Origin of the sequence: Bacillus cereus group sp. MYBK216-1 (assembly GCF_051916495.1) — a bacterium.
In the GTDB taxonomy this organism is placed as follows: domain Bacteria; phylum Bacillota; class Bacilli; order Bacillales; family Bacillaceae_G; genus Bacillus_A; species Bacillus_A thuringiensis_K.
Genome location: NZ_JBQAGT010000017.1, coordinates 1 through 56,259 on the forward strand (window position 1 = coordinate 1; position 56,259 = coordinate 56,259).

Genomic DNA, 56,259 nt, shown 5'->3' on the forward strand with positions numbered 1-56,259 from the left:
TAGTTTGGTGATGATGGCAGAGAGGTCACACCCGTTCCCATACCGAACACGGAAGTTAAGCTCTCTAGCGCCGATGGTAGTTGGGACCTTGTCCCTGTGAGAGTAGGACGTCGCCAAGCAACTAAACACGAGTCAAATGACTCGTGTTTTTTCGTATTTTCTTTTATAATCCATAGTAATTAAAAAAATGTGCTTAAATAATTACTATTTTGATTAAATGCAGGGGAATGTGGCTAGGATAGTGAATAAGCAAAAGAGTTGCAAATTTTATTAATACGTATATAATTAAAGTCAAAGATAGTCAAAGTCAATAAAGGTGGCGGATAAATGAGAAATATATCTGATATCATTGAGCAATATCTAAAGCAAGTTATTGACTTAAGTAATAATAATGTGATTGAAATCAAAAGAAATGAGATTGCGGATCGCTTCGAGTGCGTACCATCTCAAATCAATTATGTAATCAATACCCGTTTTACATTAGAAAGAGGATTTGTAGTAGAAAGTAAACGTGGTGGAGGAGGTTACATTCGCATTATAAAAGTCAAACTGCATGATGATATAGACATTATTGATCAAATGCTTCATATGATTGATCATAGCGTTGCACAAGGGAATGCAGAGAGTATGATTATACGTTTATTAGAAGAGGGAATTATAACAGGCCGTGAAGCAAAACTAATGTTAAGTGTACTAGATCGTTCTGTATTATCAATGGATATTCCTTCTCGAGATGAACTTAGGGCTCGAATATTATGCGCAATGTTAAGAACACTGAAATATAAATAAATACAGCTTTTGTAAAAGAATGATAATTAAGATAGGGCAGTTAAATATTGTAGAAGTTTTGAAAAAGAGCATGTACTTTTATCTAAATGGATTAAGGAAAGAGGACAATCTAGTAATGTATGAAAAGTATCATGAGGTAGATCGTTCCTGTTGTAAAGGTGGGGATATTGATGACTTGTCAAAACTGTAATATAAGACCAGCAACTTTACATTATACAAAAGTAATCAACGAGAAGAAGGCGGAAGTTCATCTTTGTGAGCAATGTGCAGAGCAAAGTGGCTATACGTCTTTCTTTCAATCATCACAGTCTAACTTTTCATTTCATGATGTATTTGCTGGTTTATTACACGGTGAATCAACAATGTTTGGAGAAGGAAAAAACGGGTTTTCAAATACAAATACAGTAAGATGTCCAGGTTGTAAGATGACATATGAACATTTTACAAAGGTGGGACGCTTTGGTTGTGCTTCTTGTTACGATACATTTAAAGGACACTTAAACCCATTGTTAAAGCGACTTCATGGTGGACATACAGAACATTGTGGAAAAATTCCGGAACGAATGGAAGGAAATATCCACTTAAAGAAAGAATTAGATGAACTAAAACTTATTCTGAAACAATATGTACAGAATGAGGAGTTTGAGAAAGCTGCTGAGGTAAGAGATGAAATTCGAGGGCTTGAAACTCAGCTTAGTGAGCATAGAGAGGGGGAGTAGTTCTATGTCACTGGACAAAATTATGAATGAAGCGATTAGTCCATGGATGAAGGGGGATGGCCCTGATTCTGATATTGTTTTAAGTAGTCGAATTCGTTTGGCTCGTAATTTTAAGCAATATCAATTTTCTACTATGCAAAACGAAGAGGAAGCTCAAAAGGTTCAAGAATTATTTAAAAAGAAATTTATAAATAAAGCGGTAGAGCCCTTTGGGAAGTTTGGACTATTAAAAATGAATGAATTAACTCCTCTTCAAAGGAGAGTTTTAGTTGAAAAGCATTTAATTAGTCCAAATCTAGCAGGGACTGAATATGGAGCATGTCTGTTATCAGAAAGCGAACACATTAGTGTGATGCTTAATGAGGAAGACCACATTAGGATTCAGTGCCTATTTCCAGGACTACAGTTATCAAAGGCGCTTCAAAGCGCCAATCAAATAGATAATTGGATTGAAAAAGAGGTTGAATATGCTTTTGATGAATCACTTGGATATATTACGAGTTGTCCTACTAACGTTGGTACAGGATTAAGAGCTTCTGTAATGATTCATTTACCAGGGCTGGTTTTAACAAAAAGAATTAGCCGTATTATACAAGTAATTCAAAAATTAGGTTTAGTAGTAAGAGGAATATACGGTGAAGGTAGCGAAGCGTTAGGTAATATATTTCAAGTATCAAATCAAATGACGCTAGGGAAATCCGAAGAAGATATTATTGCAGATTTAAAGAGTGTCATGCAGCAAATCATACAACAAGAAAAATTGGCCAGAGAATTAATTGTACAAAATTCGAGTATTGAGCTTGAAGATAAGGTTTATCGTTCTTACGGTATACTAGCAAACAGTCGTTTAATTCAATCTGCAGAAGCGGCAACTTGCTTATCGGATGTACGACTCGGTATTGATCTAGGATATATAAAAGGTATATCGAGAAATATTTTGACTGAGCTAATGGTTCTTACGCAACCTGGTATTTTACAACAATATGCAGGAGGACCTTTAGGACCAGAAGAAAGAGATTATCGAAGAGCAACCTTAATCCGTGAGCGATTACGTATTGAAAAAAACTAAGCGCAAGTAGGAGGCGATTTCTATGATGTTTGGAAGATTTACAGAAAGAGCACAGAAAGTATTAGCTTTATCTCAAGAGGAAGCAATTCGCATTGGGCATAATAACATTGGAACAGAACATATTTTACTTGGGCTTGTACGCGAAGGTGAAGGAATTGCAGCAAAAGCGTTAATTGCTCTTGGATTGAGCCCGGAGAAAGTGCAAAAAGAGGTAGAAGCGTTAATTGGACGTGGAACAGAAGCTTCTCAAACTGTACATTATACACCTCGTGCTAAAAAAGTTATTGAATTGTCTATGGATGAAGCGCGTAAGCTAGGACATTCTTACGTTGGAACAGAACATATTTTACTTGGCTTAATCCGTGAAGGTGAAGGTGTAGCGGCACGTGTATTAAATAATTTAGGTGTAAGCCTCAATAAAGCAAGACAACAAGTGTTACAACTTCTTGGAAGTAACGAAGCAAGTTCAGGTCACCAAGGTGGTTCATCGACAAATGCAAATACACCGACACTAGACAGTTTAGCGCGCGACTTAACAGTTGTTGCACGTGAGAATCGTTTGGATCCTGTTATTGGACGTAGTAAAGAAATTCAACGTGTAATTGAAGTGTTAAGCCGTAGAACAAAAAACAATCCAGTGTTAATTGGAGAGCCTGGTGTAGGTAAAACAGCAATTGCTGAAGGGTTAGCACAGCAAATCGTAAATAATGAAGTTCCTGAAACGTTAAGAGATAAGCGTGTTATGACACTAGATATGGGAACAGTGGTAGCTGGGACGAAATATCGTGGTGAGTTTGAAGATCGTTTAAAGAAAGTAATGGATGAAATACGTCAAGCAGGGAATATTATTCTATTTATTGATGAACTTCATACATTAATCGGTGCAGGTGGAGCAGAAGGTGCAATCGATGCATCAAATATTTTAAAACCATCTTTAGCACGCGGAGAATTACAATGTATTGGTGCGACAACTTTAGATGAGTATCGTAAATATATTGAAAAGGATGCAGCTTTAGAGAGACGTTTCCAGCCAATTCATGTTGATGAGCCGAGTCTAGAAGAATCAACTCAAATCTTGAAAGGTTTACGCGATCGTTATGAGGCCCATCACCGTGTGTCTATTACAGATGATGCAATTGATGCAGCTGTGAAACTTTCCGATCGTTATATTACGGATCGTTTCTTACCAGATAAAGCAATTGATTTAATTGATGAAGCTGCTTCAAAGGTTCGCTTACGTTCTTATACAACACCACCAAACTTAAAAGAGCTTGAAGTGAAGCTTGAGGAAATTCGAAAAGAAAAAGATGCGGCTGTACAAAGTCAAGAGTTTGAAAAGGCTGCTTCCTTACGTGATATGGAACAACGCTTACGTGAGAAATTGGAAGATACAAAGCGTCAGTGGAAAGAACAACAAGGAAAAGAAAATTCAGAGGTTACGGTAGAAGATATTGCAAATGTCGTTTCTACATGGACACGTATCCCTGTTTCTAAACTTGCACAAACAGAGACTGATAAATTATTAAACTTAGAATCCATTCTTCATGATCGTGTCATCGGCCAGGATGAAGCGGTAGTGGCTGTAGCGAAAGCTGTTCGTCGTGCAAGAGCAGGACTGAAAGATCCGAAACGTCCAATTGGTTCATTTATTTTCTTAGGACCAACAGGTGTAGGTAAAACAGAATTAGCAAGAGCATTGGCAGAATCTATGTTCGGTGATGAGGATGCAATGATTCGCATTGATATGTCTGAGTATATGGAGAAACATTCAACTTCTCGCTTAGTTGGTTCTCCTCCAGGATATGTTGGGTATGAAGAAGGCGGACAATTAACAGAGAAGGTTCGTCGTAAGCCGTATTCAGTTGTCCTATTAGATGAAGTAGAGAAGGCGCATCCTGATGTATTTAATATTTTACTACAGGTATTGGAAGATGGTCGTTTAACTGATTCTAAAGGACGTACAGTTGACTTCCGTAATACGATTGTTATTATGACGTCTAACGTTGGTGCTGAGGCGTTAAAACGTAACAAACATCTTGGATTTAACGTACAAGATGAAAGCCGTGATTATTCGGATATGAAAGGTAAAGTAATGGATGAGCTGAAAAAGGCATTTCGTCCAGAATTCTTAAACCGTATTGATGAAATTATCGTATTCCATATGCTTGAGAAAAAACATATTCAAGAAATTGTGACTCTTATGGTAAATCAGTTAGTGAATCGCTTAAAAGAACAAGAAATTGAATTGCAATTAACAGAAGGGGCGATTGCAGCTATTGCTGATAAAGGGTTTGATCGTGAATATGGTGCTCGTCCACTACGTAGAGCAATTCAGAAGCATGTAGAGGATAGACTATCGGAAGAACTTTTAAAAGGTGCTATTGAGAAAGGACAAAAAGTTATCTTTGATGTAGAAGGGGAAACATTTGTCATTCATAGTGCTGAAAAGGTAAAATAAGTATAGACAAACTAAGAGGGCTACGAGATAGCCCTCTTTCTTGTACGAGAAGGTCAAATGTTTATAGATGAAAGCGAAGTGAAATATAAAAAGATATGGCTAAAAAGAAAACAAAATTCACATGTCAAGAGTGTGGTTATCAATCACCAAAATATATGGGTAAATGTCCAGGGTGTGGTCAATGGAATTCGCTTGTTGAAGAGATGGAACCAGTTGTATCATCCAGACGCCTAAATTATGCAAATGCAATTCAAACAGAAGTAACAAAACCAAGACGTCTTACAGAAGTAGAAACAAAGTCTGAGGCACGTATTGAAACAAAATTTCAGGAGTTTAACCGTGTACTAGGTGGCGGAATTGTAGATGGATCTTTAGTACTTATTGGTGGGGACCCTGGGATTGGAAAATCAACGTTATTATTACAGATTTCCTCGCAATTAGCAGATGCTTCATATGATGTATTGTATATATCAGGTGAGGAGTCAGCAAAGCAGATTAAACTTCGTGCAGATCGTTTACATGTAAATGGTAGTAATCTATTTGTTGTATCAGAGACAGATTTACAGCGTATTGCAGCACATATTGAAGAGATGAATCCTGCTTTTGTTGTTATTGATTCTATTCAAACGATACATTTACCTGAGGTGACATCAGCTCCTGGTAGTGTGGCGCAAGTACGTGAATGTACAGCAGAATTAATGAAACTTGCAAAAACAAAGGGAATCCCAATTTTCATCGTAGGGCATGTGACAAAAGAAGGTGCAATTGCGGGACCGCGTATGCTAGAACATATGGTCGATGCAGTTCTTTACTTTGAAGGAGATCGACACCATACATATCGTATTTTACGAGCTGTAAAGAATCGTTTTGGTTCTACGAATGAAATGGGTATCTTTGAAATGAAAGAACTTGGCCTTGCAGAAGTCTTAAATCCTTCTGAGATTTTCCTTGAGGAAAGACCAGTTGGAGTTGCAGGTTCAACAGTAGTTGCCTCAATGGAAGGAACAAGACCAGTTTTAGTAGAAATACAGGCATTAATTTCCCCTACTAGTTTTGGAAACCCTCGAAGAATGGCGACAGGAATTGATCATAATCGTGTCTCGCTTATTATGGCGGTACTAGAGAAAAGAACAGGTTTACTATTACAAAATCAAGATGCGTATTTAAAAGTAGCTGGTGGTTTGAAATTAGATGAACCGGCAATTGATTTAGCTGTTGCCTTAAGTATAGCTTCAAGTTTTAGAGATAAATCTACGGCACCAACTGATGCGGTAATAGGAGAAGTTGGATTAACTGGAGAAATAAGAAGAGTATCAAGAATCGAACAACGTGTACAAGAAGCAGCTAAATTAGGATTTCAACGTGCTATCATTCCTAGAAAAAATTTAGGGGGGTGGACAATTCCAGAGGGGATTGAGGTTGTAGGTGTTTCTAATTTAGGAGAAGCGCTTCGTTTGACATTAGGAGGCTAGGCTATGGAAGAAAATAAGCAACGTGTCAAAAGTATAATTAATATTTTACAGCTCGTGGCCCCGGGAACACCACTGCGCGAAGGGATAGATAATGTACTTCGCGCACAAACAGGGGGACTAATTGTTCTTGGGTATAATGAGCAGATTAAAAGCATTGTTGATGGTGGTTTTCATATTAATTGCGCATTCTCTCCTGCTAGTTTATATGAATTAGCAAAAATGGATGGAGCACTTATTTTAAATGAAACTGGAAGTAAAATTTTAATTGCAAACGCACAGTTAGTTCCGGATTCATCTATTGATTCTATTGAAACAGGTATGCGTCACCGAACAGCAGAGCGTGTAGCAAAGCAGACGGGCAGCCTTGTTGTGGCCATTTCACAAAGACGTAATGTAATTACGCTATATCAAGGGAACTTACGTTATACATTAAAAGATATAGGTGTCATTTTAACAAAAGCAAATCAAGCAATTCAAACGCTAGAAAAATATAAGGCTGTATGGAATGACGGCATTACGAATTTGGGCATTCTAGAATTTGAAGAGGTCGTTACAATGTCCGAGGTGGTTCACGTTTTACATAGTGTTGAAATGGTGCTGCGTATAAAAAATGAAATATTGAGCTATATTCATGAGTTAGGAACAGAAGGTAGGTTAATTCGTTTACAGCTTACAGAATTACTAGCTGATTTAGAGGCAGAGGCAGCATTGTTAATTAAAGATTATCACCAGGAGAAAACACAAGACCATCATCAAATCTTGAAAAAGTTACAAGATCTTGCAAATACACAACTTTTAGAGGATAGTGATTTAGTTAAATTACTTGGCTATCCAGGACAAACAAGTTTAGAAGAAAGTGTGACACCTAGAGGGTATCGAATTACAAGCAAGATTTCTCGTGTTCCGCCACTTATTATAGAGAATTTAATTAATCGATTTAAAACATTGCAAGGTGTTTGCCGAGCAACTATTAATGAATTGGATGATGTGGAAGGAATTGGAGAAGTGAGAGCGAAGAAAATACGAGAAGGTCTAAAAAGAATTCAAGAGCATCTCTATATGAGTAGACACAATTAAGAATATTACATTGATTCTATAATATAACGACACTAGAACATTTTTGGTATATGATATGATATATTGGTAAATAAAACTATTTACAAAAAAACACGTCCGCTTTTGCATTCGGCGTTTTGATTAGCGAAACAATGGTTAATAATGAGTAGGAGGTGGTTGGATGTTAAAACGGATTGTACAGCTCTTCTTTTTAGTGATCGGGGGAGCGTTAGGGATTTACTTAATCCCAAAAATTATTAATGTATTAGATATCGGTGCGGTTCCTTTGTTGGAAGGATCGTATGTTCGTGCAATTATTGGTGCAATTATTTTATTTTTAACAACATTTTGGCTTGTAGATTATATTGTTCAACTTATTAAGCATATTGAAGAGGCTCTTGTAAAGGCGCCTGTAGCAGATGTTTTATTTGGTACATTAGGATTAATCTCTGGTCTTATTGTTGCATATTTAATTTTGATACCAATTCGTGAATTTACAATTCCAGTTATTAGTACGGTGTTGCAAGTGTTCTTCACCCTTTTACTTGGATATTTAGGATTCCAAGTAGGATTTAAAAAGAGGAATGAATTGCTAGGATTATTTACATTACCCCAACGCGGAGGTAAGAAGAAAAACAATAGTGAGAATGAAGAGGTAGAGGTCGAAGCGGAAAAATCTACGACTCATTGGAAAATTCTTGATACGAGTGTAATTATTGATGGACGTATTGCAGATATTTGCCAAACAAAGTTTTTAGAAGGAACAATTGTCATTCCGCAATTCGTATTAGAAGAGCTTCAGCATATTGCCGATTCTTCAGATGCTTTAAAGCGTAATCGTGGCCGCAGAGGACTAGACATTTTAAATCGTATTCAAAAGGAGATGCCAATTCCGGTAGAAATTTATGAAGGCGATTTCGATGATATCCAAGAAGTAGATAGCAAGCTTGTAAAGTTGGCAAAAATCACTGGTGGAACTGTAGTAACAAACGATTTCAATTTAAACAAAGTTTCTGAATTACAAGGGGTTACGGTGTTAAACATTAATGATTTAGCTAATGCGATTAAACCAGTCGTACTCCCTGGTGAAGAATTAAGTGTTTATGTTGTGAAAGATGGTAAAGAACAAAATCAAGGTGTTGCATACTTAGATGATGGTACGATGATTGTAGTAGAAGATGGTAGAGAGTATGTGGGTTCACAACTTGACGTACTTGTTACTAGCGTATTACAAACATCGGCTGGTCGTATGATTTTCGCAAAACGTAAATTGCTAGAAAAAGCATTATAAGTAGAGGATTATTAATATGTATACATTAATTATTCCGGCAGCGGGCCAAGGAAAACGAATGGGTGCTGGTAAAAATAAGTTATTTTTACTTATAGATGAAGTACCAATTATTGTGCACACATTGCGTGCTTTTGAAAAAGATAAAGCGTGCAAAAGTATTATTATGGCAATTAACGAAGAGGAACGCCCGTATTTTGAAGAGTTAATGCAGAAGTACCAGATTGAAAAGCACGTACAATTTATTCAGGGTGGAGCCGAAAGACAAGATAGCGTATATAACGCACTTCAGTATGCGAGTGGTGTCGAATATGTTCTTGTGCATGACGGGGCACGCCCGTTCGTAACGAATAAAGTGATTCGCGATGTATTAACTGCAGCAGAAAAATATGGAGCTTCCATTTGTGCAGTGCCAGTAAAAGATACTGTTAAGAAAGTAGAGCGGGGTGTTGTTGTAGAAACGGTAGAGCGATCTCAACTTAACGCTGTACAAACACCACAAGGATTCTCTGTTTCTCTTTTGCTAGAAGCTCATAGAAGCGCAAAGCAAAGTTGTTTTCTTGGCACAGATGATGCAAGTCTCGTAGAACGTGTTGGGAAGCAAGTAGGTGTAGTAGAGGGGAGTTACTATAATATTAAAGTGACGACTCCGGAAGATCTATTAATTGCTGAAAGTTTCCTACGTGTTCAGAAGAAATAACGTTGATGATGTGTTAATAAAGAAAAGCTCGGCAACAGCCGGGCTTTTCTTTATAAGGATAGCGATATAATATAGAGTCATAAAGCTCAGTAGTTTAGCTTAAGGAGGAAGTAAGGATGTTTCGAATTGGACAAGGTTTTGATGTACATGAATTTGCGGAAGGGCGCCCGTTGATTATCGGTGGAATTACAATTCCACACGAGAAAGGATTAATCGGTCATTCAGATGCAGATGTATTGTTACATACGATTGCTGATGCATGTTTAGGTGCGATTGCAGCAGGAGATATCGGAAAGCATTTTCCTGATACAGACCCAGCTTTTAAAGATGCAGATTCAGCTGTATTGTTACAAAAAGTTTGGGAATTTGTACGTGAACAAGGTTATGAGTTAGGAAATTTAGATTGTACAATTATTGCTCAAAAACCAAAAATGGCACCACATATTGAGAGCATGCGTAAGCGCATTAGTGAACTGTTAGAAACGTCTATCGATAACATTAATGTAAAGGCAACAACAACAGAAAAATTAGGATTTACAGGTAGAGAAGAAGGGATTGCTTCTCAAGCAGTTGTTTTATTACAGAAAAAATAATGGTTTTTAATTCGTAAGATGGATAATCACATTTTTTTGGTGTACAATTATAGAATGTGTTGACATTAAGAATGGAAGGTGTACCAATTATGGAAAAGCAAGTGAGAGTACGCTACGCGCCAAGTCCAACAGGACACTTACATATCGGAAATGCGCGTACGGCATTATTTAATTATTTATTTGCTCGTCATTTAGATGGCAAGTTTATTATTCGTATTGAAGATACTGATGTAAAACGTAACGTGGCTGGTGGAGAAGAAAGCCAATTAAAATACTTGAAATGGCTCGGTATGGACTGGGATGAAGGTGTTGATGTTGGTGGTGAATTTGGACCATATCGCCAAACAGAGCGTTTAGATATTTATAAAAAATTATATGAAGATTTATTAGAGCGTGGTTTAGCTTATAAATGTTATATGACAGAAGAAGAGCTTGAAGCAGAGCGTGAAGGACAAATCGCTCGCGGTGAAACACCTCGTTACGCAGGTAACCACCGTGAATTAACTGCAGAACAAGTGAAAGAATTTGAAGCTGAGGGACGTATTCCAAGTATTCGCTTCCGTGTACCAGCTGATCGTGACTACACATTCAAAGATATTGTAAAAGATGAAGTTGCGTTCCATTCAAATGATTTCGGTGATTTTGTTATTGTGAAAAAAGATGGAATTCCAACTTATAACTTTGCAGTAGCAGTAGATGATCATCTAATGGAAATTACACATGTACTTCGTGGTGATGATCATATTTCAAATACACCGAAACAAATGATGATTTATGAAGCTTTCGGCTGGGATATTCCACAATTCGGTCATATGACTCTAATTGTTAATGAAAGTCGTAAAAAGTTAAGTAAGCGTGATGAATCTATTATTCAATTTATTGAGCAATATAAAGAGCTTGGGTATCTTCCAGAAGCAATCTTTAACTTTATTGCACTACTAGGTTGGTCTCCGGTAGGAGAAGAAGAAATCTTCTCTAAAGATGAGTTTATCAAAATGTTCGATGCAGCTCGTTTATCAAAATCACCTGCATTATTTGATTCTCAAAAACTAAAATGGATGAACAACCAGTATATGAAAAAGCAAGATTTAGATACGGTTGTAGAGTTAAGCTTACCGCATTTAGTGAAAGCTGAACGTGTGGGAGAAACTTTAAGCGAACAAGACCAAGCTTGGATTCGTGATGTAATTGCTTTATACCATGAACAAATGAGTTTTGGAGCTGAAATTGTAGAGCTTTCTGAAATGTTCTTTAAAGATCATGTTGATTATGAAGAAGAAGGACAAGAAGTATTAAATGGTGAACAAGTACCTGAAGTACTTCGTGCATTTGCTGGTCAAATAGAAGCTCTAGAAGCAATGGAGCCAGCAGCAATTAAGGCAGCGATTAAAGCAGTTCAAAAGGAAACAGGACATAAAGGTAAAAATTTATTTATGCCAATCCGTGTTGCAACTACAGGACAAACGCATGGTCCAGAGCTTCCGAATGCTATTGCACTTCTTGGAAAAGAAAAAGTTTTAAATCGTCTTCAAAAAGTAATTGGTTAACATTTTCTAGGTTTAGAAATATAATAAGTATACCTAAAACCTAATAAGGAAAAGCGACGAGAAGGAGAAGTAGAAAATCAGGCTTTTTACAGAGAGAACCACCTTTAGGCTGGGAGTGGTTTATAAGCGGATTTTTGAAATGCCCCTTCGAGTCTTCTGCTGAACAGTGAATTGCTTCGTGGGATGTCTTAGGCCGCAAAGTAAGCAGAAGCGGTGTACACCGTTATCATGGATGAGTTTGAGGCTTTTTTAAGCCTAAACAGAGTGGAACCGCGCTTAAAAGGCGTCTCTGTCAATATGACAGAGACGCCTTTTTTTTTATACCGTGTAAATAGGTATGAATATGGAATTTATCTCCTTATATAAAGAATTAGGGGAGAAGTGATGGGTTAGGGGAGTTAGTTTGCTCGACAAAAAAGCAGCCCATAAAGGGGAGGGAACACCGATGTTTAAGAGGCTTCGGGAAGATATTGAAGTCGTTTTTGAACAGGATCCAGCGGCAAGAGGTTATTTCGAAGTCATTTTAACTTACTCTGGATTACATGCAGTTTGGGCCCATCGAATTGCACATGCTTTTTATAAAAGAAATTTTTTCTTTCTTGCACGTTTTGTTTCACAAGTGAGCCGCTTTTTTACTGGCATTGAGATCCATCCAGGAGCAACTATTGGTCGACGCTTTTTCATAGATCATGGAATGGGAGTTGTAATTGGAGAAACTTGTGAAATTGGTGATAATGTAACGATTTATCAAGGGGTTACATTAGGTGGTACAGGAAAAGAAAAAGGGAAGAGGCACCCAACAATTCAGGATAATGTATTAATTGCGACGGGTGCTAAAGTTCTTGGGTCTATTACTGTGGGAGAGAATTCTAAAATCGGAGCAGGGTCTGTCGTATTAAAAGAAGTTCCTGCACATTCTACAGTTGTAGGTATACCTGGCCGTGTCGTTATTCAAAATGGAGTAAAGATTGGTCAAGAATTAAATCACTCTGACCTTCCAGATCCGATTTTTGATAAATTAAAGGCTATGGAAGTAGAAATTGATAAATTGAAGAAACAATTGGAATTAAAGGTAGAAAGGAAGGATAAAAATGACTATTCACATTTATAATACGTTAACACGTCAAAAAGAAGAGTTTATTCCATTAGAAGAAAATAAGGTAAAGATGTATGTATGCGGACCTACAGTTTATAACTACATTCATATTGGGAATGCAAGACCTCCTATGGTATTCGATACAGTGCGTCGTTATTTAGAATACAAAGGATACGATGTGCAATATGTATCTAACTTTACGGATGTAGATGATAAATTAATTAAAGCGGCAAATGAATTAGGTGAAGATGTACCGACAATTGCTGATCGTTTTGTTGAAGCGTACTTTGAAGATGTAACAGCACTAGGTTGCAAACACGCAACAGTTCATCCTCGTGTAACAGAAAATATGGATATCATTATTGAATTTATTCAAGAACTTGTGAATAAAGGGTATGCATATGAATCAGAGGGTGATGTGTACTTTAAGACGAAGGAATTCGAAGGTTACGGTAAATTATCACATCAACCAATCGCAGATTTACGTCACGGTGCTCGTATTGAGGTAGGGGAAAAGAAACAAGACCCTCTTGATTTTGCTTTATGGAAAGCTGCGAAAGAAGGAGAAATCTTCTGGGAAAGCCCTTGGGGGCAAGGACGTCCAGGATGGCATATTGAATGCTCAGCAATGGCGCGTAAGTACTTAGGGGATACAATTGACATTCATGCTGGTGGTCAAGACTTGGCGTTCCCACATCATGAAAATGAAATTGCGCAGTCAGAGGCATTGACTGGAAAAACGTTTGCACGTTACTGGATGCATAATGGATATATTAATATTAACAATGAGAAGATGTCTAAATCGCTTGGTAACTTTATTTTAGTTCACGATATTATTAAGCAATACGACCCGCAGTTAATTAGATTCTTTATGTTATCAGTACACTATCGTCACCCGATTAACTTTAGTGAAGAGTTATTACAAAGTACGAATAATGGACTGGAAAGAATTAAAACAGCTTATGGAAACTTAAAGCATCGTATGGAGAGTAGTACGGATTTAACGGACCATAATGAGAAATGGTTAGCTGAAATAGAGAAATTCCAGACTGCATTTGAAGAGGCAATGAATGATGACTTTAACACTGCAAATGCAATTACCGAATTATACAACGTAGCAAATCATGCAAATCAATATTTACTTGAAGAGCATACATCTAAAGTTGTAATTGAAGCATACGTAAAACAATTGGAAACGTTATTTGATATTTTAGGATTAGAATTATCAAAAGAAGAATTACTGGATGAAGAAATTGAAGAGCTTATCCAAAAGCGCATTGAAGCTCGTAAAAATCGCGATTTTGCATTGTCTGATCAAATTCGTGACGATTTAAAAGAACGTAATATTATTTTAGAAGATACCGCTCAAGGTACAAGATGGAAAAGAGGATAAGGATGATTGATGCAAAGCAATTAAACAGCTTGGCGTTAGCGTATATGGGTGATGCGGTATATGAACAATATATCCGCTATCACCTCCTTCAAAAAGGAAAAGTTCGCCCTAATCAATTACATCGCTTAGGGACGAGCTTTGTTTCAGCAAAAGCACAGGCGAAAGTTGTTTATCATTTATTAGAGACGGCATTTTTGACAGAGGAAGAAGAGGCGGTATTAAGAAGAGGGCGTAATGCAAATTCAGGTACAGTTCCGAAAAATACGGATGTACAAACATATCGACATAGTACAGCCTTTGAAGCACTAATTGGTTATCATCATTTATTAAATAATCGTGAAAGATTAGATGAAATTGTATATAAGGCAATTGCAGTTTTAGAAGAAAAGGAAGGGGGCACATCATCATGACTAGTGAATATATTATCGGACGTAACCCTGTAATTGAAGCGTTAAGATCAGGGAGAGATATTAATAAAATTTGGATCGCAGAAGGTGCTGCCAAAGGACAAGTACAAATTGTACTAGCGTTAGCGAAAGAAAATAAGATTATTTTACAACATGCACCAAAGAAAAAGTTAGATCAATTAGTTGAGGGTAATCATCAAGGTGTAATTGCTCAAGTAGCTGCATATCAGTATGCAGAGTTAGAAGATTTATTCAAAGTGGCAGAAAAACGTAATGAAGATCCATTCTTCTTAATTTTAGATGAGATTGAAGATCCGCATAACCTAGGTTCTATTATGCGTACTGCTGATGCAACAGGAGCTCATGGAATTATTATTCCGAAGAGAAGAGCTGTGGGACTTACAGCATCAGTTGCGAAAGCATCAACAGGAGCGATTGAATACATTCCTGTTGCGCGCGTAACAAACTTATCTCGTACAATTGATGAATTAAAAGAGCGTGGACTTTGGATTGCTGGTACAGATGCCAAAGGGAAAACGGATTACCGTAATTTAGATGGTACAATGCCGATTGGATTAGTAATTGGTAGTGAAGGAAAAGGTATGAGTCGTATTATTGGTGAAAAATGTGATTTCCTAATCACTCTACCGATGGTGGGGAAAGTTACATCCTTAAATGCTTCAGTAGCCGCAAGTTTGTTAATGTATGAGGTATATCGTAAACGTCACGAAATTGGTAAATAAAAAATGAACGATATTTTAATCGTTGACGGTTACAACATTATCGGAGCTTGGGGAGATTTGAAGAAACTGCGGGATGTAGATTTACAATCATCAAGAGATGCGCTTATTGATAAGATGGCGGATTATCAAGGGTATACAGGCACAAAAGTGATGATAGTCTTTGATGCCTATACAGTCCATGGTATTGAAAAAAAGATGAAACAATCTCGTGTAGAAGTCATATTCACACGAAAGAATCAAACTGCAGACGAAAAGATAGAGCAACTTGCAATAGAGCTTAGAAATATAAATACACAAATATATGTTGCGACTTCTGATTATACAGAACAATGGGTTATATTTGGGCAAGGTGCCCTTCGAAAATCTGCGCGTGAATTAGAGTTGGAAGTACAAGCGATGGAACAACAAGTAAGAAGGCGTACAAAAGACACGAAAGAACAGCAGCCCGCCATGAGAAAGATATTTAGTAAGGATATTACAGAAAAATTAGAAAAATTAAGAAGAGGAGAGCGTTGAAGCATTGACGCTCTTTATCTTTTTACTGTATAATATTGCTAAATAAATAGCGGTCGGAGGGATCAAGGTGGAAGCAGGCTTCGTAAGTATAGGCGACGTTACATTTCGTGATTTAGAGGATGAGGCAATCGTTGAGTTAGTTCGAAAAGGTAATACTGACGCTCTAGAATATTTAATTCACAAGTATAAGAACTTTGTTCGTGCGAAATCAAGATCTTACTTTTTAGTGGGTGCCGATCGAGAAGACATTGTTCAAGAAGGTATGATAGGGTTGTTTAAAGCAATTCGTGATTATAAAGAGGACAAGCTGTCTTCATTCAAAGCATTTGCTGAACTATGTATCACTCGACAAATTATTACCGCTATTAAAACGGCAACAAGACAAAAACATATTCCTTTAAATTCGTATGTGTCTTTAGATAAGCCGATTTACGATGAGGAATCTGATCGAACGTTATTGGATGTTATTTCTGAAGCAAAGGTGACTGATCCTGAAGAGATGATCATTAGCCAGGAAGAATATACAGACATAGAATCAAAAATATCTGAATTATTAAGCGATTTAGAAAGGAAAGTGCTTTCTTTATATTTAGATGGTCGTTCTTATCAAGAGATTTCAGAACAGTTAAACAGGCATGTGAAATCTATTGATAACGCTTTACAACGAGTAAAGAGGAAATTGGAACGATATATGGAAATGAGAGAAAGTACAACTTTAAATTCATAAGAAGTAACAAGTGCTACAGGTGTAAAATAAATCACCTGTTTTCTTTTGTAGAGAGTACAAATGCATGTCATTGACATTGTCTTTTATTGTATGATACATTTTTAGGGACATAATGTTACAAGGTTGGTGTAACTAATGAGGAAAAAAGTTGTACTCTCATGTGAAGAGTGTAAAAATCGAAACTACTCTACTATGAAAGATACGAGCTCAATAGAGCGACTTGAAATAAAAAAGTTTTGTAAAACATGCAATCAGCATACAGTTCACAAGGAAACAAAATAAATAATTGAAATAATACACTGGAGGTCCCGCAGATGCGTTTAACGAACTTTTTCGGCGATGTAGGTCGCGAAATGAAAAAAGTAAGTTGGCCTAAAAAAGATGAATTACTCCGCTCAACAGCGACTGTTGTTGCTACAGTTGTGTTCTTTGCGATTTTCTTCGCAGTAGTTGATATGGGCATTTCTTCTTTAATTCGGTTAATTCTTGGTTAATTCTTGAATAAGAAGCACTTATCCATGATATAATGTTATTTATAAGAACTGTGTAAAAGCCCGGTGAACGGGTTTTTTCATTTGCGCAAAAAAATGTACGTCAGGGAGGGAAGGACGCTCGTCCTAAATGAATGGAAAAAAGTTGGTATGTTGTCCATACTTATTCTGGATATGAAAATAAAGTAAAAGCAAACCTAGAGAAACGTGTAGAATCAATGGGTATGCAAGATAAAATTTTCCGTGTTGTTGTCCCGGAAGAAGTAGAAGTAGAAATGAAAAACGGAAAAGAAAAATTAATGAAAAGAAAAGTGTTCCCAGGTTATGTATTAGTAGAATTAATCATGACTGATGACTCTTGGTATGTTGTACGTAACACGCCAGGTGTAACTGGGTTCGTTGGTTCTTCTGGTTCTGGATCTAAACCATCACCTCTATTAGAAGAGGAAGTTGTTACCATTATGAAACATATGGGCATGGATAACGAAGTGGTTGATTTCGACTTTGAACTTCATGAGACAGTACGTGTAAATGAGGGGCCATTCGCAGATTATACAGGTGCTATTGAAGAAATTGATGTGGAGAAGAAAAAGGTTAGCGTACTTGTGGACATGTTTGGTCGCGAGACTCCAGTTGAACTTGACTTCCATCAAATTGAAAAATTATAAAATGAAACTTGAAATGAATTGTAAAAAGTGATAATATCTTTTAAGTCAGTACGTCTTCGTTATCGGAGACGTTTTTTGAAAGATTTTATCCTTACAGATAAAATATGACGTGGGAGGGCAAATCACTGTCCAATTGACCACATCACGGACTTAAGGAGGTGTGTCTCGTGGCTAAAAAGGTAATTAAAATGGTAAAGCTTCAAATTCCTGCAGGTAAAGCTAACCCAGCTCCACCAGTTGGTCCAGCATTAGGACAAGCAGGTGTTAACATCATGGGCTTCTGTAAAGAGTTTAACGCTCGTACAGCAGATCAAGCTGGTCTTATCATCCCTGTTGAAATTACGGTATTTGAGGACCGTTCATTCACTTTCATTACTAAAACTCCTCCTGCTGCTGTTCTTCTTAAGAAAGTAGCTGGTATTGAGTCTGGTTCTGGTGAACCAAACCGTAATAAAGTGGCAACTGTTAAGCGTGATAAAGTACGCGAAATCGCTGAAACTAAAATGCCTGACCTAAACGCTGCTAGCGTAGAAGCTGCAATGCGTATGGTTGAAGGTACTGCACGCAGTATGGGCATCGTTATCGAAGACTAATTCGATTTGTTTTTAAAAAAGGTTGCGGGTCTGGAATTCCAATTCGCAACCTTTATTATCGTAAATGATTATCGTTTTTAAATAAATGGATGGCGCTCATCCTCAGGTTATACCTGAAAACAGGCGTAAACGTGGGAGGTTATTCCGCTAAAACCACATTCGAGGAGGAAATAAAAATGGCTAAAAGAGGTAAAAAGTACGTAGAAGCTGCAAAGCTTGTTGATCGTGCAGCTGCTTACTCTGCAACAGAAGCAGTAGAATTAGTAAAGAAAACAAACACAGCTAAATTTGATGCAACTGTAGAAGCTGCATTCCGTTTAGGTGTTGACCCTAAGAAAGCTGACCAACAAATCCGTGGTGCAGTTGTTCTTCCACATGGTACTGGTAAAGTACAACGTGTATTAGTATTTGCTAAAGGTGAAAAAGCTAAAGAAGCTGAAGCTGCTGGAGCTGACTTCGTAGGCGATACTGATTACATCGGTAAAATCCAACAAGGTTGGTTCGATTTCGATGTAGTAGTAGCAACTCCTGATATGATGGGTGAAGTTGGTAAACTTGGTCGCGTATTAGGACCTAAAGGTTTAATGCCAAACCCTAAAACTGGAACAGTTACTTTCGATGTAACTAAAGCTGTTAACGAAATCAAAGCTGGTAAAGTTGAATACCGCGTTGATAAAGCTGGTAACATCCACGTTCCAATCGGTAAAGTATCTTTCGAAGATGCTAAATTAGTAGAAAACTTCAAAACAATTGCTGACACTTTACAAAAAGTTAAGCCAGCTGCTGCAAAAGGTACTTACATGAAGAACGTAACAGTTGCTTCTACAATGGGACCTGGCGTACGTGTAGACGTTTCTACATTAGCGTAAATTTTGGAAGTTGACTTCATAAAGAAGTTTTAATATAATCATTTATGTTGTGAATTTAATTAGTGTACCGTAGACAGTAGGTGTCAATAGACTTAATTTCCTACCTAGGTGTTAATATACGAAGCGGAATCTTTTTTCTGTGACTATATGCCTCCATGTCTACAAGTTGGGCATGGAGGTTTTTAGTGCACTTTCGGTACATCTTCTATATAATCTACAGGAGGTGTAATAACATGAGCAAAGTAATCGAAACTAAACAACAAGTTGTAACTGAAATCGCGGACAAACTTCGCGCTAGTAAATCTACAATCGTTGTTGACTACCGTGGTTTAACAGTTTCTGAAGCAACAGAATTACGTAAGCAATTACGTGAAGCTGGCGTTGAGTTCAAAGTTTACAAAAACTCTCTAACTCGTCGTGCTGCAGAATCTGCTGAAATGGCTGAGTTAAATGAATTCTTAACAGGACCAAACGCAATCGCGTTCAGTAACGAGGATGTAGTTGCTCCTGCGAAAGTATTAAACGACTTCGCTAAAGATCATGAAGCTTTAGAAATTAAAGCGGGCGTAATCGAAGGTAAACTTGTAACACTTGATGAGGTTAAAGCAATCGCTACTCTTCCATCACGTGAAGGCTTACTTTCTATGCTTCTTAGCGTTCTTCAAGCTCCAATCCGTAACCTTGCACTTGCTACTAAAGCAGTTGCAGACCAAAAGGAAGAGCAAGGCGCTTAATTTTTTGAAAGATAATTACGTATTATCGATAAAACAATACAAACCTATTTAAGGGAGGATATTTACAATGACTAAAGAACAAATCATTGAAGCAGTTAAATCTATGACTGTATTAGAACTTAACGACTTAGTAAAAGCTATCGAGGAAGAATTCGGCGTAACTGCTGCTGCTCCTGTAGCTGTTGCTGGTGGCGCTGGAGAAGCTGCTGCTGAGAAAACTGAATTTGATGTGGAACTAACTAGCGCTGGTGCACAAAAAATCAAAGTTATCAAAGTTGTTCGTGAAATCACTGGTCTTGGCTTAAAAGAAGCTAAAGAATTAGTTGACAACACTCCAAAAGTAATCAAAGAAGCTGCTGCTAAAGAAGAAGCTGAAGAAATCAAAGCTAAACTTGAAGAAGTTGGCGCTGCTGTAGAAGTTAAGTAATTAACTTTTGATGCTTTAAAAAAAGCTCGCTCTCATGCGAGCTTTTTTTTTAACTGTAAAGAAAAGAGGTGGCCATATGGCAGACCATTATTTTTCTAACGACCCTTCTAGTAAAAGTGATCGCAAGCGATGGGAGTTTGTCCTTCGTGGATCTCGATTTACTTTCTTATCTGACCATGGGGTGTTCTCGAAAAACGAAGTGGACTTTGGTTCCCGTCTTTTAATTGAAGCGTTTCAAATGCCAGATATTAAAGGTAATATATTAGACGTAGGTTGCGGATACGGTCCTATTGGTTTGTCGTTAGCGAAAGAGTTTCAAGGTCGTGAAGTTCACATGGTGGATGTGAATGAGAGGGCACTTGGGCTTGCGAAAGAAAACGCCGCTAATAACAAAATCGAGAATATACGTATTTTTCAAAGTAGCGTCTATGAAAATGTAGATGGTAAGTATGCTGCTATTCTATCTAACCCTCCGATTCGTGCGGGTAAAGATATCGTACATGAGATTTTAGAAAAAGCTGTGGAGTATTTAGTTCCAGGTGGAGAACTTTGGATTGTTATTCAAAAGAAACAAGGTGCACCGTCTGCGCTAAAAAAACTAGAAGAAGTATTTTCTGAAGTTGAGGTTGTAGAAAAGAAAAAAGGATATTATATCATAAAATCAAAAAAACGTTGACGGTTATTTTTGGCTATGTTAACATTATACAATGCCAATATATGATTTTCTGCGTTGAGAAAGATGTATATTTTTGTTTCTCTTGGAAAAGATAGTAAAATCAGCAGATTATGAAACAGAATGATGGTTTTCTTATAGAAGCCATTTTTCTTTTTTGAGCAGGTAGAAAGACTCAACGTATTTATCTTTAAGAGAAAGAGACTACGCTAATAGCAGTAGTTGTATTTATTTGTGATTTTGCACAAATTTTTTTGTGCATTTATAATACTCATGATTTGAGGGGTGAAGCAGTTGACAGGTCAACTAGTTCAATACGGACGCCACCGCCAACGAAGAAGTTATGCCCGTATTAGTGAAGTATTAGAGTTACCAAATCTTATCGAAATTCAAACCTCTTCTTATCAGTGGTTTCTTGATGAGGGTTTGCGAGAAATGTTCCAAGACATTTCTCCGATTGAAGACTTTACGGGAAATCTATCGCTTGAATTTATCGACTACAGCTTAGGTGAACCTAAATACTCTGTAGACGAATGCAAAGAGCGTGATGTGACGTATGCAGCACCACTTCGTGTAAAAGTGCGTCTAATCAACAAGGAAACTGGTGAAGTAAAAGAACAAGATGTGTTCATGGGAGATTTCCCACTCATGACAGAGACTGGAACATTCGTAATTAACGGTGCAGAACGTGTTATCGTTTCCCAGTTAGTTCGCTCTCCAAGCGTATACTATAGTGGCAAAGTGGATAAAAACGGAAAACGTGGTTTTACTGCTACTGTAATTCCAAACCGCGGAGCTTGGTTAGAGTATGAGACAGATGCTAAGGATGTTGTATATGTGCGTATTGACCGTACGCGTAAACTTCCTGTAACTGTTTTGTTACGCGCATTAGGGTTTGGCTCTGATCAAGAAATCACCGAGCTTTTAGGTGATAACGAATACTTAAGCAACACATTAGAAAAAGACAACACAGATAGCACAGAAAAAGCATTGCTTGAAATTTATGAGCGTCTACGTCCTGGTGAACCACCAACAGTAGAAAATGCTAAGAGCTTACTTGTGTCTCGTTTCTTCGATCCAAAGCGCTACGATTTAGCAAATGTAGGTCGCTATAAGATCAACAAGAAGTTACACATTAAAAACAGATTGTTTAATCAACGTTTAGCTGAAACATTAGTGGATCCAGAAACTGGTGAAATTTTGGCGGCAGAAGGAACAATCTTAGATCGTCGTACACTTGATCGCATTTTACCTTACTTAGAGAAAAACATTGGATTCAAAACAGCGAAACCAATGGGTGGAGTGGTAGAAGGCGATGTTGAGCTGCAATCTATTAAGATTTATGCTCCTGAGTCGGAAGGCGAACGCGTAATTAATGTAATTGGTAATGCAAACATTACTCGTGATGTGAAACACATCACACCAGGTGATATCCTTGCTTCTATCAGTTACTTCTTCAACCTACTATACAAAGTAGGGGATACAGATGATATTGACCATTTAGGAAACCGTCGTCTGCGTTCTGTTGGAGAACTATTACAAAATCAATTCCGTATCGGTCTTTCTCGTATGGAACGTGTTGTTCGTGAGAGAATGTCGATCCAAGATACAAATGCAATTACACCACAGGCACTAATTAATATTCGTCCTGTTATTGCATCTATTAAAGAGTTCTTCGGAAGTTCTCAGTTATCTCAGTTTATGGACCAAACAAACCCATTAGCAGAGTTAACTCACAAACGAAGACTATCTGCATTAGGACCTGGTGGTTTAACGCGTGAGCGCGCAGGCTTTGAAGTGCGTGACGTTCATTACTCTCACTACGGTCGTATGTGTCCGATTGAAACACCAGAGGGACCAAACATCGGTTTGATTAACTCGTTATCTTCGTTCGCGAAAGTAAATGAGTTTGGTTTCATTGAAACACCATACCGTCGTGTTGACCCAGAAACTGGTCTTGTAACAGGGCATGTTGATTACTTAACAGCAGATGAAGAAGATAACTATGTTGTAGCCCAAGCGAATATGAAATTATCTGACGAAGGTGAATTCCTAAGTGAAGATATCGTAGCTCGTTTCCGTGGTGAAAACATTGTCACAAATAGAGAACGCATCGACTACATGGATGTATCTCCAAAACAAGTAGTGTCGGCAGCGACAGCTTGTATTCCGTTCTTAGAAAACGATGACTCTAACCGCGCACTTATGGGAGCGAACATGCAACGTCAGGCGGTTCCGTTAATGAATCCGGAATCTCCGATTGTAGGTACAGGTATGGAGTACGTATCAGCAAAAGACTCAGGTGCTGCAGTAATCTGTAAACATCCTGGTGTTGTTGAGCGCGTAGAAGCACGTGAAGTTTGGGTACGTCGCTATGTAGAAGTTGACGGTCAAACAGTAAAAGGCGACTTAGATCGCTATAAAATGCAAAAATTCATTCGTTCTAACCAAGGAACTTGTTACAACCAACGTCCAATCGTAAGTGTTGGAAATGAAGTTGTAAAAGGTGAAATCCTTGCGGATGGTCCTTCTATGGAATTAGGTGAACTAGCACTTGGACGTAACGTGCTTGTTGGCTTCATGACTTGGGACGGTTATAACTACGAGGATGCGATCATCATGAGTGAGCGCCTTGTAAAAGATGATGTGTACACTTCTATTCATATTGAAGAATATGAATCAGAAGCTCGTGATACGAAGCTTGGACCAGAAGAAATTACACGTGACATTCCAAACGTTGGGGAAGACGCATTACGTAACCTTGACGAGCGCGGTATCATTCGCGTTGGTGCTGAAGTAAAAGATGGAGATTTACTTGTTGGTAAAGTAACACCTAAAGGTGTAACAGAATTAACAGCTGAAGAACGTCTATTACATGCTATCTTTGGAGAAAAAGCGCGTGAAGTACGTGATACATCACTACGTGTACCACACGGTGGTGGCGGTATTATCTTAGACGTAAAAGTATTCAACCGTGAAGATGGCGATGAATTGCCACCAGGCGTGAATCAACTTGTACGTGCATATATCGTTCAAAAACGTAAAATTTCTGAAGGTGACAAGATGGCCGGACGTCACGGTAACAAAGGTGTTATTTCTCGTATTTTACCAGAAGAAGATATGCCTTACTTACCAGACGGTACGCCAATCGATATCATGTTAAACCCATTAGGGGTACCATCTCGTATGAATATCGGTCAGGTATTAGAGCTTCATCTTGGTATGGCAGCAAGATACCTTGGCATTCACATTGCAACACCAGTATTCGATGGTGCTCGTGAGGAAGATGTTTGGGGCACAATTGAAGAAGCTGGTATGGCAAATGACGCAAAAACAATCCTGTATGACGGACGTACTGGTGAACCATTCGATAACCGCGTATCTGTTGGTGTCATGTATATGATCAAACTTGCGCACATGGTTGACGATAAACTTCATGCTCGTTCTACTGGACCATACTCACTTGTAACGCAGCAACCTCTTGGAGGTAAAGCTCAGTTCGGTGGACAGCGTTTCGGTGAGATGGAGGTTTGGGCACTTGAAGCTTACGGTGCTGCTTATACTCTTCAAGAAATCTTAACAGTGAAGTCTGATGATGTTGTTGGACGTGTTAAGACTTATGAAGCAATTGTTAAAGGCGAAAATGTTCCAGAACCAGGCGTTCCTGAATCATTCAAAGTATTGATTAAAGAGCTGCAAAGTTTAGGTATGGACGTTAAAATGATGTCTAGCGACGATACAGAAATTGAAATGCGTGATACAGAAGATGACGATGATCATCAATCAGCAGATAAATTGAATGTCGAAGTTGAGACAACTAAGGAATAATTGGGATAACCTGTAGACTAAAAGGGAGGTAGGCCCCTTGATAGATGTAAATAACTTTGAATATATGAAGATTGGACTTGCTTCACCTGACAAGATTCGTTCTTGGTCATACGGTGAAGTTAAGAAACCAGAAACTATTAACTATCGTACGTTAAAGCCTGAAAAAGATGGCTTGTTCTGTGAGCGTATTTTCGGACCACAAAAGGACTGGGAATGTCATTGCGGAAAATACAAACGTGTACGTTATAAAGGTGTAGTTTGTGATCGATGTGGCGTTGAAGTAACGCGTGCAAAAGTACGTCGTGAACGCATGGGTCATATCGAATTAGCTGCTCCTGTATCTCATATTTGGTATTTCAAAGGTATCCCGAGCCGCATGGGACTTGTCTTAGACATGTCCCCTCGCGCGCTTGAAGAAGTAATTTATTTCGCTTCTTATGTTGTAACAGAAAGTGGAGATACACCACTTGATAAGAAGCAATTACTTTCTGAAAAAGAATACCGTGCATATCGTGATCGATATGGTAGCACATTCCAAGCTGCTATGGGTGCAGAAGCGATTAAAAAGCTACTACAAGACATCGATTTAGATAAAGAAGTAGACTTCTTAAAAGAAGAATTAAAAACAGCACAAGGACAACGCCGTACTCGTGCTATTAAACGTCTAGAAGTATTAGAAGCATTCCGTAACTCTGGAAATGAACCATCTTGGATGATCTTAGATGTTCTACCAGTAATCCCACCAGAACTACGCCCAATGGTACAGTTAGATGGTGGACGTTTTGCTACTTCTGACTTAAACGACTTATACCGTCGTGTAATTAACCGTAACAATCGTTTAAAACGTCTATTGGACTTAGGTGCACCAAGCATCATCGTTCAAAACGAAAAACGTATGTTACAAGAAGCTGTAGACGCATTAATCGATAATGGTCGTCGTGGCCGTCCAGTTACTGGACCAGGTAACCGTCCATTAAAATCACTATCTCACATGCTTAAAGGTAAACAAGGACGTTTCCGTCAAAACTTATTAGGTAAACGTGTTGACTACTCTGGTCGTTCTGTAATTGTTGTAGGACCGAACTTAAAGATGTATCAATGTGGATTACCAAAAGAAATGGCGCTTGAACTGTTCAAACCTTTCGTAATGAAAGAGTTAGTTGAAAAAGGATTAGCACATAACATTAAGAGTGCGAAACGTAAAATCGAGCGTGTACAACCTGAAGTTTGGGACGTTTTAGAGTCTGTGATTAAAGAACATCCAGTACTTCTAAACCGCGCACCAACACTTCACCGTCTTGGTATCCAGGCGTTTGAACCTACATTAGTAGAAGGTCGCGCAATCCGTCTTCACCCACTTGTATGTACTGCATACAACGCGGACTTTGACGGTGACCAAATGGCCGTTCACGTACCTTTATCATCAGAAGCTCAAGCTGAAGCTCGTCTTCTTATGTTAGCGGCACAAAACATCTTGAACCCGAAAGACGGTAAACCAGTTGTTACTCCATCTCAGGATATGGTATTAGGTAACTATTACTTAACACTTGAGCGTGAAGGTGCAATCGGTGAAGGTATGGTCTTCAAAGATGCAAACGAAGCATTACTTGCATATCAAAATGGATATGTTCATCTTCATACACGTGTTGCAGTAGCTGCAAGTGCAGTAAACAACGCAACATTTACTGAAGAGCAAAAGAGTATGCTTCTATTAACAACAGTTGGTAAATTAATATTTAACGAAATCTTACCAGAGTCGTTCCCTTATATTAATGAACCAACAAATTCAAACCTTGAAAAAGAAACACCAGCGAAATACTTCGTTGAAAAAGGTGCGAACATTAAAGAAATTATTGCTAGTCGCGAAGAAGTGGCGCCATTTAGCAAGAAAATCCTTGGTAACATCATTGCGGAAGTGTTCAAACGTTTCCAAATTACAGAAACGTCTCGCATGCTTGATCGTATGAAAAACTTAGGATTCAAGTACTCTACAAAAGCTGGTATTACAGTTGGGGTATCTGACATTCTTGTATTAGGCGAAAAAGATGAAATTCTCCACGAAGCACAAGCAAAAGTAGATAATGTAATTAAACAATTCCGTCGCGGTTTAATCACGGAAGAAGAACGTTACGATCGTGTTATCTCTATTTGGAGTAATGCAAAAGATGTTATCCAAGGAAAACTGATGAAATCCTTGAATAAACGCAACCCAATCTTCATGATGAGTGACTCAGGTGCCCGTGGTAACGCATCTAACTTTACTCAGCTTGCTGGTATGCGTGGTCTTATGGCCAATCCATCTGGTCGTATCATCGAACTTCCAATCAAATCGAGTTTCCGTGAAGGTTTAACAGTACTTGAGTACTTCATCTCTACGCATGGTGCGCGTAAAGGTCTTGCCGATACAGCACTTAAAACTGCCGATTCTGGTTACTTAACACGTCGTCTTGTTGACGTTGCACAAGATGTAATCGTTCGTGAAGATGATTGTGGAACAGATCGCGGTTTATTAATTGGTGCGATTAAAGAGGGTAATGAAGTTATCGAGTCATTATATGATCGTCTTGTTGGACGTTTTGCAAGAAAAACTGTAAAACATCCTGAAACAGGTGAAGTATTAGTTGCTGAAAATCAATTAATTACTGAAGATATCGCTCATATCGTTGAAAATTCGGGTGTTGAAACTGTAAACATTCGTTCAGCGTTTACGTGTAACACTCGCCACGGTGTATGTAAGAAGTGTTACGGTCGTAACTTAGCAACTGGAACAGACGTAGAAGTAGGAGAAGCGGTAGGTATTATCGCAGCTCAATCTATCGGTGAGCCAGGTACACAGTTAACGATGCGTACATTCCATACAGGTGGGGTTGCCGGAGATGATATCACTCAAGGTTTACCTCGTATCCAAGAGATCTTCGAAGCTCGTAATCCGAAAGGTCAGGCAGTTATCAGTGAAATCGACGGTGTTATCGCAGCGATCAACGACGTTAAAGATCGCCAAGAAGTAGTTGTACAGGGTGAAGTTGAAGCTCGTACGTATGCTATTCCTTACGGTGCTCGTCTGAAAGTAACTCCAGGACAGCCAATTAGCCACGGTAAAGAGTTAACAGAAGGTTCTATTGATCCGAAAGAATTACTAAAAGTAACGGACATTACGGCGGTTCAAGAATACTTATTACGTGAAGTTCAAAAAGTATACCGTATGCAAGGGGTAGAAATTGGTGACAAACACGTAGAAGTAATGGTACGTCAAATGTTACGTAAAGTTCGTGTAAGTGATGCAGGTGAAACAGATGTATTACCAGGAACATTACTAGATATCCATCAGTTTACTGATGCGAATGCTAAGGTCTTACTGCAAGGTAAGCAACCAGCAACAGCTAGACCTGTTCTGCTTGGTATTACAAAAGCTTCACTTGAAACAGATTCATTCTTATCTGCAGCATCGTTCCAAGAAACAACTCGTGTCTTAACTGATGCAGCAATTAAGGGTAAACGCGATGAACTTCTAGGATTAAAAGAAAATGTTATTATCGGTAAACTTGTTCCTGCTGGAACAGGTATGAATCGTTATCGCAAAGTGGATCTTGTAAAAACAACACAAGATGACATGAATGTAGAAAACGATGAGGTTTATGTGGAACAGTAAAATTTTCCGGCATAAATTTTGTATAAAAACAATTAATCTTAGTTGACATTGTATGAGTCAAAATGTTACTATAATCAAGGTTGCTCCTGAACGATGCTTTGGAGGATATTTATATGTCTTATCAAAAAGTATCAACTGCTGAAAATGTAGTCGTTGGTCATAAACGCACATTGGAAGCAATCAAAAATGGTACAGTTAAAGAAGTTGTCATCGCAGAGGATGCTGACATGCGGTTAACCCATGCTATCATTCGTATTGCAATGCAATATAACGTGCCCATAACAAAAGTTGAATCAGTTCGTAAGCTTGGTAAAGCTTCGGGGATTCAAGTGGGAGCTTCAGCAATAGGAATAATAAGTTAAAACTGTTTTTGTGAGGAGAGAGCATTTGCTCTTCCTTGCAAAAACTTTGTTTTCAACTAATAATGAACCACCTGGATATGTGGTCATACAAACATGCGAAGGGAGGATAATCAAATGCCTACTATTAACCAATTAGTGAGAAATGGTCGTACTGATAAAGTATGGAAATCTAAATCACCTGCGTTAAACAAAGGTTTTAACTCTTTAAAGAAAAAATCAACTGATATCTCTGCACCTCAAAAACGTGGTGTATGTACTCGTGTTGGTACAATGACTCCAAAGAAACCTAACTCAGCGTTACGTAAATACGCTCGTGTACGTTTAACAAACGGTATCGAGGTTACAGCTTACATCCCAGGTATCGGTCATAACCTACAAGAGCATAGCGTAGTATTAATTCGCGGTGGTCGTGTAAAGGATTTACCGGGGGTACGTTACCACATCGTTCGTGGTGCGCTTGACACAGCTGGTGTTGACAAACGTATGCAAGGACGTTCTAAATATGGTACTAAGAGACCAAAACCTGCTAAAAAATAATAACTTTAAAATGAAAGGAGGAACTCAATATGCCTCGTAAAGGACCTGTTGCGAAACGTGACGTGTTACCAGATCCAATGTACAATTCGAAGCTAGTAACACGCCTTATCAACAAAATGATGGTTGACGGTAAAAAAGGTAAATCTCAAACAATTCTTTATAATGCGTTCGATATCGTAAACGAACGTACTGGTAAAGAGCCAATGGAAGTATTCGAGCAAGCTCTTAAGAACATCATGCCTGTTCTTGAAGTACGTGCTCGTCGTGTTGGTGGTGCTAACTACCAAGTTCCAGTTGAGGTTCGTCCAGAACGCCGTACAACTTTAGGTCTTCGTTGGTTAGTAAACTACGCTCGTCTTCGTGGTGAAAAAACTATGGAAGAGCGTCTTGCTAACGAAATCTTAGATGCAGCTAACAACGCTGGTGCATCTGTTAAGAAACGTGAAGACACTCATAAAATGGCAGAAGCTAACAAAGCATTTGCTCATTACCGTTGGTAGGATTCAACGTAAAATAAATGTAAGCATAAACCGCTTTATTTGTCGCTTATGGAAGTGTGGAGAGGGAGAATGCCTCTCCCTTTCATCGGGCGCTCGTTTTACATAATGAGAGTACTGGACATACTGACATGTGTAACAATATAAAGTGGCTTTTTTGCTACTTAAAATAAAAAAATCCAATCCATATATGGAAGGAGCAAGACACCAAATGGCAAGAGAGTTCTCTTTAGAAAACACTCGTAATATTGGTATCATGGCTCACATCGATGCTGGTAAAACAACAGCAACTGAGCGTATTCTGTACTACACAGGACGTATTCATAAAATCGGTGAAACTCACGAAGGTGCATCTCAGATGGACTGGATGGAGCAAGAGCAAGAGCGTGGTATCACAATTACTTCTGCTGCAACTACAGCACAATGGAAAGGTCATCGTGTAAACATCATTGATACTCCAGGACACGTAGATTTCACAGTAGAAGTAGAACGTTCTTTACGCGTACTTGATGGTGCTGTAGCAGTACTTGATGCGCAATCTGGTGTAGAACCACAAACAGAAACTGTTTGGCGTCAGGCTACTACTTACGGCGTACCTCGTATCGTATTCGTTAACAAAATGGATAAGATCGGTGCAGATTTCTTATACTCTGTAGGAACAATCCACGATCGTTTACAAGCAAACGCACATCCAATTCAGTTACCAATCGGTGCTGAAGATGAGTTCAATGGTATCATTGACCTTGTTGAAGAGTGTGCTTACATGTACGGTAACGATTTAGGAACAGACATTCAACGTGTTGAAATTCCTGAAGAGCACAAAGAATTAGCTGAAGAATACCGTGGAAAACTTATTGAAGCGGTAGCTGAGCTTGATGAAGAAATGATGATGAAGTACCTAGAAGGTGAAGAAATCACTGTAGAAGAGCTTAAAGCTGGTATCCGTAAGGCTACAACTTCTGTAGAATTCTTCCCAGTAATCTGTGGTTCTGCATTCAAAAACAAAGGTGTTCAAATTCTGTTAGACGCAGTTATCGACTACCTTCCATCTCCACTAGATGTACCTGCTATTAAAGGTACTCTACCGGATACAGATGAAGAAGTAGAACGTAAGTCTAGCGATGAAGAACCATTCGCAGCTTTAGCATTCAAAATCATGACTGACCCTTATGTTGGTAAGTTAACGTTCTTCCGTGTGTACTCTGGTGTGTTAAACTCTGGATCATACGTGAAAAACTCAACTAAAGGTAAGCGTGAGCGTGTAGGTCGTATCCTACAAATGCACGCTAACAGCCGTGAAGAGATTTCAACAGTTTACGCTGGTGATATCGCTGCTGCTGTAGGTTTAAAAGATACTACTACTGGTGATACTCTTTGTGACGAGAAGAGCCTTGTTATCCTTGAGTCTATGGAATTCCCAGAGCCAGTTATCTCTGTAGCTATCGAACCAAAATCTAAAGCTGACCAAGATAAAATGGGTACAGCATTATCTAAGCTTTCTGAAGAAGATCCAACATTCCGTGCTCACACTGACCAAGAAACTGGCCAAACTATCATCGCTGGTATGGGTGAACTTCACCTTGATATCATCGTTGACCGTATGCGTCGTGAATTCAAAGTGGAAGCAAACGTTGGTGCTCCTCAGGTAGCATACCGTGAGACTTTCCGCGCTGCTGCGAAAGTTGAAGGTAAGTTCGCTCGTCAATCTGGTGGTCGTGGACAATTCGGTCACGTTTGGATTGAGTTTGAACCTAACGAAGAAGGTAAAGGATTCGAATTCGAAAACAAGATCGTCGGTGGTGTAGTTCCTCGTGAATACATCCCAGCTGTTGGAGCAGGTCTTGAAGATGCACTTAAAAATGGTGTACTAGCTGGTTATCCACTAGTTGACATTAAAGCTGCATTAGTTGACGGATCTTACCATGATGTCGATTCATCTGAGATGGCGTTCAAAATCGCTGCATCTATGGCACTTAAAGCTGCGGTTTCTAAATGTAGCCCAGTAATTCTTGAGCCAATGATGAAAGTTGAAGTTGTAATTCCTGAAGAGTACATGGGTGACATTATGGGTGACGTAACATCTCGTCGTGGACGTGTAGAAGGTATGGAAGCTCGCGGTAACGCACAAGTTGTTCGCGCTATGGTTCCACTTTCTGAAATGTTCGGTTATGCAACGTCATTACGTTCTAACACTCAAGGACGCGGAACATTCTCTATGGTGTTTGACCACTATGAAGAAGTACCAAAGTCTGTTTCTGAAGAAATTATCAAAAAAAATAAAGGTGAATAATTGATTTTTATCGATTGTTCAAGTATAACTACTTATGTAAGCTTAGAAAGTGGGACGTAAGTTTCACTTTCTAGTCTAAATATAAAATAACCTATATAAACTAAGGAGGAATTTAGAATGGCTAAAGCTAAATTCGAACGTTCTAAACCCCATGTTAACATCGGTACAATCGGCCACGTTGACCATGGTAAAACTACATTAACTGCTGCGATCACTACAGTTCTTGCAAAAGCTGGTGGTGCTGAAGCACGCGGATACGATCAAATCGATGCTGCTCCAGAAGAAAGAGAGCGCGGTATCACAATCTCAACTGCACACGTTGAGTACGAAACTGAAACTCGTCACTATGCACACGTTGACTGCCCAGGTCACGCTGACTATGTTAAAAACATGATCACTGGTGCTGCTCAAATGGACGGCGGTATCTTAGTAGTATCTGCTGCTGATGGCCCAATGCCTCAAACACGTGAGCACATCCTTCTTTCTCGTCAAGTAGGTGTTCCTTACATCGTTGTATTCTTAAACAAATGCGACATGGTAGATGACGAAGAATTATTAGAATTAGTAGAAATGGAAGTTCGCGACCTATTATCTGAATACGGATTCCCAGGCGACGACATTCCTGTAATCAAAGGTTCTGCTCTTAAAGCTCTTCAAGGAGAAGCTGATTGGGAAGCAAAAATCATTGAATTAATGGCTGAAGTTGATGCTTACATCCCAACTCCAGAACGTGAAACTGACAAACCATTCTTAATGCCTGTAGAGGACGTATTCTCTATCACAGGTCGTGGTACAGTTGCTACAGGTCGTGTTGAGCGCGGTATCGTTAAAGTTGGTGACGTAGTAGAAATCATCGGTCTTGCTGAAGAAAATGCTTCTACAACTGTAACTGGTGTAGAGATGTTCCGTAAACTTCTTGACCAAGCTCAAGCTGGAGACAACATCGGTGCTTTACTTCGTGGGGTTGCTCGTGAAGACATCCAACGTGGACAAGTACTTGCAAAAAGCGGTTCTGTAAAAGCTCACGCTAAATTCAAAGCTGAAGTTTTCGTATTATCTAAAGAAGAAGGTGGACGTCACACTCCATTCTTCGCTAACTACCGTCCTCAGTTCTACTTCCGTACAACTGACGTAACTGGTATCATCCAATTACCAGAAGGTACTGAAATGGTAATGCCTGGTGACAACATCGAAATGACTATCGAACTTATCGCTCCAATCGCTATCGAAGAGGGAACTAAATTCTCTATTCGTGAAGGTGGACGTACAGTAGGTTACGGTGTAGTTGCTACTATCGTTGAGTAATCTTAACTGATATAAAAAAACCTAAGGGATTTTCCCTTAGGTTTTTTGTTTGCGTTTATATAAGGGAGAAGAGAGTGTTTTTTTGTTTTGACGAGTTTCTTCTATAGTATATAAAAACAACAAAAGATAATCCAGAAACTGTAAAATGAATTCTGTTAGATGAAAACTTGAAATTCTTTAAAGTGCCATGTATAATAGCAAAAGTAGAGAAAAGCGGATGCAAACAAAAAGATGCTTGCATCTAGACGAATAACATTGTATAATAGACAATGTTGGTCTTTGACTGCGATGAAGTGGAAGGTTGCTGACACACCCGGCCGCTTTGCCATGGCATGGTGTGGGGAAATTTCCATGGAGAAGGTCTATTTTAGAAATAGGCGAACGAAGGAGGGAAAATAATGGCAAAAGAAAAAATTCGTATCCGTTTAAAAGCTTACGATCACCGTATTCTTGATCAGTCAGCTGAGAAAATTGTAGAAACAGCTAAGCGTTCTGGGGCAACAGTTTCTGGTCCGATCCCATTACCAACTGAAAAAACTGTTTACACAATTCTTCGTGCTGTTCATAAGTACAAAGATTCTCGTGAGCAATTCGAAATGCGCACGCACAAACGTCTAATCGACATCGTGAGTCCTACTCCACAAACAGTAGATTCATTAATGCGTTTAGACTTACCATCTGGTGTAGATATCGAAATCAAACTATAATTTATATAACTTAAAAATGTAGGAGGTGTAACTCATGACCAAAGGAATCTTAGGAAGAAAGATCGGTATGACTCAAGTATTTGCTGAGAACGGTGAGTTAATCCCAGTAACAGTTATCGCTGCTAATCCAAACGTTGTTCTTCAAAAGAAAACAACTGAAACTGATGGCTACAATGCAATCCAGTTAGGATTTGAAGATAAACGTGAAAAGTTAACTAACAAACCTGAACAAGGCCACACTGCTAAAGCATCTACAACTCCTAAGCGCTTCATTCGCGAAATCCGCGATGCAGACGTGGACGGATTAGAGGTTGGTCAAGAGGTAAAAGTTGACGTATTCGCTACAGGTGAAATCGTTGATGTAACAGGAATTTCTAAAGGTAAAGGTTTCCAAGGTGTTATCAAACGCCACGGACAATCTCGCGGACCTATGTCTCATGGTTCTCGCTATCACCGTCGTCCAGGTTCAATGGGCCCAGTTGCTCCGAACCGTGTATTCAAAGGCAAAAAACTTGCTGGACGTATGGGTGGAGACCAAGTTACTATCCAAAACTTAGAAATCGTTCAAGTTGACACTGAGCGCAACTTATTACTAGTAAAAGGTAACGTTCCAGGTGCTAAGAAATCTCTTGTAGTTGTTCAAGGCGCTGTGAAGGTTAGCAAATAATTCACAATAGGAAGGAGGAATTCCAATGCCAAAAGTTACTGTATATAACCAAACTGGTTCACAGGTTGGTGAAATCGAATTAGCTGAAGCTATTTTCGGTATCGAACCAAATGAAGCTGTACTTTTCGAAGCTGTAATGATGCAACGTGCATCTTTACGTCAAGGTACACACAAAGTAAAAACTCGCTCTGAAGTTCGCGGTGGTGGTCGTAAACCATGGCGTCAAAAAGGAACTGGACGTGCTCGTCAAGGGTCTATCCGCTCTCCTCAATGGCGTGGTGGTGGTACGGTATTCGGACCTACACCAAGAAGCTATGCGTACAAACTTCCTAAGAAAGTTCGTCGTTTAGCAATCAAATCTGCATTAGCTACTAAAGTAGTTGAGAACAACATTGTAGTTCTTGAAGACCTAGTGTTAAATGCACCAAAAACAAAAGATATGCTAGCAGTACTTAAAGGATTAACTGTTGAGAAGAAAGCTCTTATCGTAACTGCTGATGCAAACGAATCTGTAGAGTTATCTGCTCGCAATATCCCTGGAGTAACAGTAATCACTGCTGATGGCGTAAACGTTTTAGACGTGCTTCATCATGATAAGCTAATCATGACAAAAGCGGCAGTGGAAAAAGTAGAGGAGGTGCTTGCATAATGAGAGATCCTCGTGATATCATTAAGCGCCCAGTTATCACTGAACGTTCTATGGAAATGATGGCTGAAAAAAAATACACGTTCGATGTGGACGTTAAATCTAATAAAACAGAAGTTAAAGATGCTCTTGAAGCGATCTTTGGTGTTAAAGTAGAAAAAGTGAACATCATGAACTACAAGCCGAAAGCAAAACGCGTTGGTCGTCACGCTGGTTTTACTAGCCGTCGTCGTAAAGCAATCGTTAAGCTAACTGCTGACAGCAAAGAAATCGAAATCTTCCAAGGCGTTTAATTCTTACTAAAGAAGGAGGGAAATTGAGATGGGAATCAAAAAGTATAATCCAACTACTAACGGTCGTCGTAATATGACTACGAATGATTTCGCTGAAATCACGACTGATAGACCCGAAAAGTCATTACTTGCTCCTTTAAGCAAGAAGGCTGGTCGTAATAACCAAGGTAAAATCACTGTACGTCATCAAGGTGGCGGACATAAGCGTCAATACCGTATCATCGACTTTAAGCGTAACAAAGATGGAATTCCAGGACGCGTTGCTACGATCGAATACGATCCAAACCGCTCTGCGAATATCGCATTAATTAACTACGTTGACGGTGAAAAACGTTACATTCTTGCTCCTAAATCTTTAGAAGTAGGTATGGAAGTTATGTCTGGCCCAGAAGCTGACATTAAAATCGGTAACGCATTACCATTAATCAACATTCCAGTAGGTACTGTTGTTCATAACATCGAGCTTAAGCCTGGTCGTGGCGGACAATTAGTTCGTTCTGCTGGTACATCTGCTCAAGTACTTGGTAAAGAAGGTAAATACGTACTTGTACGTTTAACTTCTGGTGAAGTACGTCTTGTATTATCTGCTTGTCGCGCTTCAATCGGTCAAGTAGGTAACGAACAACACGAACTTATCAAAATCGGTAAAGCAGGTCGCTCTCGCTGGTTAGGTAAACGCCCAACAGTTCGTGGTTCTGTAATGAACCCGGTTGATCACCCACACGGTGGTGGTGAAGGACGTTCTCCAATCGGACGTAAGTCTCCAATGTCTCCATGGGGTAAACCAACTCTTGGATTCAAGACTCGTAAGAAAAACAAAGCGTCTGACAAATTCATCGTTCGTCGTCGTAAAAAATAATGGGATTGTAGTACGGTTCATTTCTAGAACCGTACGCCAATCACGAAGGGAGGCACCAAAATGGCTCGTAGCTTAAAAAAAGGACCATTTGTCGATGATCACTTAATGAGCAAAATGGAAAAATTAGTTGCATCTGAGCAAAAACAAGTTGTTAAAACTTGGTCTCGCCGTTCAACAATCTTCCCTCAGTTCATCGGACACACAATCGCTGTATATGATGGTCGTAAACACGTACCTGTGTACATCACTGAGGATATGGTTGGCCATAAGTTAGGTGAATTCGCACCAACTCGTACGTACAAAGGTCACCTTGCTGACGATAAGAAAACTAGAAGATAATGAGAGGAGGCACTTCAATGCAAGCTAAAGCAGTAGCGAGAACAGTTCGTATTGCTCCTCGTAAAGTTCGTTTAGTAGTAGACTTAATCCGAGGTAAGCAAGTGGGTGAAGCGATTGCTATCCTTAACCACACACCAAAAACTGCTTCTCCAGTTGTAGAAAAAGTTTTAAAATCTGCAATCGCAAATGCAGAGCACAATTATGAGATGGACATTAACAACCTAGTTGTTGAAAAAGTTTTCGTTGACGAAGGTCCAACGTTAAAACGTTTCCGTCCACGTGCAATGGGTCGTGCAAGCCAAATTAACAAACGCACAAGCCACATCACAGTTGTGGTATCAGAAAAGAAGGAGGGATAATCGATGGGTCAAAAGGTTAATCCAATTGGTCTTCGTGTCGGCGTTATCCGTGACTGGGAATCTCGTTGGTTCGCTGAGAAAGATTACGCTACATTATTACATGAAGACATCAAAATCCGTGAGTACATTAATGTACGCTTAAAAGATTCTGCTGTTGCTAAAGTAGAAATCGAACGTGCAGCAAATCGTGTAAATGTTACAATTCACACTGCAAAACCTGGTATGGTAATTGGTAAAGGTGGTACTGAAGTTGAAGCACTTCGTAAAGCTCTTAACCAATTAACAGGCAAGCGTGTACACATCAACATTTTAGAAGTTAAGAGAGCTGATCTTAACGCTAAATTAGTAGGCGAAAACATCGCTCGTCAATTAGAAAACCGTGTATCATTCCGTCGTGCACAAAAGCAAGTTATTCAACGTGCTATGCGTGCAGGTGCTAAAGGTATTAAAACACAGGTTTCTGGTCGTCTTGGCGGAGCTGATATCGCTCGTGCAGAATCTTACAGTGAAGGAACTGTTCCACTTCATACACTTCGCGCTGATATTGACTATGCAGCAGTTGAAGCTGATACAACATACGGTAAATTAGGCGTAAAAGTATGGATCTACCGTGGAGAAGTCCTTCCTACAAAAAAGAAAGCTTCTGAGGAAGGAGGAAAATAATATGTTAATGCCAAAACGCGTAAAATATCGTAGAGAGCATCGTGGTAAAATGCGTGGTCGTGCTAAAGGTGGAACTGAAATTGCTTTCGGTGAATTCGGTTTACAAGCACAAGCTGCTTCATGGATTACAAACCGTCAAATCGAAGCTGCTCGTCGTGCAATGACTCGTTACATGAAACGTGGCGGTAAAGTATGGATTAAAATTTTCCCTTCTAAACCTTACACTGCAAAACCTCTAGAAGTACGTATGGGTTCCGGTAAAGGGGCACCAGAAGGCTGGGTAGCAGTAGTAAAACCTGGGAAAATTATGTTCGAAATCGCGGGTGTATCTGAAGAGGTAGCACGCGAAGCATTACGTCTTGCAGCTCACAAGTTACCTGTGAAATGTAAATTCGTAAAACGTGAAGAAAATGGTGGTGAATCTAATGAAAACTAATGATATTCGTGAATTAACCACTGCCGAAATCGAAACAAAAGTTAAAGCTTTAAAGGAAGAGTTGTTTAATCTTCGCTTCCAACTTGCTACAGGACAATTAGAGAATCCAACTCGCATTCGTGAAGTGCGTAAAGCAATTGCTCGTATGAAAACTGTAGTTCGTGAAAGAGAGATCGGAATTAATCGATAAATTGAGGGGAGGTTTGCATAGTGAGCGAACGTAACCAACGCAAAGTTTATACTGGTCGTGTAGTGTCTGACAAAATGGACAAAACGATTACAGTTTTAGTTGAAACTTACAAAACTCATTCCTTGTACGGAAAACGTGTTAAGTATTCTAAGAAGTACAAAGCCCATGATGAGCAAAACCAAGCGAAACTTGGCGATATCGTTAAAATCATGGAAACTCGCCCGCTTTCTGCTACTAAGCGTTTCCGTTTAGTTGAAATCGTTGAAGAAGCGGTTATTATCTAAATAGACGAATCGGAATTTTTAGTCCGAAGGGAGGTTTCATAACATGATCCAACAAGAATCTCGTTTGAAAGTTGCTGACAACTCTGGTGCACGTGAACTTTTAACAATTAAAGTATTAGGCGGCTCTGGTCGTAAATATGCTAACATTGGTGACATTATCGTTGCTACGGTAAAACAAGCAACACCAGGTGGCGTTGTTAAAAAAGGTGACGTTGTTAAAGCAGTAGTGGTACGTACGAAGAGCGGAGCTCGTCGTCCGGACGGTTCTTACATCAAATTTGATGAAAACGCAGCGGTTATCATTAAAGACGATAAGAGCCCACGTGGTACTCGTATCTTCGGACCAGTAGCTCGTGAATTACGTGATAGCAACTTCATGAAGATCGTTTCTTTAGCTCCAGAAGTTCTATAATTTAAGGTATTGCCTTGCTAAGGAGGTGCAGAATTAAGATGCATGTAAAAAAAGGTGATAAAGTACAGGTAATCACTGGTAAAGACAAAGGAAAACAAGGCGTTATCCTTGTGGCTTTCCCAAAGCAAAACCGTGTTATCGTTGAGGGTGTCAATATCGTTAAGAAGCACTCTAAGCCATCTCAATTAAATCCACAAGGTGGAATTATTACTAAAGAAGCACCTATTCACGTTTCTAACGTTATGATTTTAGATCCGAAAACAGGTGAACCTACTCGTGTAGGCTTCAAAGTAGAAGATGGTAAAAAAGTTCGTATTGCAAAAAAATCTGGTGAATTATTAGATAAATAATTTTCTTAAGAAAGGAGGTCACTTCATTGAATCGCCTTAAAGAGAAGTTCCAAAAGGAAATTACTCCTGCTCTAGTGAGCAAGTTTAACTATAAATCTGTAATGCAGGTACCAAAAATCGAAAAGATCGTAATCAACACTGGTGTTGGTGACGCGGTATCTAACTCAAAAGCGTTAGACAACGCAGTAGAAGAATTAACACAAATCACAGGTCAAAAACCTGTTGTAACTCGTGCTAAAAAATCAATCGCTGGTTTCCGTCTTCGTGAAGGTATGCCAATCGGTGCGAAAGTAACTTTACGCGGCGAGCAAATGTATGAGTTCTTCGACAAATTAGTATCAGTTTCTTTACCACGTGTACGTGATTTCCGTGGTGTTTCTAAGAAATCATTCGATGGTCGTGGAAACTATACATTAGGTGTTAAAGAGCAACTTATTTTCCCTGAGATTGATTATGATAAAGTAAGCAAAGTCCGCGGTATGGACATCGTAATCGTTACTACAGCGAAAACTGATGAAGAAGCTCGTGAACTTTTAACACAATTCGGTATGCCATTCCAAAAATAATGGAAGCCAACGCTAAGTAGAGGAGGCGAAAACGTGGCTAAAAAATCTATGATAGCGAAACAAAAGCGTACTCCTAAGTTTAAAGTACAAGAGTATACACGTTGCGAACGCTGCGGTCGTCCGCATTCTGTATACCGCAAATTTAAACTTTGCCGTATTTGTTTCCGTGAACTTGCATATAAAGGTCAAATTCCTGGTGTTAAAAAAGCTAGTTGGTAAAACCCACAAATGGGAAGGAGGTAAAACACATGGTGATGACAGATCCAATTGCAGACATGCTTACTCGCATCCGTAATGCGAACATGGTACGTCATGAGAAATTAGAGGTTCCTGCTTCTAAAATCAAAAAAGAGATCGCTGAACTTTTAAAACGTGAAGGTTTCATTCGTGATGTAGAATACATCGAGGATAACAAACAAGGTATCCTTCGTATTTTCCTGAAATATGGTGCAAACAATGAACGTGTAATCACTGGATTAAAACGTATCAGTAAACCTGGCTTACGCGTTTACGCTAAAGCTGACGAAGTACCACGTGTACTTAACGGATTAGGTATCGCTCTTGTTTCTACATCTAAGGGAGTAATGACAGACAAAGACGCTCGTCAATTACAAACTGGTGGAGAAGTAGTAGCATACGTTTGGTAATATATATTTAAAACGAACGGAGGTGTGACCACATGTCTCGTATTGGTAAAAAGATTCTTGAAATCCCTGCAGGTGTTACTATTACAGTTGCAGAAGACAATACTGTAACAGTAAAAGGCCCTAAAGGTGAATTAACTCGTACTTTCAATGCTGATATGCTTATCAAAATTGAAGAGAATACATTAACAGTTGAGCGTCCATCTGAACAGAAGGAACACCGTGCATTACACGGTACAACTCGTGCTTTAATCGGAAACATGGTTGAAGGTGTAACTGAAGGTTTCGCACGCGGACTTGAATTAGTCGGTGTTGGTTACCGTGCTCAAAAACAAGGTGATAAACTTGTATTAAGCGTAGGTTATTCTCATCCAGTAGAAATGACTCCGGAAGCAGGTCTTGAAGTTGAAGTACCTGCACCAACTAAGATCGTAATTAAAGGTATCGACAAGCAACGTGTTGGCGAATTCGCTGCTAACATCCGTGCTGTACGTGCTCCTGAGCCTTACAAAGGTAAAGGTATTCGTTACGAAGGCGAAGTTGTTCGTCGTAAAGAAGGTAAAACTGCTAAGTAAACCCGTTAGGTGAGAGAAAGGAGTGACAAGAATGATCACTAAAGCTGATAAAAATGCGACTCGTAAGAAAAGACATGCACGTGTACGTGCTAAACTTACTGGTACTGCAGAGCGTCCACGTTTAAACGTGTTCCGTTCTAACCAACATATTTACGCTCAAGTTATTGATGATGTGAATGGTGTAACGTTAGTAAGTGCATCTACTCTTGATAAAGACCTTGCTCTTAACGGTACTAGCAATATTGAAGCTGCTACGAAAGTTGGAGAATCAGTTGCTAAGCGTGCTGTAGAGAAAGGCGTTAAAGAAGTAGTATTTGATCGCGGTGGTTACTTATACCATGGCCGTGTTAAAGCTCTAGCTGAAGCTGCTCGTGAGGCTGGATTACAATTTTAATGGTCAAAGGAGGGAAAATTGATGCATCGCATTGACCCAAGTAAATTAGAACTTGAAGAACGTGTAGTTACGATAAATCGTGTCGCGAAAGTTGTTAAGGGTGGTCGTCGTTTCCGCTTTGCTGCACTAGTTGTAGTTGGCGATAAAAACGGTCATGTTGGATTCGGTACTGGTAAAGCACAAGAGGTACCAGACGCAATCCGTAAAGCTATCGAAGACGCTAAGAAAAACTTAATCGCTGTACCATTAGTTGGTACAACAATTCCACACACAATCAACGGTCATTTTGGCGCTGGTGAAGTATTCTTAAAACCTGCTGCTGAGGGTACTGGTGTTATTGCTGGTGGACCTGTTCGTGCGGTCCTTGAATTAGCTGGTGTACAAGATATTCTTTCGAAATCTCTTGGTTCTAACACACCAATCAACATGATTCGCGCTACTGTGAACGGATTAAGCGAACTTAAGCGCGCTGAAGATGTTGCAAAATTACGCGGTAAATCTGTAGAAGAGCTACTAGGTTAAGGAGGGAAAACAAATGGCGAAAAAGTTAGAAATTACCCTCACTCGTAGTGTAATTGGTCGTCCACAAGATCAACGTGCGACGGTAGAAGCTTTAGGTCTTAAAAAGTTGAATTCAACTGTAGTTAAGGAAGAAACTCCTGCTATTCTTGGTATGATCAACAAAGTTTCTCACCTTGTAACTGTAAAAGAAGCTTAAGGATAACTCATTAATATAAGGAGGTGCCTGGGAATGAAACTTCATGAATTAAAACCTGCAGAAGGTTCTCGTAAAGTACGTAACCGTGTCGGTCGTGGTATCGGTTCTGGTAACGGTAAAACTGCTGGTAAAGGTCATAAAGGACAAAACGCACGTTCTGGCGGCGGTGTTCGTCTTGGCTTCGAAGGTGGTCAAACTCCATTATTCCGTCGTTTACCAAAACGCGGCTTCACAAACATTAACCGTAAAGAGTTTGCTATTGTAAACTTATCAACGTTAAATCGTTTTGAAGATGGTACAGAAGTAACACCTGAATTATTGCTGGAAACTGGCGTTATCAGCAAGTTAAACGACGGTGTTAAAGTTCTTGCAAGCGGAGCAGTAGAGAAAAAACTAACTGTTAAAGCGCACAAGTTCTCTTCAAGTGCTAAAGAAGCAATTGAAGCAGCTGGCGGATCAGTTGAGGTGATCTAATGTTTCGTACAATCTCCAACTTTATGCGCGTTGCTGAGATAAGACGTAAAATATTATTCACTTTAGCGATGTTAATCGTATTCAGGATTGGCACGTTTATCCCCGTGCCATTTACAAATGGAGACGTACTGAAGGCACAAGATCAATTAAATGCTTTAGGTATTCTAAATACATTTGGCGGTGGAGCCTTGAAAAACTTCTCCATCTTTGCGATGGGAATCATGCCGTATATTACAGCATCCATCATCGTGCAATTATTGCAGATGGATGTTGTTCCTAAATTTTCGGAATGGTCGAAGCAAGGTGAAATGGGCCGTCGTAAATTAACGCAATTCACGCGTTACTTTACAATTGTTCTTGCGTTTATTCAGGGGTTTGGTATGTCAATCGGTTTTAACGGTATGGTAGGTGGACAATTAATTTTGAATCCAGGTTGGAGCACTTATTTATACATTGCTACGGTACTGACTGCTGGTACTGCATTTTTAATGTGGTTAGGTGAACAGATTACAGCTAAAGGTGTAGGTAATGGTATTTCCATCCTTATCTTTGGCGGTATTGCCGCGGCGATCCCAAGTGTTATATCTCAAGTGTATCAGCAACAGTTTCAAAATATCGGAGATCAATTGTTCATGAGTATCGTTAAAGTTGCATTGATTTTACTAGCTGTGCTAGCAGTTATTGTGGGTGTTATTTTCATTCAACAGGCTGTTAGAAAGATCCCAATTCAATATGCGAAGCGTGTAACAGGAGGAAATGGTGGTTATGCTGGAGCACAAAACACACATTTACCGCTTAAGGTAAATAGTGCTGGTGTTATTCCAGTAATTTTTGCTGTTTCATTCTTAATTACGCCTCCGACTATTGCACAGTTCTTCCCGAAACATGATGTATCGCAGTGGATTATTGCAAACTTTAACTATTCTCACCCAGTGGGAATGATCATATATGTTGCGCTCATTGTAGCCTTCACATATTTCTATGCATTTGTTCAGGTTAATCCAGAGCAAATGTCAGAGAATCTAAACAAGCAAGGTGGATATGTTCCAGGTATTCGTCCGGGTAAGAATACGGAACAATATCTAACAAAAATCTTGTATCGTTTGACCTTTGTAGGATCAATTTTCCTAGCAGCGATTGCAATCTTACCAGTTATCTTTACGAAATTGGGAAATCTTCCTCCATCTGCACAGATCGGTGGAACGAGTATGTTAATCGTTGTCGGCGTTGCTTTAGAAACAATGAAGCAGCTAGAAAGCCAACTGGTAAAACGCCATTACAAAGGGTTTATCAAGCAGTGAGTAAGTGGGAAGAATTGTCTTCCCTACATGCTCATGTACTCTGAGGGGGAACAAGGATGAACTTAATTTTAATGGGGCTTCCTGGTGCTGGTAAAGGTACACAAGCCGAACAGATTGTTGCCAAGTATAACATCCCTCACATTTCAACAGGAGACATGTTCCGTGCAGCTATGAAGGCTGAAACTGAAATGGGTCTACAAGCAAAATCTTTTATTGATAAAGGTGCACTTGTTCCAGATGAAGTTACAATCGGAATCGTTCGTGAACGTTTAAGTCAAGACGACTGCGTAAGAGGTTTCTTACTAGACGGTTTCCCACGAACTGTTGCACAAGCATCAGCTCTTGAAGAAATTATGAAAGATCTTGGCAAAAAAATCGACTATGTTTTAAACATTAATGTGGATTCAGGGTTGTTATTAAAACGCCTTACAGGCCGTCGCATTTGTAAAGAGTGCGGTGCGACTTACCACTTAGAATTCAATCCACCAGCAAAAGCTGATGTGTGCGATAAATGTGGTGGCGAATTATATCAACGCTCTGATGACAATGAAGAAACTGTAGCAAATCGTTTAGATGTAAATATTAAGCAAACAAAACCTTTGCTTGATTTCTACGAAGAGCTTGGTTACTTACAAAGCATTAATGGTGAGCAAGATATCAATAAAGTATTTGCTGATATCGATGTTCTCATCGGAGGCTTAGCGTAATGATAATCTGCAAAACTCCTCGCGAGATAGAAATCATGCGAGAAGCTGGCAGGATCGTTGCTTTGACTCATCAAGAGTTGAAACAGCACATTACTCCAGGAATTACAACGAAAGAGCTCGATCAAATAGCGGAAAAGACGATTCAAAAATATGGTGCTACGCCATCTTTTAAAGGATACAACGGATTTCCGGGGAGCATATGTGCTTCTGTAAATGAAGAGCTTGTACACGGAATTCCAGGGAAGCGCAAGCTCAAAGAGGGCGATATCATCAGTATCGATATTGGTGCGAAATACAATGGGTACCATGGAGATTCTGCATGGACGTATCCAGTTGGAAACATTTCTGAATCTGTTCAAAAGCTACTTGATGTCACAGAAAAATCGTTGTATCTTGGTCTAGAACAAGTAAAACCAGGCGAGAGATTATCAAATATCTCACATGCGGTTCAAACCCATGCTGAAGAGAATGGATTCTCGATCGTTAGGGAGTATGTTGGTCACGGAATCGGGCAAGACTTACATGAGGACCCTCAAATCCCGCACTATGGTCCACCAAATAGAGGCCCTAGATTAAAGCCGGGAATGGTCATCTGTGTTGAGCCGATGGTGAATCAAGGAAGACGATATGTAAAAACACTATCTGATGACTGGACAGTGGTAACGGTAGATGGTAAATGGTGTGCCCATTTTGAGCACACGATTGCTCTTACAGAAGCAGGATACGAAATCCTTACCACTTTATAAGTAGCTGGCTCTCCGGGATTTCAGAGCAGTGTAAAATGTTACTGATTTGAAGAAGGGAGAACTATTGAATGGCTAAAGATGATGTAATTGAAGTCGAAGGTACCGTTCTTGAAACGTTGCCAAATGCTATGTTCAAAGTAGAATTAGAGAATGGGCATGTCGTATTGGCTCACGTTTCTGGTAAAATCCGTATGAACTTCATTCGTATTTTACCAGGAGACAAAGTTACGGTAGAATTATCTCCGTACGATTTAAATCGTGGTCGTATTACGTACCGTTTTAAATAATATAGCACTCCGTAATCTTTAAGGAGGTTCGAGACATGAAAGTAAGACCGTCAGTTAAACCAATCTGCGAAAAATGTAAAGTTATTCGTAGACGTGGAAAAGTAATGGTTATTTGTGAAAACCCTAAACATAAACAAAAACAAGGTTAATCAGAAGGAGGTGCATTCGTAATGGCACGTATCGCAGGTGTAGATATTCCTCGAGACAAACGCGTTGTTATTTCTTTAACTTACGTATTCGGCATTGGTCGCACAACTGCTGAAAAAATTCTTGCTGAAGCAGGTATTTCTGAAGAAACACGAGTTCGTGATTTAACGGAAGACGAATTAGGACGTATCCGTGATATCATCGATCGTATTAAAGTTGAGGGAGACCTTCGTCGTGAAGTATCTCTTAACATTAAACGTCTAATGGAGATCGGTTCTTACCGTGGTCTTCGTCACCGTCGTGGCTTACCAGTTCGTGGTCAAAACTCTAAAAACAATGCTCGTACACGTAAAGGTCCACGTCGTACAGTAGCAAATAAAAAGAAATAATAAGTAAAGGAGGTTGAACTAACAATGGCACGTAAAACAAACACTCGTAAAAAACGTGTGAAAAAGAATATTGAAGCTGGTATAGCTCATATTCGTTCTACTTTCAACAACACAATCGTAACACTTACAGATACTCACGGTAACGCACTTTCTTGGTCTAGTGCTGGTGCACTTGGTTTCCGTGGATCTCGTAAATCTACTCCATTCGCTGCGCAAATGGCTGCTGAAACTGCTGCTAAAGCTGCAATGGAACACGGTTTAAAAACTTTAGAGGTTACTGTTAAAGGTCCTGGTGCTGGCCGTGAAGCTGCAATTCGTGCTCTTCAAGCTGCAGGTCTAGAAGTAACAGCAATTAGAGATGTTACTCCAGTTCCTCATAATGGATGTCGTCCACCAAAACGTCGTCGTGTGTAATTTTTCTGTATAGAATTTTCCCTTTTGTCTATAATGGATATGATGCATTATCGAGAAATTTCGTACAGAAACATCGCTTGTTGTGCACAATCGGGAACTGCCTAAGGGGGACTTTCGGTTAGACAGGGGTTGTACCTTTGTTTAACCGGGGTTTCGACGTTTTGAAGGAGGGTTTAGTTAATGATTGAAATCGAAAAGCCGAAAATCGAAACGGTTGAACTTAACGAAGATGCTAAATATGGTAAATTCGTAATTGAACCGCTTGAGCGTGGATATGGTACTACGTTGGGTAACTCCTTACGTCGTATTCTTTTATCTTCACTCCCTGGTGCCGCTGTTACTGCTATCCAAATCGATGGCGTATTACATGAATTTTCAACAGTTGAGGGCGTAGTAGAAGACGTTACAACGATCATCTTAAACTTGAAAAAGTTAGCTCTTAAAATCTACTCTGAAGAAGAGAAGACGTTGGAAATTGATGTGCAGGGCGAAGGTATTGTCACAGCTGCTGATATTACTCACGATAGTGATGTAGAAATCTTAAATCCAGATTTACACATTGCAACGTTAGCAAAAGATGCGCATTTCCGCGTGCGTTTAACTGCAAAGCGTGGCCGTGGGTATACGCCAGCTGATGCAAATAAAAGCGAAGATCAACCAATAGGAGTAATTCCTATTGATTCTATTTATACTCCAGTATCACGTGTGACTTACCAAGTGGAAAAGACACGTGTCGGACAAGTGGCTAATTATGATAAGCTTACGCTTGATGTATGGACGGATGGAAGCATCGGGCCAAAAGAAGCTATCTCTTTAGGTGCCAAAATCTTAACTGAGCATTTAAATATCTTTGTTGGTTTAACTGATGAAGCACAAAATGCTGAGATTATGGTTGAGAAGGAAGAAGATCAAAAAGAGAAAGTTCTTGAGATGACTATCGAGGAACTAGATCTTTCTGTTCGTTCTTATAATTGCCTTAAACGTGCAGGAATTAATACTGTACAAGAGCTTGCGAACAAAACAGAAGAAGATATGATGAAAGTTCGTAACTTAGGACGTAAATCCTTAGAAGAAGTTAAACATAAACTTGAAGAATTAGGTTTAGGTTTACGTAAAGACGACTGAGGATTTAAACCCATCAACAAAGGAGGGAACTACGAATGGCATACAGAAAATTAGGCCGTACAAGTGCGCAACGTAAAGCTATGTTACGTGACTTAGCTACTGATTTAATTATCAACGAGCGCATCCAAACGACAGAAACTCGTGCAAAAGAACTTCGTTCTGTAGTGGAAAAAATGATCACTTTAGGTAAACGCGGAGATCTTCATGCTCGTCGTCAAGCAGCAGCTTTCATTCGCAATGAAGTAGCTAACGCTGAGACTGGTCAAGATGCACTTCAAAAATTATTCGCTGATGTAGCTCCACGCTATGCTGAGCGCCAAGGCGGATACACTCGTATTGCAAAAATTGGTCCACGTCGCGGAGACGCAGCACCAATGGTAATTATCGAGTTAGTATAATGATAATTAAAAGGGCAGGACAGTTCTTTTCAAGAAACTGGTCATGGCCCTTTTTTTTAAATATAAAAATAGGCTAACTTGGCGAAGGAAAGGGTGCCTTGTATTGAAAAAAGAGAAACTTCGGACAGAAAATATATCCTTTCAATATCCTGGGGCAGCCACTTATGCATTAAAAGATGTTTCATTTTCCTTATATGAGGGAGAATGGGTATCTGTTATTGGACAAAACGGTTCAGGGAAGTCTACACTTGCAAAATTATTGAATGGTTTGTTTTTGCCAGAAGCAGGAACTATTACAGTAAATGATACAATGGTTTTATCAGAGGAAACGGTATGGGATGTTCGAAAACAAATTGGGATGGTATTTCAAAACCCAGATAATCAATTTGTTGGAACGACAGTGCAAGACGACGTTGTTTTTGGCTTAGAGAATATCGGAATGCCAAGAGAACAGATGGTAGAAAGATTAGATCAGGCTCTCAAACTTGTCCGTATGGAAGATTTTCTTAATGATGAGCCTCATTCGTTATCTGGTGGGCAAAAACAGCGAGTGGCAATAGCAGGCGTTTTAGCACTTCAGCCATCTATTTTAATATTAGATGAAGCAACGTCAATGCTAGACCCCCAAGGGAGACGTGAAGTAGTAGAAACGGTTAGACAACTTGTTAATCAAAAAGGTATTACCGTGTTATCAATTACGCACGATTTAGAAGAAGCGGCACAATCAGACCGTGTCATTATTTTAAATAAGGGAGAGATATTAGAGGAAGGGACTCCAGAACAAATTTTCAAATCCTCTCATATGCTCCAAGAAATTGGATTAGATGTACCATTTTCAGTGAAAATAGCAGAATTATTAAAAAGAAATGAAATTCTCTTGCAAAATACGCATCTTACAATGGAAAGCTTGGTGAACGAACTTTGGAGATTACATTCCAAAAAGTAGAACATCGTTATCAATATAAAACTCCATTTGAAAGACGCGCACTTTATGATGTAGACGTGTCGTTTCCAAGTGGGGGTTATTATGCCATTATCGGTCATACTGGTTCAGGTAAGTCGACGATGATTCAACATTTAAATGGTTTATTGCAGCCGACAAATGGTACAGTTCAAATTGGTGAACATTTGATTTCGGCAGGAAAGAAAGAAAAAAAGCTAAAGCCACTACGTAAAAAAGTAGGGGTTGTCTTTCAATTCCCAGAACATCAGTTGTTTGAAGAGACTGTGGAGAAAGATATTTGTTTCGGCCCTACTAATTTTGGAGTATCTGTAGACGAAGCAAGGCAAAAGGCTAGAAAGGCAATTGAACTTGTAGGGCTAGAACCGGAACTGTTAACACGTTCTCCGTTCGAATTAAGTGGTGGACAAATGAGACGTGTTGCTATAGCGGGTGTACTGGCGATGGAACCTGAAGTGCTTGTATTAGATGAACCTACAGCAGGACTAGATCCAAAAGGGCAGAATGAACTTATGGAGATGTTTTATAAGCTGCACAAGGAGAAGGGTCTTACAGTTATCCTTGTAACGCATAATATGGAGGATGCTGCTCAGTATGCGGAGCAGATTGTAGTTATGCATAAAGGAACGGTCTTTTTGCAAGGAAGTGCAGAGGAAGTATTTTCACATGCTGATGAACTAGAGAAAATTGGTGTGGATCTTCCTATGTCATTAAAGTATAAACGTGCAATTGAAGAGAAGTTTGGTATTTCAATTCCAAAGGCTACCTTATCTTTAGAGGATCTTACTCATGAAGTTGTGCAGGTGTTACGAAAAGGTGGTCATGAATCATGCAGCAGTTGATTATTGGGAGATATATCCCGGGGAATTCACTTATTCATCAACTTGATCCACGTACGAAGCTGCTGATTGTCTTTTTATATGTATTTGTTGTTTTCTTAGCAAATAATGCGATTTCATATGGATTTTTATTTTTATATGCACTCATTGCTTTATTTTTTGCAAAAGTGCCGATTCGTTATGTACTTTCGGGCTTAAAACCAATTTTATGGATTTTTCTTTTTACATTTTTCCTGCATATTTTTACAAATAAAGAGGGGGATGTACTATTCCAGCTTGGTTGGTTTTCGATATATGAAAATGGATTAGAGCAAGGGATATACATTTCTGTACGATTCTTCGTTATTATTTTAATGACGACATTATTAACGTTAACGACGACACCTATTGAAATTACAGATGGTTTGGAGACGTTATTAAAGCCGTTGAAGCGTATAAAGGTTCCTGTTCATGAAATCGCATTAATGATGTCAATTTCTCTTCGTTTTATCCCGACATTAATGGATGAAACGAGTAAAATAATGAAAGCACAAGCGTCACGTGGTATTGATTTTGCCGGGGGACCGATAAAAGATAGAATGAAAGCTATTATTTCACTGCTCGTTCCTCTGTTTATCAGTGCTTTTAAGCGTGCAGAGGACTTAGCCATTGCGATGGAAGCTCGTGGATATCAAAGTGGTGAAGGACGTACTAAATTTAGGCAACTACGCTGGAAAACAAGCGATACAGTAACGATTGTCAGTTTATTTTGTTTAGCTTGTATTTTGGCATGGGTGCGATCGTAATGGAGAATAGAGAAATGGATAGAATAAAATGTACGGTTGCATATGATGGCATGCATTTTTGTGGTTATCAAATTCAGCCGAACCATCGTACTGTTCAACAGGAGATAGAAAAAGCATTGCAGAAATTGCATAAGGGAGAACTTGTTCGTGTTCAGGCATCTGGTAGAACAGATTCTACAGTTCATGCAAAAGGACAAGTAATACACTTTGATACCCCTTTGTCTCTTGAAGAGTGGCAATGGAGTAATGCTTTAAACACAATGTTGCCAGATGATATTGTTATAAGGCAAGTAGAGAAAAAAACAGAAGAATTTCATGCACGTTACGGTGTTGAGAAAAAAGAATATCGTTATCGTGTATTATTATCAAAGACTGCGGATGTATTCCGTAGAAATTACGTATATCAATATCCATACCCGCTCGAAATCAACTCTATAAGAAAAGCAATTCCTTATTTTATTGGAACGCATGATTTCACTTCTTTTTGTTCGGCAAAAACTGACAAAAAAGATAAAGTGCGAACAATTTATGAAATCGAGTTAATTGAACAAGATGATGAAATAATTTTTCGTTTTGTAGGTAATGGATTTTTATATAATATGGTCAGAATTATTGTTGGTACGTTACTTAGCATAGGACAAGGAAAGCTTGATCCTGATAGCATTCCAGAGATTTTAGCGAAACAAAATCGTCAGTTTGCTGGAAAGATGGCTCCAGGTCATGGGCTTTACTTATGGGAGGTAAACTATAACAACTAATCCTGGTGTAACATTTGCTTGACATTAGAAACTCAAAAGTATATCATAACATATGGTATTGTTTCTAAAACCACGATTAGCCCCGGAAGGAAATCGTGTTTAAGATAAACAATAGATTTTTTCTATGGAAAAGATAACGAGGAGGGAAACACATGCGTACGACTTTTATGGCAAAAGCTAACGAAGTTGAGCGTAAATGGTATGTGGTTGATGCTGAAGGTCAAACTTTAGGTCGCCTTGCTAGTGAAGTAGCATCCATTTTACGTGGTAAAAACAAACCTACATTTACACCACACGTTGACACGGGTGATCATGTAATTATTATTAACGCTGAGAAAATTCATTTAACAGGTAATAAATTAAACGATAAAATTTACTACCGTCACACTAACCACCCAGGTGGACTTAAGCAAAGAACAGCTCTTGAAATGCGTACAAACTACCCTGTACAAATGTTAGAGCTTGCAATTAAAGGCATGCTTCCAAAAGGACGCTTAGGCCGTCAAGTTTCTAAGAAACTTAACGTGTATGCTGGAGCAGAGCATCCACACCAAGCACAAAAACCAGAAGTTTACGAACTTCGCGGATAATTAATTAAAGGAGGGCTTACTTTGGCACAGGTTCAATACTATGGTACTGGACGTCGTAAGAGTTCAGTAGCGCGCGTACGCCTAGTTCCAGGCGAAGGACGCGTTATCATTAACGGTCGTGATTTTGAAAACTATATCCCATTTGCTGCATTACGTGAAGTAGTGAAACAACCTCTAGTTGCAACAGAAACTTTAGGTAACTACGATGTACTTGTAAACGTAAATGGTGGTGGATACACTGGTCAAGCTGGTGCTATTCGTCACGGTATTTCTCGCGCTTTATTAAAAGCTGATCCAGAATACCGTCTAACACTAAAACGTGCAGGTCTATTAACTCGTGACGCACGTATGAAAGAGCGTAAAAAATACGGTCTTAAAGGCGCACGTCGTGCACCTCAGTTCTCAAAACGTTAATTTTTGCGAACTACAAACCCCAACCATTTTGGTTGGGGTTTTTTTATGTTTCATTCCTCTTTTGCAATTTTTATAGCTTGGAATATTTTAGTGCTACCGCCGCGCGTATGCTTCTTCTTTAGAAGTTTAGACTAATACGTATTAGGGAGGTTTATAAGTACTATGAATGTCATTGTCAGCTTACAAGAAAAACAAAAAGAAAAGCAGTTAAAATACGAGCGGAAGATGTTGCGGGAATTATCATTAAAAACATTGCGTTCAAATATTCGTGATGCATTTCAAATGCAAGAGCTTCATCGTCAGTATGAAGATTACTGTATTGAATTAGGGATAGAATCTTATTTATTAGGAGCGAGATACAGTAAATTTGGTTATTATGGTGAATCATTTTTTGATGTGAAATATAGAGCTTTAGAAGAAGAACAACAATTAACTGAAACGCTATTTCAATTTTTAACGAGTATGACTATGCGAGAAATAAAGTTGAAAGATGAGGAATTACTTTTTGAATCTTGTCAGCAGTTTATAGGATTGTGGTGGCAAGAAGGGTATGAAAAAGGTGAAAGAAGATATCGATTAAAGCTTCATTAAGACAAGCATAAACTTTCCTCTTGTCCCATATAAGTAATTAGAGGGACTAGCTGGAGGAGGAAAGGTATGAAGAGAATTCGAATTATCTCTTTTGCACTCGCTGCGGTTGTATTGTTTTTTTTAGTCAAACAAGAATTTCAAATTACAAAATCGTGGCGTGCTTGGAATTTACCCTTATCAGGGAAAGTAATCGTATTAGATGCTGGGCATGGTGGACCAGATGGAGGGGCTGTTGGTGGAAAGGATATTATAGAAAAGGATATTACGCTTGAAATTACAAAAAAGGTACAAGACTATTTACAAGAACAAGGTGCACTAGTTATTTTAACGCGTGAGGGAGATTATGATTTAGCTAACAAAGATACAAAGTCATATAGCAGACGTAAAGCAGAGGATTTAAAAAAACGTGTAGAAATCATCAATAAACCTGATGTAGACTTTTTTGCAAGTATTCATTTAAATGCTTTAACTAGTAGTGGATCGAAAGGCGCACAAACGTTCTATTACCGTTCTTCAATTGAAAATGAACGTGCTGCAAAATTTATACAGGCTGAATTGAGAACAAGTTTAGAGAACACGAATCGTTCTGCTAAGACTATTTCGCATGTGTATTTATTAAAGTATTCTAAAACACCAGGTGCTTTAATTGAAGCTGGCTTTTTATCGAATGTGAACGAAAGGTATATGTTAAATTCGGAGAAATATCAGCAAAAGTTAGCAGCTGCAATATACCGTGGTATATTACGTTATTTCACGGAAAAAGGAAATCCTCCAGAATAAGGAGGATTTTTTTGAGCTTCTCTCGTTAACGAAGTTTTCGGAAAATATGTTATACTGGAAATGTAAACGCATTTATTTCAAGAATAAGCAGAGATAAATTCAATTAACATTACGTTATTTTTCATACAGGGGGCTGGGCTAATTATGGTAACGAAAGAGCAAGTGGTTGAAGCGTTAGAAGGGATTGTGGATCCGTTTTTACATAAAACATTAAAAGAAACAAATGCAATTAAAGAGGTAACAGTCAAGCCAGAGAAGGAACATGTGAGTGTCAAAATTGCAATCGTAAAAACCGGTACAGCGGAACAAATGCAGTTGCAGTCTGGAATTGTAAAGTTAGTAAAAGAACTTGGGGCAGCAACAGTTGGACTTCGTTTTGCAGAATTTACAGAAGAGGAATTAGCTCAGTTTGCACCGGAACAACAAGAAGAGCAAAGTGAATCTTTATTGTCACCTAATTCAAAAACAACATTCTTAGCAGTAGCGAGTGGAAAAGGTGGCGTGGGAAAATCAACTGTTTCCGTTAACCTTGCAGTTGCTTTAGCTCGTTTAGGAAAAAAAGTTGGTATTATCGATGCGGACATTTACGGTTTTAGTGTGCCAGACATGATGGGGATAGAAAAACGTCCTATCGTAAGAGGTGACAAAATAATTCCGGTGGAACGTTTAGGTGTAAAGGTAATCTCAATGGGCTTCTTTGTAGAGGATAATGCACCAGTTATTTGGAGAGGACCTATGCTTGGGAAAATGTTAAACCACTTCTTCACAGAAGTAGAATGGGGCGATCTAGATTATTTAGTACTAGATTTGCCACCAGGCACAGGTGATGTTGCGTTAGATGTGCACTCAATGTTGCCATCTTGCAAAGAGATTATTGTAACGACGCCTCATCCAACAGCTGCGTTTGTAGCAGCACGTGCTGGAGCGATGGCATTGCGCACTGAACATAGTATTCTTGGTGTTGTTGAGAATATGGCATATTTTGAAAGTAAGGTAACTGGTGAGAAAGAATATGTATTTGGAAAAGGCGGGGGAGATAAGTTAGCTACCGAATTACAAACGAATGTTCTTGGTCGCATTCCGCTACAACAACCCGATAGGAATAAAGAAGACTTTGCTCCTTCAGTATATGAAGATACACATACAACGGGCATTATTTATAGTAAAATAGCTGAAACAGTAATTGATAAAACAGCTGTTACACAAAAATAAAGTGAAACTTTAATCAGTGGGGTTCACCTGTTACTGACAACAATAATGCTTTTGTTGTTAGTAAACCTTTCGCTTAACTAGAGGGGGCCATTTTGTCTGTTAATAGTAAGATAAAGTAATAACGAGTGAACAATGTATACATTGTCCACTCGTTATTATAGTTATTATTTTTTACTGTTCTTCCTTCTTTTCGCCTTGAGAACCACCGTCACCGCCTGCTTCTTTCTTACCAGATCCGCCTTTTTCAGCTTTTTGCACACCTTTACTAATGATATCAATCATCTTGGCTTGGAAGAGTGGACTTTCAGCAGTTTCTGTTAGTACTTGTTGTAGATATTGACGGTATTCTTTACTCTTCATTGTTTGTAACATTATTTTTTCTACTTCAGGATTTTTCATAATTTCTATAACGCCTGCTTGGTATTCAGGGTCTTTTAGTAAGGTTTTCATTAATTGAGTTTGTTCTTTCCCCATACTTTTAGCAAACTTTGATGAGAACTCAGGATCTTTAAAGAGCTTTTCCCAGAATTGTTGCCCTTTATCGGATACCATGGCATCTTCAATCGTTTTCTTTACTACTGTTTCATCTAGTATGAGTGCTTGTTTCATTTTTTCATCAGTTAATACATCTTGAATAGCTTTCTTACCTTGATCTGTTTTTAAAATATCAACAATCATTTTCTTTGTTTGATCGTAATCTAGTTCGGATTTCGTTTCTTTTCCTTGTGCGCATGCTGCAAGTG

The 56,259-nt window shown here is 39.0% G+C and carries 71 protein-coding genes, 1 rRNA gene and 2 other annotated features (1 of these 74 only partly in view); of the genes, 71 read left to right on the plus strand and 1 reads right to left on the minus strand.

Translation table 11 applies throughout. The features are described 5' to 3' along the window. The first annotated feature begins 3 nt into the window (after positions 1-3). The 71 genes from rrf to ACTFRH_RS28620 all read left to right on the plus strand — a co-directional run bounded on the left by rrf (position 4) and on the right by ACTFRH_RS28620 (position 55,516). Positions 4-119, plus strand: a 5S ribosomal RNA gene (gene rrf / locus ACTFRH_RS28270). 208 nt (positions 120-327) lie between these two features. After that, complete coding sequence (ctsR, locus tag ACTFRH_RS28275; RefSeq protein ID WP_001244565.1) at positions 328-789, plus strand: transcriptional regulator CtsR; 462 nt, start codon at positions 328-330, stop codon at positions 787-789. A gap of 170 nt (positions 790-959) precedes the next feature. Next, on the plus strand, positions 960-1,508 hold the full coding sequence (locus tag ACTFRH_RS28280; protein ID WP_000128402.1) for a UvrB/UvrC motif-containing protein: 549 nt from the start codon (positions 960-962) through the stop codon (positions 1,506-1,508). A 4-nt stretch (positions 1,509-1,512) separates the two neighbouring features. Further along, positions 1,513-2,577 (plus strand): protein arginine kinase, encoded by a 1,065-nt coding sequence (locus ACTFRH_RS28285; RefSeq protein WP_000050842.1) that lies wholly within the window; start codon positions 1,513-1,515, stop codon positions 2,575-2,577. A 22-nt stretch (positions 2,578-2,599) separates the two neighbouring features. Further along, complete coding sequence (gene clpC / locus ACTFRH_RS28290) at positions 2,600-5,035, plus strand: ATP-dependent protease ATP-binding subunit ClpC (protein ID WP_000971184.1); 2,436 nt, start codon at positions 2,600-2,602, stop codon at positions 5,033-5,035. A 95-nt stretch (positions 5,036-5,130) separates the two neighbouring features. After that, positions 5,131-6,507 (plus strand): DNA repair protein RadA, encoded by a 1,377-nt coding sequence (radA, locus tag ACTFRH_RS28295; protein ID WP_001085202.1) that lies wholly within the window; start codon positions 5,131-5,133, stop codon positions 6,505-6,507. A 3-nt stretch (positions 6,508-6,510) separates the two neighbouring features. After that, entirely contained in the window at positions 6,511-7,584 is a 1,074-nt protein-coding gene (gene disA / locus ACTFRH_RS28300; RefSeq protein ID WP_000392158.1) for a DNA integrity scanning diadenylate cyclase DisA, read from the plus strand. Positions 7,585-7,744: 160 nt separating this feature from the next. Then, on the plus strand, positions 7,745-8,854 hold the full coding sequence (locus tag ACTFRH_RS28305; RefSeq protein ID WP_000919677.1) for a PIN/TRAM domain-containing protein: 1,110 nt from the start codon (positions 7,745-7,747) through the stop codon (positions 8,852-8,854). Positions 8,855-8,870: 16 nt separating this feature from the next. After that, on the plus strand, positions 8,871-9,551 hold the full coding sequence (ispD, locus tag ACTFRH_RS28310; RefSeq protein ID WP_000288285.1) for a 2-C-methyl-D-erythritol 4-phosphate cytidylyltransferase: 681 nt from the start codon (positions 8,871-8,873) through the stop codon (positions 9,549-9,551). 116 nt (positions 9,552-9,667) lie between these two features. Beyond that, positions 9,668-10,144: a 2-C-methyl-D-erythritol 2,4-cyclodiphosphate synthase gene (gene ispF / locus ACTFRH_RS28315; protein ID WP_000488386.1), complete on the plus strand. Its 477-nt coding sequence runs from the start codon at positions 9,668-9,670 to the stop codon at positions 10,142-10,144. Positions 10,145-10,233: 89 nt separating this feature from the next. Next, positions 10,234-11,691, plus strand: a complete 1,458-nt coding sequence (gene gltX, locus ACTFRH_RS28320) for a glutamate--tRNA ligase (RefSeq protein WP_000415141.1) — start codon at positions 10,234-10,236, stop codon at positions 11,689-11,691. A 47-nt stretch (positions 11,692-11,738) separates the two neighbouring features. Then, positions 11,739-11,985, plus strand: a binding site (T-box leader). A 151-nt stretch (positions 11,986-12,136) separates the two neighbouring features. Continuing rightward, positions 12,137-12,802 carry a serine O-acetyltransferase gene (gene cysE, locus ACTFRH_RS28325; RefSeq protein WP_000476496.1) on the plus strand — a complete coding sequence of 222 codons (666 nt, stop codon included), beginning with the start codon at positions 12,137-12,139 and terminating at the stop codon, positions 12,800-12,802. Next, positions 12,783-14,180 carry a cysteine--tRNA ligase gene (cysS, locus tag ACTFRH_RS28330; protein ID WP_000152251.1) on the plus strand — a complete coding sequence of 466 codons (1,398 nt, stop codon included), beginning with the start codon at positions 12,783-12,785 and terminating at the stop codon, positions 14,178-14,180. Before cysE ends, cysS begins: the two co-directional genes overlap by 20 nt. A 2-nt stretch (positions 14,181-14,182) precedes the next feature. Further along, positions 14,183-14,590 carry a Mini-ribonuclease 3 gene (locus ACTFRH_RS28335; protein WP_000564261.1) on the plus strand — a complete coding sequence of 136 codons (408 nt, stop codon included), beginning with the start codon at positions 14,183-14,185 and terminating at the stop codon, positions 14,588-14,590. Further along, complete coding sequence (rlmB, locus tag ACTFRH_RS28340) at positions 14,587-15,330, plus strand: 23S rRNA (guanosine(2251)-2'-O)-methyltransferase RlmB (RefSeq protein ID WP_000200237.1); 744 nt, start codon at positions 14,587-14,589, stop codon at positions 15,328-15,330. Before ACTFRH_RS28335 ends, rlmB begins: the two co-directional genes overlap by 4 nt. A 3-nt stretch (positions 15,331-15,333) precedes the next feature. Then, the gene (locus ACTFRH_RS28345; protein ID WP_000997886.1) at positions 15,334-15,846 is read left to right on the plus strand and encodes an NYN domain-containing protein; all 513 of its coding nucleotides are present in this window, start codon (positions 15,334-15,336) and stop codon (positions 15,844-15,846) included. A 67-nt stretch (positions 15,847-15,913) separates the two neighbouring features. Further along, entirely contained in the window at positions 15,914-16,573 is a 660-nt protein-coding gene (locus ACTFRH_RS28350; protein ID WP_000387193.1) for an RNA polymerase sporulation sigma factor SigH, read from the plus strand. A gap of 135 nt (positions 16,574-16,708) precedes the next feature. After that, positions 16,709-16,855: a 50S ribosomal protein L33 gene (gene rpmG, locus ACTFRH_RS28355; protein WP_014481927.1), complete on the plus strand. Its 147-nt coding sequence runs from the start codon at positions 16,709-16,711 to the stop codon at positions 16,853-16,855. A gap of 32 nt (positions 16,856-16,887) precedes the next feature. Next, the gene (gene secE, locus ACTFRH_RS28360; RefSeq protein ID WP_001241323.1) at positions 16,888-17,067 is read left to right on the plus strand and encodes a preprotein translocase subunit SecE; all 180 of its coding nucleotides are present in this window, start codon (positions 16,888-16,890) and stop codon (positions 17,065-17,067) included. Positions 17,068-17,198: 131 nt separating this feature from the next. After that, complete coding sequence (gene nusG, locus ACTFRH_RS28365) at positions 17,199-17,732, plus strand: transcription termination/antitermination protein NusG (RefSeq protein WP_000415794.1); 534 nt, start codon at positions 17,199-17,201, stop codon at positions 17,730-17,732. 167 nt (positions 17,733-17,899) lie between these two features. After that, complete coding sequence (gene rplK / locus ACTFRH_RS28370; protein WP_001085872.1) at positions 17,900-18,325, plus strand: 50S ribosomal protein L11; 426 nt, start codon at positions 17,900-17,902, stop codon at positions 18,323-18,325. A 176-nt stretch (positions 18,326-18,501) separates the two neighbouring features. After that, on the plus strand, positions 18,502-19,194 hold the full coding sequence (gene rplA / locus ACTFRH_RS28375) for a 50S ribosomal protein L1 (protein WP_001987630.1): 693 nt from the start codon (positions 18,502-18,504) through the stop codon (positions 19,192-19,194). A 49-nt stretch (positions 19,195-19,243) separates the two neighbouring features. Then, positions 19,244-19,388: a sequence feature (ribosomal protein L10 leader region), on the plus strand. Positions 19,389-19,427: 39 nt separating this feature from the next. Next, positions 19,428-19,928, plus strand: a complete 501-nt coding sequence (gene rplJ, locus ACTFRH_RS28380) for a 50S ribosomal protein L10 (protein WP_000048716.1) — start codon at positions 19,428-19,430, stop codon at positions 19,926-19,928. A gap of 67 nt (positions 19,929-19,995) precedes the next feature. Beyond that, on the plus strand, positions 19,996-20,355 hold the full coding sequence (gene rplL, locus ACTFRH_RS28385; protein WP_000159736.1) for a 50S ribosomal protein L7/L12: 360 nt from the start codon (positions 19,996-19,998) through the stop codon (positions 20,353-20,355). A 76-nt stretch (positions 20,356-20,431) separates the two neighbouring features. Further along, positions 20,432-21,031, plus strand: coding sequence for a class I SAM-dependent methyltransferase (locus tag ACTFRH_RS28390; RefSeq protein WP_000763289.1), 600 nt, complete (start codon positions 20,432-20,434; stop codon positions 21,029-21,031). 291 nt (positions 21,032-21,322) lie between these two features. After that, entirely contained in the window at positions 21,323-24,856 is a 3,534-nt protein-coding gene (gene rpoB, locus ACTFRH_RS28395) for a DNA-directed RNA polymerase subunit beta (RefSeq protein ID WP_000147553.1), read from the plus strand. A 37-nt stretch (positions 24,857-24,893) separates the two neighbouring features. Further along, positions 24,894-28,505 (plus strand): DNA-directed RNA polymerase subunit beta', encoded by a 3,612-nt coding sequence (gene rpoC, locus ACTFRH_RS28400; RefSeq protein WP_000567939.1) that lies wholly within the window; start codon positions 24,894-24,896, stop codon positions 28,503-28,505. A gap of 113 nt (positions 28,506-28,618) precedes the next feature. After that, the gene (locus ACTFRH_RS28405) at positions 28,619-28,867 is read left to right on the plus strand and encodes a 50S ribosomal protein L7ae-like protein (RefSeq protein WP_000121836.1); all 249 of its coding nucleotides are present in this window, start codon (positions 28,619-28,621) and stop codon (positions 28,865-28,867) included. Between the two features lie 114 nt (positions 28,868-28,981). After that, entirely contained in the window at positions 28,982-29,404 is a 423-nt protein-coding gene (gene rpsL / locus ACTFRH_RS28410; RefSeq protein ID WP_001142341.1) for a 30S ribosomal protein S12, read from the plus strand. A gap of 29 nt (positions 29,405-29,433) precedes the next feature. Next, a complete protein-coding gene (rpsG, locus tag ACTFRH_RS28415) occupies positions 29,434-29,904 on the plus strand; it encodes a 30S ribosomal protein S7 (protein ID WP_001137491.1) in 471 nt (156 codons plus the stop codon). 208 nt (positions 29,905-30,112) lie between these two features. Further along, positions 30,113-32,191 carry an elongation factor G gene (fusA, locus tag ACTFRH_RS28420; RefSeq protein ID WP_000090370.1) on the plus strand — a complete coding sequence of 693 codons (2,079 nt, stop codon included), beginning with the start codon at positions 30,113-30,115 and terminating at the stop codon, positions 32,189-32,191. 117 nt (positions 32,192-32,308) lie between these two features. Continuing rightward, positions 32,309-33,496, plus strand: coding sequence for an elongation factor Tu (gene tuf / locus ACTFRH_RS28425; RefSeq protein ID WP_001029614.1), 1,188 nt, complete (start codon positions 32,309-32,311; stop codon positions 33,494-33,496). 398 nt (positions 33,497-33,894) lie between these two features. Beyond that, positions 33,895-34,203 carry a 30S ribosomal protein S10 gene (gene rpsJ / locus ACTFRH_RS28430; RefSeq protein WP_001040596.1) on the plus strand — a complete coding sequence of 103 codons (309 nt, stop codon included), beginning with the start codon at positions 33,895-33,897 and terminating at the stop codon, positions 34,201-34,203. A 34-nt stretch (positions 34,204-34,237) separates the two neighbouring features. Further along, positions 34,238-34,870: a 50S ribosomal protein L3 gene (gene rplC, locus ACTFRH_RS28435; RefSeq protein WP_000160207.1), complete on the plus strand. Its 633-nt coding sequence runs from the start codon at positions 34,238-34,240 to the stop codon at positions 34,868-34,870. 25 nt (positions 34,871-34,895) lie between these two features. Then, complete coding sequence (gene rplD, locus ACTFRH_RS28440) at positions 34,896-35,519, plus strand: 50S ribosomal protein L4 (RefSeq protein WP_001127258.1); 624 nt, start codon at positions 34,896-34,898, stop codon at positions 35,517-35,519. Beyond that, a complete protein-coding gene (gene rplW / locus ACTFRH_RS28445) occupies positions 35,519-35,809 on the plus strand; it encodes a 50S ribosomal protein L23 (RefSeq protein WP_001205558.1) in 291 nt (96 codons plus the stop codon). Before rplD ends, rplW begins: the two co-directional genes overlap by 1 nt. Positions 35,810-35,837: 28 nt before the next feature. Further along, the gene (gene rplB, locus ACTFRH_RS28450) at positions 35,838-36,668 is read left to right on the plus strand and encodes a 50S ribosomal protein L2 (protein WP_000511583.1); all 831 of its coding nucleotides are present in this window, start codon (positions 35,838-35,840) and stop codon (positions 36,666-36,668) included. 60 nt (positions 36,669-36,728) lie between these two features. Beyond that, positions 36,729-37,007 (plus strand): 30S ribosomal protein S19, encoded by a 279-nt coding sequence (gene rpsS / locus ACTFRH_RS28455; protein ID WP_000124454.1) that lies wholly within the window; start codon positions 36,729-36,731, stop codon positions 37,005-37,007. Positions 37,008-37,024: 17 nt separating this feature from the next. Next, positions 37,025-37,366, plus strand: coding sequence for a 50S ribosomal protein L22 (gene rplV / locus ACTFRH_RS28460; RefSeq protein WP_001148024.1), 342 nt, complete (start codon positions 37,025-37,027; stop codon positions 37,364-37,366). A gap of 3 nt (positions 37,367-37,369) precedes the next feature. Continuing rightward, positions 37,370-38,029, plus strand: a complete 660-nt coding sequence (rpsC, locus tag ACTFRH_RS28465) for a 30S ribosomal protein S3 (RefSeq protein ID WP_000529956.1) — start codon at positions 37,370-37,372, stop codon at positions 38,027-38,029. A gap of 1 nt (position 38,030) precedes the next feature. After that, entirely contained in the window at positions 38,031-38,465 is a 435-nt protein-coding gene (gene rplP / locus ACTFRH_RS28470) for a 50S ribosomal protein L16 (protein WP_000928969.1), read from the plus strand. Next, positions 38,455-38,655 (plus strand): 50S ribosomal protein L29, encoded by a 201-nt coding sequence (gene rpmC, locus ACTFRH_RS28475; protein WP_000855718.1) that lies wholly within the window; start codon positions 38,455-38,457, stop codon positions 38,653-38,655. Before rplP ends, rpmC begins: the two co-directional genes overlap by 11 nt. Before the next feature lie 20 nt (positions 38,656-38,675). Then, positions 38,676-38,939 carry a 30S ribosomal protein S17 gene (gene rpsQ / locus ACTFRH_RS28480; RefSeq protein ID WP_000004106.1) on the plus strand — a complete coding sequence of 88 codons (264 nt, stop codon included), beginning with the start codon at positions 38,676-38,678 and terminating at the stop codon, positions 38,937-38,939. A 43-nt stretch (positions 38,940-38,982) separates the two neighbouring features. After that, a complete protein-coding gene (gene rplN / locus ACTFRH_RS28485) occupies positions 38,983-39,351 on the plus strand; it encodes a 50S ribosomal protein L14 (protein ID WP_000615912.1) in 369 nt (122 codons plus the stop codon). A gap of 38 nt (positions 39,352-39,389) precedes the next feature. Beyond that, the gene (gene rplX / locus ACTFRH_RS28490; RefSeq protein ID WP_000558200.1) at positions 39,390-39,701 is read left to right on the plus strand and encodes a 50S ribosomal protein L24; all 312 of its coding nucleotides are present in this window, start codon (positions 39,390-39,392) and stop codon (positions 39,699-39,701) included. 26 nt (positions 39,702-39,727) lie between these two features. Next, positions 39,728-40,267 carry a 50S ribosomal protein L5 gene (gene rplE, locus ACTFRH_RS28495; RefSeq protein ID WP_001080831.1) on the plus strand — a complete coding sequence of 180 codons (540 nt, stop codon included), beginning with the start codon at positions 39,728-39,730 and terminating at the stop codon, positions 40,265-40,267. A 33-nt stretch (positions 40,268-40,300) separates the two neighbouring features. Continuing rightward, the gene (gene rpsN, locus ACTFRH_RS28500) at positions 40,301-40,486 is read left to right on the plus strand and encodes a 30S ribosomal protein S14 (RefSeq protein ID WP_001085700.1); all 186 of its coding nucleotides are present in this window, start codon (positions 40,301-40,303) and stop codon (positions 40,484-40,486) included. A 29-nt stretch (positions 40,487-40,515) separates the two neighbouring features. Then, positions 40,516-40,914 (plus strand): 30S ribosomal protein S8, encoded by a 399-nt coding sequence (gene rpsH, locus ACTFRH_RS28505; protein ID WP_000245511.1) that lies wholly within the window; start codon positions 40,516-40,518, stop codon positions 40,912-40,914. A gap of 32 nt (positions 40,915-40,946) precedes the next feature. Further along, a complete protein-coding gene (gene rplF / locus ACTFRH_RS28510; RefSeq protein ID WP_000086558.1) occupies positions 40,947-41,486 on the plus strand; it encodes a 50S ribosomal protein L6 in 540 nt (179 codons plus the stop codon). Between the two features lie 31 nt (positions 41,487-41,517). Further along, entirely contained in the window at positions 41,518-41,880 is a 363-nt protein-coding gene (rplR, locus tag ACTFRH_RS28515; protein ID WP_000628816.1) for a 50S ribosomal protein L18, read from the plus strand. Positions 41,881-41,901: 21 nt separating this feature from the next. Next, on the plus strand, positions 41,902-42,402 hold the full coding sequence (rpsE, locus tag ACTFRH_RS28520) for a 30S ribosomal protein S5 (protein WP_000554646.1): 501 nt from the start codon (positions 41,902-41,904) through the stop codon (positions 42,400-42,402). Positions 42,403-42,415: 13 nt separating this feature from the next. Further along, positions 42,416-42,598, plus strand: a complete 183-nt coding sequence (gene rpmD, locus ACTFRH_RS28525) for a 50S ribosomal protein L30 (protein ID WP_001085234.1) — start codon at positions 42,416-42,418, stop codon at positions 42,596-42,598. Positions 42,599-42,631: 33 nt separating this feature from the next. After that, positions 42,632-43,072: a 50S ribosomal protein L15 gene (gene rplO / locus ACTFRH_RS28530; protein WP_000766081.1), complete on the plus strand. Its 441-nt coding sequence runs from the start codon at positions 42,632-42,634 to the stop codon at positions 43,070-43,072. Continuing rightward, positions 43,072-44,373 carry a preprotein translocase subunit SecY gene (gene secY / locus ACTFRH_RS28535; protein WP_000490117.1) on the plus strand — a complete coding sequence of 434 codons (1,302 nt, stop codon included), beginning with the start codon at positions 43,072-43,074 and terminating at the stop codon, positions 44,371-44,373. Before rplO ends, secY begins: the two co-directional genes overlap by 1 nt. A 56-nt stretch (positions 44,374-44,429) precedes the next feature. Beyond that, positions 44,430-45,080, plus strand: a complete 651-nt coding sequence (locus ACTFRH_RS28540) for an adenylate kinase (RefSeq protein ID WP_001048989.1) — start codon at positions 44,430-44,432, stop codon at positions 45,078-45,080. Further along, positions 45,080-45,826 carry a type I methionyl aminopeptidase gene (gene map, locus ACTFRH_RS28545; protein ID WP_000582539.1) on the plus strand — a complete coding sequence of 249 codons (747 nt, stop codon included), beginning with the start codon at positions 45,080-45,082 and terminating at the stop codon, positions 45,824-45,826. The genes ACTFRH_RS28540 and map overlap by 1 nt, the downstream gene beginning before the upstream one ends. A 68-nt stretch (positions 45,827-45,894) precedes the next feature. After that, positions 45,895-46,113 (plus strand): translation initiation factor IF-1, encoded by a 219-nt coding sequence (gene infA, locus ACTFRH_RS28550; RefSeq protein WP_001029884.1) that lies wholly within the window; start codon positions 45,895-45,897, stop codon positions 46,111-46,113. Between the two features lie 35 nt (positions 46,114-46,148). Further along, positions 46,149-46,262 (plus strand): 50S ribosomal protein L36, encoded by a 114-nt coding sequence (rpmJ, locus tag ACTFRH_RS28555; RefSeq protein ID WP_000868344.1) that lies wholly within the window; start codon positions 46,149-46,151, stop codon positions 46,260-46,262. A 21-nt stretch (positions 46,263-46,283) separates the two neighbouring features. Beyond that, the gene (gene rpsM, locus ACTFRH_RS28560; RefSeq protein ID WP_000090788.1) at positions 46,284-46,649 is read left to right on the plus strand and encodes a 30S ribosomal protein S13; all 366 of its coding nucleotides are present in this window, start codon (positions 46,284-46,286) and stop codon (positions 46,647-46,649) included. Between the two features lie 24 nt (positions 46,650-46,673). Beyond that, positions 46,674-47,063: a 30S ribosomal protein S11 gene (rpsK, locus tag ACTFRH_RS28565; protein WP_000101798.1), complete on the plus strand. Its 390-nt coding sequence runs from the start codon at positions 46,674-46,676 to the stop codon at positions 47,061-47,063. Positions 47,064-47,243: 180 nt separating this feature from the next. Then, the gene (locus ACTFRH_RS28570) at positions 47,244-48,188 is read left to right on the plus strand and encodes a DNA-directed RNA polymerase subunit alpha (RefSeq protein WP_000569643.1); all 945 of its coding nucleotides are present in this window, start codon (positions 47,244-47,246) and stop codon (positions 48,186-48,188) included. A gap of 35 nt (positions 48,189-48,223) precedes the next feature. Continuing rightward, complete coding sequence (gene rplQ / locus ACTFRH_RS28575) at positions 48,224-48,586, plus strand: 50S ribosomal protein L17 (RefSeq protein WP_000331490.1); 363 nt, start codon at positions 48,224-48,226, stop codon at positions 48,584-48,586. 103 nt (positions 48,587-48,689) lie between these two features. Then, a complete protein-coding gene (locus tag ACTFRH_RS28580; RefSeq protein ID WP_000711782.1) occupies positions 48,690-49,532 on the plus strand; it encodes an energy-coupling factor ABC transporter ATP-binding protein in 843 nt (280 codons plus the stop codon). Continuing rightward, positions 49,508-50,389 (plus strand): energy-coupling factor ABC transporter ATP-binding protein, encoded by an 882-nt coding sequence (locus ACTFRH_RS28585; RefSeq protein WP_000406535.1) that lies wholly within the window; start codon positions 49,508-49,510, stop codon positions 50,387-50,389. Before ACTFRH_RS28580 ends, ACTFRH_RS28585 begins: the two co-directional genes overlap by 25 nt. Further along, positions 50,377-51,171, plus strand: a complete 795-nt coding sequence (locus ACTFRH_RS28590; protein ID WP_001186529.1) for an energy-coupling factor transporter transmembrane component T family protein — start codon at positions 50,377-50,379, stop codon at positions 51,169-51,171. Before ACTFRH_RS28585 ends, ACTFRH_RS28590 begins: the two co-directional genes overlap by 13 nt. A gap of 14 nt (positions 51,172-51,185) precedes the next feature. Continuing rightward, positions 51,186-51,929 (plus strand): tRNA pseudouridine(38-40) synthase TruA, encoded by a 744-nt coding sequence (gene truA, locus ACTFRH_RS28595; protein WP_002163816.1) that lies wholly within the window; start codon positions 51,186-51,188, stop codon positions 51,927-51,929. Between the two features lie 152 nt (positions 51,930-52,081). Next, positions 52,082-52,519 (plus strand): 50S ribosomal protein L13, encoded by a 438-nt coding sequence (gene rplM, locus ACTFRH_RS28600; RefSeq protein ID WP_001260793.1) that lies wholly within the window; start codon positions 52,082-52,084, stop codon positions 52,517-52,519. A 21-nt stretch (positions 52,520-52,540) separates the two neighbouring features. Further along, positions 52,541-52,933 (plus strand): 30S ribosomal protein S9, encoded by a 393-nt coding sequence (gene rpsI / locus ACTFRH_RS28605; RefSeq protein WP_000079986.1) that lies wholly within the window; start codon positions 52,541-52,543, stop codon positions 52,931-52,933. Between the two features lie 162 nt (positions 52,934-53,095). Then, positions 53,096-53,524, plus strand: coding sequence for a DUF2521 family protein (locus tag ACTFRH_RS28610; RefSeq protein WP_001101005.1), 429 nt, complete (start codon positions 53,096-53,098; stop codon positions 53,522-53,524). A 66-nt stretch (positions 53,525-53,590) separates the two neighbouring features. After that, complete coding sequence (gene cwlD / locus ACTFRH_RS28615) at positions 53,591-54,304, plus strand: N-acetylmuramoyl-L-alanine amidase CwlD (RefSeq protein ID WP_000822438.1); 714 nt, start codon at positions 53,591-53,593, stop codon at positions 54,302-54,304. 144 nt (positions 54,305-54,448) lie between these two features. Further along, positions 54,449-55,516 carry a P-loop NTPase gene (locus tag ACTFRH_RS28620; RefSeq protein ID WP_440048909.1) on the plus strand — a complete coding sequence of 356 codons (1,068 nt, stop codon included), beginning with the start codon at positions 54,449-54,451 and terminating at the stop codon, positions 55,514-55,516. Positions 55,517-55,687: 171 nt separating this feature from the next. On the opposite strand, the gene gerD is transcribed toward ACTFRH_RS28620, so the two are convergent. Further along, on the minus strand, positions 55,688-56,259 hold the 3' portion of the coding sequence (gene gerD, locus ACTFRH_RS28625) for a spore germination lipoprotein GerD (RefSeq protein WP_000827292.1). 46 nt of this gene lie beyond the right edge of the window; only the last 572 of its 618 coding nucleotides appear in the window; its start codon lies off the right edge, out of view; its stop codon occupies positions 55,688-55,690.

Coding starts and splice junctions, on each gene's coding strand:
- ACTFRH_RS28345 (WP_000997886.1), top strand. CDS start 15,334: ATGAACGATATTTTAATCGTTGACGGTTACAACATTATCGGAGCTTGG.
- ACTFRH_RS28335 (WP_000564261.1), top strand. CDS start 14,183: ATGATTGATGCAAAGCAATTAAACAGCTTGGCGTTAGCGTATATGGGT.
- ACTFRH_RS28540 (WP_001048989.1), top strand. CDS start 44,430: ATGAACTTAATTTTAATGGGGCTTCCTGGTGCTGGTAAAGGTACACAA.
- ACTFRH_RS28570 (WP_000569643.1), top strand. CDS start 47,244: ATGATTGAAATCGAAAAGCCGAAAATCGAAACGGTTGAACTTAACGAA.
- rplL (WP_000159736.1), top strand. CDS start 19,996: ATGACTAAAGAACAAATCATTGAAGCAGTTAAATCTATGACTGTATTA.
- radA (WP_001085202.1), top strand. CDS start 5,131: ATGGCTAAAAAGAAAACAAAATTCACATGTCAAGAGTGTGGTTATCAA.
- rplC (WP_000160207.1), top strand. CDS start 34,238: ATGACCAAAGGAATCTTAGGAAGAAAGATCGGTATGACTCAAGTATTT.
- rplD (WP_001127258.1), top strand. CDS start 34,896: ATGCCAAAAGTTACTGTATATAACCAAACTGGTTCACAGGTTGGTGAA.
- rpmG (WP_014481927.1), top strand. CDS start 16,709: ATGAGGAAAAAAGTTGTACTCTCATGTGAAGAGTGTAAAAATCGAAAC.
- clpC (WP_000971184.1), top strand. CDS start 2,600: ATGATGTTTGGAAGATTTACAGAAAGAGCACAGAAAGTATTAGCTTTA.
- ACTFRH_RS28390 (WP_000763289.1), top strand. CDS start 20,432: ATGGCAGACCATTATTTTTCTAACGACCCTTCTAGTAAAAGTGATCGC.
- rplB (WP_000511583.1), top strand. CDS start 35,838: ATGGGAATCAAAAAGTATAATCCAACTACTAACGGTCGTCGTAATATG.
- secY (WP_000490117.1), top strand. CDS start 43,072: ATGTTTCGTACAATCTCCAACTTTATGCGCGTTGCTGAGATAAGACGT.
- ctsR (WP_001244565.1), top strand. CDS start 328: ATGAGAAATATATCTGATATCATTGAGCAATATCTAAAGCAAGTTATT.
- rplF (WP_000086558.1), top strand. CDS start 40,947: ATGTCTCGTATTGGTAAAAAGATTCTTGAAATCCCTGCAGGTGTTACT.
- rpsL (WP_001142341.1), top strand. CDS start 28,982: ATGCCTACTATTAACCAATTAGTGAGAAATGGTCGTACTGATAAAGTA.
- gltX (WP_000415141.1), top strand. CDS start 10,234: ATGGAAAAGCAAGTGAGAGTACGCTACGCGCCAAGTCCAACAGGACAC.
- rpmC (WP_000855718.1), top strand. CDS start 38,455: ATGAAAACTAATGATATTCGTGAATTAACCACTGCCGAAATCGAAACA.
- cysE (WP_000476496.1), top strand. CDS start 12,137: ATGTTTAAGAGGCTTCGGGAAGATATTGAAGTCGTTTTTGAACAGGAT.
- ACTFRH_RS28405 (WP_000121836.1), top strand. CDS start 28,619: ATGTCTTATCAAAAAGTATCAACTGCTGAAAATGTAGTCGTTGGTCAT.
- truA (WP_002163816.1), top strand. CDS start 51,186: ATGGATAGAATAAAATGTACGGTTGCATATGATGGCATGCATTTTTGT.
- tuf (WP_001029614.1), top strand. CDS start 32,309: ATGGCTAAAGCTAAATTCGAACGTTCTAAACCCCATGTTAACATCGGT.
- ACTFRH_RS28590 (WP_001186529.1), top strand. CDS start 50,377: ATGCAGCAGTTGATTATTGGGAGATATATCCCGGGGAATTCACTTATT.
- ACTFRH_RS28620 (WP_440048909.1), top strand. CDS start 54,449: ATGGTAACGAAAGAGCAAGTGGTTGAAGCGTTAGAAGGGATTGTGGAT.
- map (WP_000582539.1), top strand. CDS start 45,080: ATGATAATCTGCAAAACTCCTCGCGAGATAGAAATCATGCGAGAAGCT.
- ACTFRH_RS28280 (WP_000128402.1), top strand. CDS start 960: ATGACTTGTCAAAACTGTAATATAAGACCAGCAACTTTACATTATACA.
- ispF (WP_000488386.1), top strand. CDS start 9,668: ATGTTTCGAATTGGACAAGGTTTTGATGTACATGAATTTGCGGAAGGG.
- rplX (WP_000558200.1), top strand. CDS start 39,390: ATGCATGTAAAAAAAGGTGATAAAGTACAGGTAATCACTGGTAAAGAC.
- rpsC (WP_000529956.1), top strand. CDS start 37,370: ATGGGTCAAAAGGTTAATCCAATTGGTCTTCGTGTCGGCGTTATCCGT.
- fusA (WP_000090370.1), top strand. CDS start 30,113: ATGGCAAGAGAGTTCTCTTTAGAAAACACTCGTAATATTGGTATCATG.
- rpsK (WP_000101798.1), top strand. CDS start 46,674: ATGGCACGTAAAACAAACACTCGTAAAAAACGTGTGAAAAAGAATATT.
- rplP (WP_000928969.1), top strand. CDS start 38,031: ATGTTAATGCCAAAACGCGTAAAATATCGTAGAGAGCATCGTGGTAAA.
- rplQ (WP_000331490.1), top strand. CDS start 48,224: ATGGCATACAGAAAATTAGGCCGTACAAGTGCGCAACGTAAAGCTATG.
- rpsE (WP_000554646.1), top strand. CDS start 41,902: ATGCATCGCATTGACCCAAGTAAATTAGAACTTGAAGAACGTGTAGTT.
- rplR (WP_000628816.1), top strand. CDS start 41,518: ATGATCACTAAAGCTGATAAAAATGCGACTCGTAAGAAAAGACATGCA.
- rplJ (WP_000048716.1), top strand. CDS start 19,428: ATGAGCAAAGTAATCGAAACTAAACAACAAGTTGTAACTGAAATCGCG.
- disA (WP_000392158.1), top strand. CDS start 6,511: ATGGAAGAAAATAAGCAACGTGTCAAAAGTATAATTAATATTTTACAG.
- ispD (WP_000288285.1), top strand. CDS start 8,871: ATGTATACATTAATTATTCCGGCAGCGGGCCAAGGAAAACGAATGGGT.
- cysS (WP_000152251.1), top strand. CDS start 12,783: ATGACTATTCACATTTATAATACGTTAACACGTCAAAAAGAAGAGTTT.
- rplM (WP_001260793.1), top strand. CDS start 52,082: ATGCGTACGACTTTTATGGCAAAAGCTAACGAAGTTGAGCGTAAATGG.
- rpmD (WP_001085234.1), top strand. CDS start 42,416: ATGGCGAAAAAGTTAGAAATTACCCTCACTCGTAGTGTAATTGGTCGT.
- ACTFRH_RS28305 (WP_000919677.1), top strand. CDS start 7,745: ATGTTAAAACGGATTGTACAGCTCTTCTTTTTAGTGATCGGGGGAGCG.
- rpsH (WP_000245511.1), top strand. CDS start 40,516: ATGGTGATGACAGATCCAATTGCAGACATGCTTACTCGCATCCGTAAT.
- rpmJ (WP_000868344.1), top strand. CDS start 46,149: ATGAAAGTAAGACCGTCAGTTAAACCAATCTGCGAAAAATGTAAAGTT.
- rpsM (WP_000090788.1), top strand. CDS start 46,284: ATGGCACGTATCGCAGGTGTAGATATTCCTCGAGACAAACGCGTTGTT.
- ACTFRH_RS28610 (WP_001101005.1), top strand. CDS start 53,096: ATGAATGTCATTGTCAGCTTACAAGAAAAACAAAAAGAAAAGCAGTTA.
- infA (WP_001029884.1), top strand. CDS start 45,895: ATGGCTAAAGATGATGTAATTGAAGTCGAAGGTACCGTTCTTGAAACG.
- secE (WP_001241323.1), top strand. CDS start 16,888: ATGCGTTTAACGAACTTTTTCGGCGATGTAGGTCGCGAAATGAAAAAA.
- rplO (WP_000766081.1), top strand. CDS start 42,632: ATGAAACTTCATGAATTAAAACCTGCAGAAGGTTCTCGTAAAGTACGT.
- rplV (WP_001148024.1), top strand. CDS start 37,025: ATGCAAGCTAAAGCAGTAGCGAGAACAGTTCGTATTGCTCCTCGTAAA.
- cwlD (WP_000822438.1), top strand. CDS start 53,591: ATGAAGAGAATTCGAATTATCTCTTTTGCACTCGCTGCGGTTGTATTG.
- nusG (WP_000415794.1), top strand. CDS start 17,199: ATGGAAAAAAGTTGGTATGTTGTCCATACTTATTCTGGATATGAAAAT.
- rpsJ (WP_001040596.1), top strand. CDS start 33,895: ATGGCAAAAGAAAAAATTCGTATCCGTTTAAAAGCTTACGATCACCGT.
- rplW (WP_001205558.1), top strand. CDS start 35,519: ATGAGAGATCCTCGTGATATCATTAAGCGCCCAGTTATCACTGAACGT.
- ACTFRH_RS28285 (WP_000050842.1), top strand. CDS start 1,513: ATGTCACTGGACAAAATTATGAATGAAGCGATTAGTCCATGGATGAAG.
- rplA (WP_001987630.1), top strand. CDS start 18,502: ATGGCTAAAAGAGGTAAAAAGTACGTAGAAGCTGCAAAGCTTGTTGAT.
- rplN (WP_000615912.1), top strand. CDS start 38,983: ATGATCCAACAAGAATCTCGTTTGAAAGTTGCTGACAACTCTGGTGCA.
- rpsS (WP_000124454.1), top strand. CDS start 36,729: ATGGCTCGTAGCTTAAAAAAAGGACCATTTGTCGATGATCACTTAATG.
- rlmB (WP_000200237.1), top strand. CDS start 14,587: ATGACTAGTGAATATATTATCGGACGTAACCCTGTAATTGAAGCGTTA.
- rpsG (WP_001137491.1), top strand. CDS start 29,434: ATGCCTCGTAAAGGACCTGTTGCGAAACGTGACGTGTTACCAGATCCA.